This window comes from Chryseobacterium gambrini (assembly GCF_027920505.1).
Taxonomy (GTDB): Bacteria; Bacteroidota; Bacteroidia; order Flavobacteriales; family Weeksellaceae; genus Chryseobacterium; species Chryseobacterium gambrini.
In genome coordinates, this window is sequence record NZ_CP115857.1 from 173,015 (window position 1) to 230,685 (window position 57,671).

43 protein-coding genes (2 of these 43 running past the window's edge) are annotated in these 57,671 nt (G+C 38.4%); 38 read left to right on the plus strand and 5 right to left on the minus strand.

Translation table 11 applies throughout. The annotated features are described in order from the left end of the window. From uxuA to PFY09_RS00865, 23 genes are all read left to right on the plus strand, one after another. Window positions 1–315 carry the final stretch of a mannonate dehydratase gene (gene uxuA / locus PFY09_RS00755; protein ID WP_271161063.1) on the plus strand. It extends 864 nt beyond the left edge of the window, so 315 of the gene's 1,179 nt are visible here — the last part of the coding sequence; its start codon lies beyond the left edge, outside the window; the stop codon is at window positions 313–315. A gap of 119 nt (window positions 316–434) precedes the next feature. Beyond that, window positions 435–1,250, plus strand: a complete 816-nt coding sequence (locus PFY09_RS00760) for an SDR family oxidoreductase (RefSeq protein ID WP_268054396.1) — start codon at window positions 435–437, stop codon at window positions 1,248–1,250. 18 nt (window positions 1,251–1,268) lie between these two features. Next, complete coding sequence (uxaC, locus tag PFY09_RS00765; protein WP_271161064.1) at window positions 1,269–2,687, plus strand: glucuronate isomerase; 1,419 nt, start codon at window positions 1,269–1,271, stop codon at window positions 2,685–2,687. Window positions 2,688–2,689: 2 nt separating this feature from the next. Next, window positions 2,690–3,697: a PfkB family carbohydrate kinase gene (locus tag PFY09_RS00770; protein ID WP_271161065.1), complete on the plus strand. Its 1,008-nt coding sequence runs from the start codon at window positions 2,690–2,692 to the stop codon at window positions 3,695–3,697. Further along, a complete protein-coding gene (locus PFY09_RS00775) occupies window positions 3,694–4,146 on the plus strand; it encodes a bifunctional 4-hydroxy-2-oxoglutarate aldolase/2-dehydro-3-deoxy-phosphogluconate aldolase (protein WP_271161066.1) in 453 nt (150 codons plus the stop codon). Before PFY09_RS00770 ends, PFY09_RS00775 begins: the two co-directional genes overlap by 4 nt. 21 nt (window positions 4,147–4,167) lie before the next feature. Next, window positions 4,168–4,332 carry a hypothetical protein gene (locus tag PFY09_RS00780; protein ID WP_271161067.1) on the plus strand — a complete coding sequence of 55 codons (165 nt, stop codon included), beginning with the start codon at window positions 4,168–4,170 and terminating at the stop codon, window positions 4,330–4,332. A gap of 1 nt (window position 4,333) precedes the next feature. Then, a complete protein-coding gene (locus tag PFY09_RS00785) occupies window positions 4,334–5,623 on the plus strand; it encodes an MFS transporter (protein ID WP_271161068.1) in 1,290 nt (429 codons plus the stop codon). Between the two features lie 128 nt (window positions 5,624–5,751). Further along, a complete protein-coding gene (locus PFY09_RS00790) occupies window positions 5,752–7,470 on the plus strand; it encodes a glycoside hydrolase family 43 protein (RefSeq protein WP_271161069.1) in 1,719 nt (572 codons plus the stop codon). Window positions 7,471–7,682: 212 nt separating this feature from the next. Continuing rightward, the gene (locus PFY09_RS00795; RefSeq protein WP_271161070.1) at window positions 7,683–9,293 is read left to right on the plus strand and encodes a glycoside hydrolase family 43 protein; all 1,611 of its coding nucleotides are present in this window, start codon (window positions 7,683–7,685) and stop codon (window positions 9,291–9,293) included. A gap of 297 nt (window positions 9,294–9,590) precedes the next feature. Continuing rightward, window positions 9,591–10,676 (plus strand): alpha/beta hydrolase-fold protein, encoded by a 1,086-nt coding sequence (locus PFY09_RS00800; RefSeq protein WP_271161071.1) that lies wholly within the window; start codon window positions 9,591–9,593, stop codon window positions 10,674–10,676. Between the two features lie 82 nt (window positions 10,677–10,758). Continuing rightward, window positions 10,759–12,126, plus strand: coding sequence for a glycoside hydrolase family 43 protein (locus tag PFY09_RS00805; protein ID WP_271161072.1), 1,368 nt, complete (start codon window positions 10,759–10,761; stop codon window positions 12,124–12,126). Window positions 12,127–12,128: 2 nt separating this feature from the next. Beyond that, window positions 12,129–14,069: a glycoside hydrolase family 97 protein gene (locus tag PFY09_RS00810; RefSeq protein ID WP_271161073.1), complete on the plus strand. Its 1,941-nt coding sequence runs from the start codon at window positions 12,129–12,131 to the stop codon at window positions 14,067–14,069. Window positions 14,070–14,312: 243 nt separating this feature from the next. Then, the gene (locus tag PFY09_RS00815; RefSeq protein WP_271161074.1) at window positions 14,313–16,835 is read left to right on the plus strand and encodes a glycosyl hydrolase 115 family protein; all 2,523 of its coding nucleotides are present in this window, start codon (window positions 14,313–14,315) and stop codon (window positions 16,833–16,835) included. 261 nt (window positions 16,836–17,096) lie between these two features. Further along, on the plus strand, window positions 17,097–19,826 hold the full coding sequence (locus PFY09_RS00820; RefSeq protein WP_271161075.1) for a T9SS type A sorting domain-containing protein: 2,730 nt from the start codon (window positions 17,097–17,099) through the stop codon (window positions 19,824–19,826). A gap of 199 nt (window positions 19,827–20,025) precedes the next feature. Beyond that, entirely contained in the window at window positions 20,026–22,653 is a 2,628-nt protein-coding gene (locus PFY09_RS00825; protein ID WP_271161076.1) for a beta-glucosidase, read from the plus strand. 64 nt (window positions 22,654–22,717) lie between these two features. Next, window positions 22,718–24,700 (plus strand): alpha-L-arabinofuranosidase C-terminal domain-containing protein, encoded by a 1,983-nt coding sequence (locus tag PFY09_RS00830; protein ID WP_271161077.1) that lies wholly within the window; start codon window positions 22,718–22,720, stop codon window positions 24,698–24,700. 219 nt (window positions 24,701–24,919) lie between these two features. Further along, window positions 24,920–26,617, plus strand: coding sequence for a ribulokinase (locus tag PFY09_RS00835; protein ID WP_271161078.1), 1,698 nt, complete (start codon window positions 24,920–24,922; stop codon window positions 26,615–26,617). Between the two features lie 331 nt (window positions 26,618–26,948). Further along, a complete protein-coding gene (locus PFY09_RS00840; protein WP_271161079.1) occupies window positions 26,949–27,647 on the plus strand; it encodes an L-ribulose-5-phosphate 4-epimerase in 699 nt (232 codons plus the stop codon). A 210-nt stretch (window positions 27,648–27,857) separates the two neighbouring features. Next, a complete protein-coding gene (araA, locus tag PFY09_RS00845; protein ID WP_271161080.1) occupies window positions 27,858–29,354 on the plus strand; it encodes an L-arabinose isomerase in 1,497 nt (498 codons plus the stop codon). A gap of 20 nt (window positions 29,355–29,374) precedes the next feature. Next, window positions 29,375–30,535, plus strand: coding sequence for an aldose epimerase family protein (locus PFY09_RS00850; RefSeq protein WP_271161081.1), 1,161 nt, complete (start codon window positions 29,375–29,377; stop codon window positions 30,533–30,535). Window positions 30,536–30,538: 3 nt separating this feature from the next. Next, on the plus strand, window positions 30,539–32,266 hold the full coding sequence (locus PFY09_RS00855) for a sodium:solute symporter family transporter (protein ID WP_271161082.1): 1,728 nt from the start codon (window positions 30,539–30,541) through the stop codon (window positions 32,264–32,266). An 86-nt stretch (window positions 32,267–32,352) separates the two neighbouring features. After that, window positions 32,353–32,934 (plus strand): Crp/Fnr family transcriptional regulator, encoded by a 582-nt coding sequence (locus PFY09_RS00860; RefSeq protein WP_271161083.1) that lies wholly within the window; start codon window positions 32,353–32,355, stop codon window positions 32,932–32,934. A 58-nt stretch (window positions 32,935–32,992) separates the two neighbouring features. Beyond that, the gene (locus PFY09_RS00865) at window positions 32,993–33,346 is read left to right on the plus strand and encodes a DUF4260 domain-containing protein (RefSeq protein WP_268054377.1); all 354 of its coding nucleotides are present in this window, start codon (window positions 32,993–32,995) and stop codon (window positions 33,344–33,346) included. Window positions 33,347–33,351: 5 nt separating this feature from the next. On the opposite strand, the gene PFY09_RS00870 is transcribed toward PFY09_RS00865, so the two are convergent. Then, window positions 33,352–34,038: an NUDIX hydrolase gene (locus tag PFY09_RS00870; RefSeq protein ID WP_076396142.1), complete on the minus strand. Its 687-nt coding sequence runs from the start codon at window positions 34,036–34,038 to the stop codon at window positions 33,352–33,354. Window positions 34,039–34,579: 541 nt separating this feature from the next. On the opposite strand from PFY09_RS00870, the gene PFY09_RS00875 reads away from it, so the two are divergent. From PFY09_RS00875 to PFY09_RS00925, 11 genes are all read left to right on the plus strand, one after another. Continuing rightward, window positions 34,580–36,949 carry a glycoside hydrolase family 127 protein gene (locus PFY09_RS00875; RefSeq protein WP_271161084.1) on the plus strand — a complete coding sequence of 790 codons (2,370 nt, stop codon included), beginning with the start codon at window positions 34,580–34,582 and terminating at the stop codon, window positions 36,947–36,949. Window positions 36,950–37,155: 206 nt separating this feature from the next. After that, a complete protein-coding gene (locus PFY09_RS00880; RefSeq protein WP_271161085.1) occupies window positions 37,156–39,069 on the plus strand; it encodes a sialate O-acetylesterase in 1,914 nt (637 codons plus the stop codon). A gap of 123 nt (window positions 39,070–39,192) precedes the next feature. After that, window positions 39,193–40,647, plus strand: a complete 1,455-nt coding sequence (locus PFY09_RS00885) for an MFS transporter (protein WP_271161086.1) — start codon at window positions 39,193–39,195, stop codon at window positions 40,645–40,647. A 286-nt stretch (window positions 40,648–40,933) separates the two neighbouring features. Further along, window positions 40,934–42,055, plus strand: a complete 1,122-nt coding sequence (locus tag PFY09_RS00890; RefSeq protein ID WP_271161087.1) for an endo-1,4-beta-xylanase — start codon at window positions 40,934–40,936, stop codon at window positions 42,053–42,055. A gap of 182 nt (window positions 42,056–42,237) precedes the next feature. Then, window positions 42,238–43,212 carry a glycoside hydrolase family 43 protein gene (locus tag PFY09_RS00895; RefSeq protein WP_271161088.1) on the plus strand — a complete coding sequence of 325 codons (975 nt, stop codon included), beginning with the start codon at window positions 42,238–42,240 and terminating at the stop codon, window positions 43,210–43,212. A gap of 169 nt (window positions 43,213–43,381) precedes the next feature. Continuing rightward, window positions 43,382–45,412 carry an alpha-glucuronidase gene (locus PFY09_RS00900; protein WP_271161089.1) on the plus strand — a complete coding sequence of 677 codons (2,031 nt, stop codon included), beginning with the start codon at window positions 43,382–43,384 and terminating at the stop codon, window positions 45,410–45,412. Between the two features lie 299 nt (window positions 45,413–45,711). Then, window positions 45,712–46,365, plus strand: a complete 654-nt coding sequence (gene fsa, locus PFY09_RS00905; protein WP_271161090.1) for a fructose-6-phosphate aldolase — start codon at window positions 45,712–45,714, stop codon at window positions 46,363–46,365. Between the two features lie 4 nt (window positions 46,366–46,369). Beyond that, complete coding sequence (locus PFY09_RS00910) at window positions 46,370–47,215, plus strand: transketolase (protein WP_271161091.1); 846 nt, start codon at window positions 46,370–46,372, stop codon at window positions 47,213–47,215. Between the two features lie 619 nt (window positions 47,216–47,834). Next, entirely contained in the window at window positions 47,835–48,788 is a 954-nt protein-coding gene (locus PFY09_RS00915) for a transketolase family protein (protein ID WP_271161092.1), read from the plus strand. A gap of 113 nt (window positions 48,789–48,901) precedes the next feature. Then, on the plus strand, window positions 48,902–50,086 hold the full coding sequence (gene galK / locus PFY09_RS00920) for a galactokinase (RefSeq protein WP_271161093.1): 1,185 nt from the start codon (window positions 48,902–48,904) through the stop codon (window positions 50,084–50,086). Then, window positions 50,055–51,098: a UDP-glucose--hexose-1-phosphate uridylyltransferase gene (locus PFY09_RS00925; RefSeq protein ID WP_271161094.1), complete on the plus strand. Its 1,044-nt coding sequence runs from the start codon at window positions 50,055–50,057 to the stop codon at window positions 51,096–51,098. Before galK ends, PFY09_RS00925 begins: the two co-directional genes overlap by 32 nt. Before the next feature lie 16 nt (window positions 51,099–51,114). On the opposite strand, the gene PFY09_RS20825 is transcribed toward PFY09_RS00925, so the two are convergent. Continuing rightward, complete coding sequence (locus tag PFY09_RS20825; RefSeq protein WP_408640195.1) at window positions 51,115–51,219, minus strand: helix-turn-helix domain-containing protein; 105 nt, start codon at window positions 51,217–51,219, stop codon at window positions 51,115–51,117. A gap of 104 nt (window positions 51,220–51,323) precedes the next feature. On the opposite strand from PFY09_RS20825, the gene PFY09_RS00930 reads away from it, so the two are divergent. Together PFY09_RS00930 and PFY09_RS00935 are read left to right on the plus strand one after the other, a co-directional pair. Next, window positions 51,324–51,512, plus strand: a complete 189-nt coding sequence (locus PFY09_RS00930) for a hypothetical protein (protein WP_271161095.1) — start codon at window positions 51,324–51,326, stop codon at window positions 51,510–51,512. Then, the gene (locus PFY09_RS00935; RefSeq protein ID WP_271161096.1) at window positions 51,509–51,844 is read left to right on the plus strand and encodes a helix-turn-helix domain-containing protein; all 336 of its coding nucleotides are present in this window, start codon (window positions 51,509–51,511) and stop codon (window positions 51,842–51,844) included. The genes PFY09_RS00930 and PFY09_RS00935 overlap by 4 nt, the downstream gene beginning before the upstream one ends. Before the next feature lie 90 nt (window positions 51,845–51,934). Here the strand turns inward: PFY09_RS00935 and PFY09_RS00940 are convergent, their stop codons facing one another. Continuing rightward, complete coding sequence (locus PFY09_RS00940; protein WP_271161097.1) at window positions 51,935–53,365, minus strand: anion permease; 1,431 nt, start codon at window positions 53,363–53,365, stop codon at window positions 51,935–51,937. Between the two features lie 21 nt (window positions 53,366–53,386). Next, window positions 53,387–54,541, minus strand: coding sequence for a porin (locus PFY09_RS00945; protein WP_271161098.1), 1,155 nt, complete (start codon window positions 54,539–54,541; stop codon window positions 53,387–53,389). 255 nt (window positions 54,542–54,796) lie between these two features. On the opposite strand from PFY09_RS00945, the gene PFY09_RS00950 reads away from it, so the two are divergent. Continuing rightward, window positions 54,797–55,045 carry a DUF6150 family protein gene (locus PFY09_RS00950; protein WP_271161099.1) on the plus strand — a complete coding sequence of 83 codons (249 nt, stop codon included), beginning with the start codon at window positions 54,797–54,799 and terminating at the stop codon, window positions 55,043–55,045. Between the two features lie 121 nt (window positions 55,046–55,166). Then, window positions 55,167–55,325: a hypothetical protein gene (locus PFY09_RS00955; RefSeq protein WP_271161100.1), complete on the plus strand. Its 159-nt coding sequence runs from the start codon at window positions 55,167–55,169 to the stop codon at window positions 55,323–55,325. Between the two features lie 648 nt (window positions 55,326–55,973). Here PFY09_RS00955 and PFY09_RS00960 read toward each other — a convergent pair. Next, window positions 55,974–57,671: the 3' portion of an ATP-binding protein gene (locus PFY09_RS00960; protein ID WP_271161101.1), read on the minus strand. It continues 459 nt past the right edge of the window; 1,698 of the gene's 2,157 nt are visible here — the last part of the coding sequence; its start codon lies off the right edge, out of view — the gene reads right to left on this strand; it ends in the stop codon at window positions 55,974–55,976.

Consider the following 57,671-nt stretch of genomic DNA (forward strand, 5'->3'; position numbering starts at 1 on the left):
GATGTTCCGAAACTGGCTCAGAAATTTGCTCACAGAACAAAATTTGTTCATCTCAGAAGCACCAATGTTTTTGAAAACGGAGACTTTATTGAAGCACATCATTTAGGCGGAAGAGGAAAGTTAATCGATGTAGTAAGGGTATTTGAAAAAGAAAATCCCGATCTGCCCATGAGAATCGATCACGGAAGATTGTTGTCGGAAGATACAGATAAAGGCTATAATCCGGGGTATTCTTTCCTGGGAAGAATGTTGGCTTTAGGACAGATAGAAGGAGTAATGGCAGCCGTACAGAACGAAATGAACAAAAAACTTTAGGAAAAAGAACCCGAAGGGTTCAATACAAATAACCGTAGGTGAAACCTATGGCAAACAGAATACAATGAACAGCGAACCCGAAGGGTTCAATATCAACCATCATTCATCAAAAATAAAAAATGAACGAAATATTCAGTATAAAAGATAAAGTCGCAGTCATTACAGGAGCTTCCGGCGTTTTGGGAGGAAGCCTTGCCAAAAGTTTTATCGAAGCCGGTGCAAAAGTGGTGATGTTAGGAAGAAACCACGAAACACTGCAGTCCCGTGTAAAGGAACTTGCAGGTTCAGAAGATAATGCATTTGCCGTGGAAGCCAATGTAATGAACATTGAAAGTCTGGAAAATGCATCAGAAAAAATCATCGAAAAATATGGTAAAATAGATATTTTGCTGAACATCGCCGGAGGAAATATTCCTTCAGCAACCTTATCTCCCGAACAGTCATTTTTCGACATGAATATCAGCGGATGGGATGAGGTTACTGCTCTTAATATCAACGGAACCGTTTATCCTAGCTATGTTTTCGGAAAAATAATGGCGGAACAGAAAAGCGGCAGCATTGTTAATATTTCATCAATGGCAGCGTATTCTGCAATTACAAGAGTCGCCGGATATTCGGCGGCAAAATCCGCAATTACCAATTTTACCCAATGGCTGGCTTCCGACCTTGCTTTAAAATTCGGAGATAAAATCCGTGTAAATGCAGTAGCACCGGGATTTTTCATCGGAGATCAGAACCGTGCCATTTTACTGAATCCTGATGGATCTTTAACGGACAGAAGCAAAAAAGTAATTGCCAAAACACCCATGCAGAGATTCGGGGAAGTGGAAGAGTTAAACGGAACTGTACAGTTTCTCTGTTCAGATGCCGCAAGCTTCATTACCGGAGCTTTAATTCCCGTTGATGGAGGTTTTAGTGCTTTCAGCGGAGTTTAATTTTTTTTAAATTGAATAATGAGTCATTTCATTAAAAATAAAGACATTTTCGGAGATTCGTTTTTGTTGGGATCAGCAAAAGCAGAGAACCTCTATTTTGGCTATGCGGAAGGAATGCCCATCATCGATTATCATAATCATCTGGAACCTGATGTCATTTCACATAACCGGAATTTCCGTTCCCCTACGGCGATCTGGCTGGATGGCGACCATTACAAATGGCGCGCGATGCGGAATTTCGGGATTGATGAACATTTCATTTCAGGAAAAGCAGCCGATAATGAAAAATTCCTTAAGTGGGCAGAAACCGTTCCTTATACGCTTCGGAATCCGTTATTTCACTGGACTCATCTTGAGCTAAAAAATACTTTTGGAATTAAGGAATATTTGTCCGGTAAAAATGCGACAGATGTTTACAGCTCAATGCAGGATTCCTTACAGAAACCTGATTTTACACCACAGAATTTGCTCAGAAATTATAAAGTGGAAGCACTTTGTACAACAGATGATCCTTCGGATGAGCTGGATCATCATAAAAAATTAAGAGCAGGTAATTTCAGTACAACCGTTCTGCCGAGTTTCCGGCCGGATATTTACATTAATATTATTGATCCCGAATCGTATATTCTCAACCTTAAAAAACTCGAAAAAGCTTCCGGAATCAATATCAGTTCGGTTTCCGATTTATTGAATGCACTTAGGTCAAGAATCAATTATTTTGATGAGGTTGGAGCTAAAGTTTCCGATCATGGGTTTGAATATTTTCCTGATACAACGAAATGGAGCTCAGATCTGGAAAAAGAGTTTTCAGAATTTCTGAAAGGCAACAAACCTGCATTTTCCAATCCGGATGCGCTTTGCGGATTTCTTTTAAAAGAACTTTGCAAAATGTATTCTGATAAAGGCTGGGTTCAGCAGTTCCACGTAGGTGCCACAAGAAATAACAATTCCCTCATGCTGAAAAGTATTGGCGCAAATACAGGTTTCGATGCAATCGGAGAGCAGTATTTTGCTCAAAGGATGAGTGTTCTTTTTGATGAACTCAATTCCGAAGACAAACTTGCAAAAACAATTATTTACAATTTAAATCCGGCTTATAATGAAGTTCTGGCTTCTCTTGCAGGCAATTTCAACCAATCCGGAATCCGCTCAAAAATACAATTTGGTGCTGCATGGTGGTTTCTGGATCAGTTGGATGGAATGCAGAAGCAGATGAACACCCTTTCGAATATTGGATTAATAAGCACTTTTGTCGGAATGCTTACCGATTCCAGAAGTTTCCTTTCGTTTTCAAGACACGAATATTTCAGGAGATTGCTTTGTAACATGTTCGGAAGAGAAATGGAAGAAGGGCTTCTTCCCGATGACGAAAAATGGGTTGGAGCGATAATTCAGGATATCTGTTACTACAACGCCAAAAATTATTTCAATTTTTAAGAATGGATCAGGGAAATTCAAATAAAATTTTATGCTTCGGAGAACTGCTTTTGCACTTTGCTCCGGATTCTCATGGAAATTGGCTGGAAAATCAGTCCGTTAAAATTTATATAGGCGGAGCTGAATATAATGTGGCTTCCGCACTTTCCAAATGGGGAAATAAGGTTTCTTTGTATTCCGCATTACCGGAAAATTATCTGGGAAATCAATTGGAATTAAAATTAAATCAGGAAAAAATAGAAATCCTCGCAGAAAGATCAAATGGCAGACTGGGAAGCTTTTATCTTCCTTTTCATGGCGATATGCAGAATGCCAAAGTGATCTACGATCGTTTTCCTTCCGTTTTTTCAGAATCAGACTTTTCAGGATTTTCCGATGACGAAGTTTTTCAGGATATTACATGGCTTCATATAAGCACAATTACGCTTACTTTGAGCGAGAATGCTTTTCAAAAATGTTTTGATTTGATGAAGAAAGCCAATGCCCGGAATATCAAAGTTTCTCTGGATCTGAATTACCGTGCTTCTCTTTGGCAGAATCAGAATCCGTTTGATAAAATCTCAAAGCTGATGCCGTTTGTGAATGTTTTAATGGGAAATATATGGTCAATTCAGGAATTTCTGGACATTTCAATCCAATACGAATTGAATGGAAATTTTGATGATGAAAACCTTTTAAAACAGGCTGAAAAATCAGCTTTGGAAATTCAGAAATCTTATCCCAATGTAGAAAGCATTGCCAATACTTTCAGATTCACAAAAGGAGATGAAGTGCATTATTTTGCGACCCTGTATTCCGAAGGGAAATTATTCATATCAGAACACTACTATTCTGATAAAATTCTGGAAAGAGTAGGCAGCGGAGATTCTTTCATGGCGGCTCTTATTCACGGGATCATCAAAGGAAATGCAAACCAGAGAATTCTGGATGATGCTGTAAAAGTAGCCTTTAAAAAACTTTTTGTACAGGGCGATACCATCAACGAAACGATTAATATCAAGAATTTATGAGTTCAACAATCATACAAAAAATAAAAGGTCAGAAGATCGTTCCATTGTTTTACAATGAATCTTTCGAGGTTTCAAAATCCATTGTAGAATCGCTTTATAAAGCAGGAATCCGCGTTGTAGAATATACCAACCGTGGAGCATCTGCTTTACAAAATTTCAGAAAACTGAAAGAACTGTCAGCGACAGAATTTCCGGAACTCTTCTTAGGAATAGGAACCGTAAAAAATGTAGCAGAGATGAATGAATACGTAAATGCGGGTGCAGACTTTATCATTACACCGGTGATTGATGAGTCTATTGTGAAAAATGCCTCGGAAAGAAATATTTTACTGATTCCGGGATGTTTTACGCCTTCAGAAATAAATCTTGCTTATCAGAACGGACTTAGAATGGTAAAAATATTTCCTGCGGATGTCGTAGGGAAAAAATACATCAGATCGATCCGGTAGGTTTTCCCCGAAATGGAATTTATGCTTAACGGCGGAATCAGCTCCGATCCGGAAGATATTCTCAGTTGGATGGAAAGTGGAGCTGTTGCGGTAGGACTCGGAAGTTCTCTGATTAATCTCAATCTTTCTTCCGCAGAATTAAAAGATAAGATGGAGAAATTATTAATTCAGTTAAAATCAAAATAAAATGCAGATACCTAAAACGAATCTCAGATGGTGGATGCTGTCTTTGGTTTTCCTCGCTACAACCATCAATTATCTTGATCGTCAGGTGATGGGATTGCTGAAACCAACATTAGAAACCGAATTCCACTGGGACGAAAAAGATTACAGCTATATTGTGATGGCTTTTACCGCAACATATGCATTAGGTTATCTGGCAATGGGACGTTTTATTGACAGAGTGGGAACCAAAATAGGTTATGCGGTTTCTTTGGTCGTGTGGAGTCTTGCTTCTATAGGACATGGTTTTGTGAAGAGTACAGTAGGATTTATCATGGCAAGAATGGCTTTAGGGCTTAGCGAAGCCGGAAATTTTCCCGCGGCTATAAAATCTGTTGCAGAATGGTTCCCGAAAAAAGAGAGGGCTTTGGCAACAGGAATTTTTAATTCGGGAGCAACGGTCGGGGCAATTCTTGCTCCTGTTCTTGTTCCTTTTATTCTGGGGCATTACGGATGGCAGCAGACTTTTGTCTGGATTGGTGCATTGGGTTTATTATGGATTATTCTTTGGTGGAAATTCTATTACACACCGGAAAAATCGAAGCTTTTAAGTCAGGAAGAACTTCAATACATTAAAAGTGACCAGCAAACCCAGTCTGAGTCTCATGAAAAAATTCCTTTGTCAGAATTATTGAAATACAAAGTAACATGGTCATTTGCCATCGGAAAAATAATGACAGACCCCATCTGGTATTTCTTCATGTTTTGGCTGCCCGCTTATTTTTCCGATGTTTTCAAAATGGATTTAACCAAACCTTCTATTCCATTAATCGTTATTTACAGCGGAACCACCATCGGAAGCATTGGCGGCGGTTATCTGTCATCTTTTTTAATTAAAAAAGGCTGGGCGATCGGAAGAGCGAGAAGCATCGTGATGCTGTTGTTTGCATTAATGGTAGTACCGGTAATGTTTTCAAAATATGTAGAAAATATGTGGATAATAACGGTTATTATAGCTTTTGCAACCGCTGCGCATCAAGGTTGGGGAGCAAATCTGATGACAACTGTTGGCGACAGATTACCCAATAGCCATGTAAGTTCCGTGATCGGATTTGGCGGAATGCTCGGTTCGGCGGCAGGAATCATTTTCCCTCTGTTCATTGGTGTTGTTCTGGATACATTTAAAAAATCAGGAAATATTAACGGAGGATATAACATCATTTTCTTTATTGCAGGAATCTCTTATGTTGCCGCATGGCTGATCATAAAACTTATTAATAGGAAATCTGTAACTGAAGAGTTAAACAAGAATTAAAATTGCATCTGCTTTTAATGAGGAATAAAATACAGCTTTGAAAGATTTAAAAAGGTCAGATTCAATATTTTTCTGACAAGATTAAAAAGCATAAATACCATATTAAACAATAATCTAAAAATATAATAATGAGACAGAGAATAATGCATTCGATTTTTTTAAGAAATAAACTTACTTTGTTGGCTGCTGCCTCTTGGCTTTCTGTAAGTCATTTTTCTGCACAGACTTTCTCAGATTTTACCTATCGTGGAAACGACAAAATATACAACGAAAATCCCCTGAAACCGGACGAATTTTACTCCCCGATTCTTCAGGGCTGTTATCCCGATCCAAGTATTACAAAAAAAGGAGATGACTATTATTTGGTAAATTCTTCTTTCTCAATGTTTCCCGGAGTTCCTATTTTCACTTCCAAGGATCTGGTGAATTGGAAGCAGGTCGGTCACGTTTTGGACAGACCTTCCCAGCTTAAGGTAGAAAAAGGCGGTGTTTCACAGGGAATTTATGCGCCGGATATCAAATACAACAAATTCAACGATACATTTTATATGATTACCACCCAGATTGCAGGTGGAGTCGGGAATATGGTCGTGAAAACCAAAGATCCGGCAAAAGGATGGAGCGAAGTACAAAAGCTGAATTTTGACGGGATTGATCCTGCCATTTTCTTTGATGATGACGGAAAAGCATACATTGTTCATAACGATGCGCCGCCAAAAGGAACCGAGCAGTATCAAGGTCACCGTGTTATAAAAATGTGGGATTACGATCTGGAAAAAGATCAGGTTGTCGCAGGTTCAGACAAAATTATCGTGAACGGAGGAGTAGACCTTTCCCAAAAACCAATCTGGATTGAAGGTCCTCATTTATACAAATACAAAGGAAAATATTACCTGATGTGTGCAGAAGGCGGAACTGGAGGCAACCATAGCGAAGTCGTTTTTATGGCAGATTCTCCAAAAGGCCCGTTTGTTCCGGCTAAAAACAATCCAATTCTTACCCAAAGATATTTTCCAAGAGACAGAAAAGAAAAAGTAGATTGGGCAGGTCATGCAGATTTGGTGGAAGGTCCGAACGGGCAATGGTACGGTGTATTTTTAGCCATTCGTCCTAATGTCAATAATCGGGTTAATAAAGGCAGGGAAACCTTCATTCTTCCTGTTGACTGGAGCGGAACATATCCTGTATTTCAAAATGGTTTGGTTCCGATGAAGCCAAAATTGAAAATGCCACAAGGCGTTCAGAATCAGACCGGACAAAACGGATTTTTTCCGAACGGAAATTTTACCTACAATGATAAATTAACCGATAAAAATCTGGATTTCCGTTGGATTGCAATGCGTGGACCTCGCGAAAATTTTATCACCACTACAAAATCAGGTGTAAAAGTGAATCCTATGGAGACAAATATCAAAGCTTTAGCTCCTGTTTCTGCACTATTCCACCGATTGCAGCACGAAGATTTTGAAACCTCCGTAACGCTTGATTTTAAACCTAAATCCGAAAAAGAACTGGCAGGAATCACTTGCTACCAAAGTGAAAGATTCAACTACGTTTTCGGGATTACGAAAAAAGACAAAGATTTCTACATTGTTTTGGAAAGAACAGAAAAAGGGGAATCCAGACTGTTAGCAAGCGAAAAAATTTCACTTTCAAAAAATATTAAATTTCAGGTAACAGGAGAAAAAGATGAAATCAGCTTCAGCTATTCTTTGGATGGCAGAAACTTTAAAAATCTCGGCGGTCCGGTTTCGGGAAATATCCTTTCTACCGATGTTGCTGGTGGATTTACAGGAAGTCTGATTGGATTATACAGTACTTCCTCCAATGATATTGTGCCGAATTAATAGTAAAAGCAATCACCCGGAATATGAATAGGAACGGGCTTTAGCCCGTTTTTCAAAAAAGAACAGCCAATTCGGCTTTAGCCAAAATAAAAGATCATACAGGCTTTTAAAAAGCTATTTGGATTTACAATAGGTTGATTATCAGTAATGTCAAGCTGAGTTTGTCAAAGAGTTTTTTAGATTGATTAAAACCAAACCAAAATTGCAAAAACGTGAAAATTAATAGACCATTTTATATAGTTTCTTTTTTGGGATTTATCTGGCTGAATCCACTTTCAGCCCAGATAAATCATTCTGAAAAGACGACAACCCACTTTACCAATCCCATCATTTGGGCGGATGCTCCGGATTTATCAATCACGAGAAACGGTGACGATTTTTATCTGATAAGCACCACCATGCATCTGATGCCGGGAGCTCCGGTAATGCATTCCAGAGATTTGGTACACTGGGAAATATCGAGCTATGTTTTTGATACACTGAATGATAATTCTAAATATAACTTGATAAACGGAACTGTTTACGGACGTGGACAATGGGCTTCTTCCATCCGTTATCACAAAGGAAAATACTACGTTTTGTTTTCCCCGAACGACGAGCCTTTCAAATCCTATTTTTATGTTACCGACAATCCTGAAAAAGGAAACTGGAAACTCATCACGAGAACCAGGCATTTTCATGATGCCTCTTTGCTGTTTGATGATGATGATCGGGTATATGTCTTTACCTCAAACAAAGTTTTTGAACTGAGTCCCGATTTTAAAACCATTATCGGAAATCAGGACGGAACAGAAGTCTTTCAGAAAGATGAATCAGAAACCGGACTTTTGGAAGGCAACCAGATCATTAAAAAAGACGGAAAATATTATATGATGATGATTTCCTGGCCAAGAGGCGGAAAACGCCGTCAGGAAGTGTACAGAGCCGATAAAGTTACCGGACCGTACGAAAAAAAGATCGTTCTGGAAGACAATTTTCTTGGATTTTCTTACGCCGGACAGGGTGCTTTGATTGACGATAAGAATGGCAACTGGTATTCCCTGATCTTTCAGGACAGAAATGGAGTAGGAAGAGTTCCGGTTTTGCTTCCCGTGAAATGGGAAAACGACTGGCCGGTTTTAGGTGACAACGGAAAAGTACCTTTGACGGGTGAAGTTCCGTTTCCCACCTTCAAACCAAAAAATCATCTGATAGAAAGCGACGAATTTTCCGGCAAAAAAATGAAAATTCAATGGCAGTGGAATCATAATCCTGTCAATTCAGCATGGTCCCTATCCGAAAGAAAAGGCTTCCTAAGGTTGAAAACAAGCAGAGTAGTGGATAATTTGTATCTCGCTCCAAACACCTTAACGCAGAGAATGGAAGGTCCTAAATCCAGCGGCATTGTTTCTTTAAATGTGAAAGGAATGAAAGACGGCGATGTTGCAGGTTTCAGTGCTTTCAACGGTGACTCAGGCATTTTGTCTGTCATAATGGAAGGTGGTGAAAAATTTATTGTTTTTTCAGCTGATGCGGTCAGTTTAGATAATAAAACCAAGTCAGTTATAAGCGTTAAAAAAGAAGAGAAAAAGCGTATTTCCCTGAATTCCGATACCATTTATTTTAGAATTGATGCAGATTTCAACCTCGGAAAAGATCTGGCAGATTTCTATTACAGTACCGATCAGAAAAACTGGACCGAAATGGAAAAAGGATACAAAATGATTTTCGATTACCGAAGATTTTTTATGGGTTCCAAGTTGGCAATCTTCAATTATGCAACCAGGAATCTGGGCGGTTTTGTAGATGTCGATTTTTTCAGAGTCAATACCATTTCAGAGTAATGAATGTGGGATTATTTTTTTGGTAGCTTATCCGTCTTCTACTCCCGCTTTTTTATTCGTCGTTTCTCCTCACAAAAAGAGCTTCGTTCAAGCCGGGCTACGAGAGATTCGCTGTTTAAAAAGAGATATGAGCTCCGTAGGAGCATTCTGTTAATAGAAAAAAGTTGCGTCACCAAAACAAAGCCTCGTAGAGGCGAACTGTTAATAAAACAGACTATAAAATTTAAAAAACAAATCCATTTACATGAATGATTTTTTTATCAAAATCAATAAGTGTAAAACTTACAAATAAAAATCATGAACAGATCCATCATATTAACAGTCACTTTCATGTTATCCGGAGTCCTTTTTTCTGCACAGACTTCCGATAAACAGGCACCACAGGGTTTTGATGTAGAAAATCCTACAATTTCCCACGGAAAAATCGATACGGTTCAATATGTTTCAAAAACGGTAGGAACGACTAGAAAAGCACTGATTTACACACCACCCGGATTCAAAAAAGGAAATAAATACCCTGTTCTTTATCTTCTTCACGGCATCGGCGGAGACGAAAAAGAATGGTTCAATCAGGGAAAACCAAATGTTATTCTCGATAATCTATACGCACAGGGAAAACTGCAGCCAATGATTGTTGTTTTACCGAACGGAAGAGCAATGAAGAATGACAGAGCAACAGGAAATATTATGGCTCCGGATAAAGTAGAAGCCTTTATAACCTTCGAAAAAGATCTGCTGAATGATCTGATTCCCTTTGTAGAAAAAAAATATCCTGTTAAAAAAGACAGAGAAAGCAGGGCTTTGGCAGGCCTTTCAATGGGAGGCGGACAAACCCAGAATTTTGCTTTCGGAAACATCGATAAATTTGCATGGTTGGGTTCATTTTCTTCAGCGCCCAACACCAAAGAGCCCTATAAGCTTTTGCCCAATCCACAAGATGCTCTGAAGCTGAAGCTCATTTTTATTTCCTGTGGCGATGCAGACGGACTGATGCCTTTCAGTAAGAGAACCAGCGATTATCTCAAAAAAAATAAAATCCCCCATATTTTTTACATAGAACCGGGCGGTCACGACTTTAAGGTCTGGAAAAATGATTTATATATCTTTTCACAGCTTTTATTTAAGCCTGTCGATAAATCTCAGTTCAGTAATTTTACGGTTTTGGGAACACCCGAAGCAACCAATATCAGGAATGCACAGTATCCCAAAATTCTTCCCGACGGAAGAGTGATGTTTAAAATCAAAGCTCCGGAAGCGCAAAAAGTGCAGATCGATTTAGAAAAAAAAGATGCCCTGAAAAAAGAGTCAGATAGTTTTTGGATTGGTACAACAGATCCTCAAAGCGGAAGTTTTCATTACTATTCGAATCGATATTCCTTTTGAAGGCGATGATTTTTATGCCTTAAAAGACGTTCCTCACGGGGACATCCGCATTAAAAATTTTTATTCCAAAGTCATTTAAAATATGAAAAAAATAATGTTAAATCTCTGTCTGGTAGGCTTTTCAGGAATGTTATATTCGCAGAATCCCATTATTCAGACCAGCTATACCGCCGATCCGGCTCCAATGGTGTACAACGACAGACTTTACGTTTACACCACCCATGATGAAGATGATTCCACATGGTTTACGATGAACGACTGGAAAGTCTATTCCACCAACGATATGGTGAACTGGACCGATCATGGAACCATTCTTTCCTACAGCGATTTCGACTGGGCAAAACGTGATGCATGGGCGGCACAGTGCGTGGAAAGGAACGGTAAATTTTTTATGTACGTTCCGATGTGGTCTAAAACCAATAATAAAGGAGCGATTGGTGTTGCGGTGGGAGACAGTCCGTTCGGGCCGTTTCATGATCCGCTTGGAAAACCTCTTGTGCAAAGCGAATGGGGCGACATCGATCCGACGGTTTTTATTGATGACGACGGACAGGCGCATATGTACTGGGGAAATCCAAAACTCAAATATGTAAAACTGAATCAGGACATGATTTCTTACTCCGGCGAGATTGTTGAAGTTCCCATGACAGCAAAATCTTTCGGGAAAAGAGACGGAAAAGAAAATCCTGAAAGACCAACAAAATATGAAGAAGGACCTTGGTTATATAAAAGAAAAGATCTGTATTATCTCTTCTGGCCGGGCGGTCCGCTTCCCGAATTCATAGGCTACTCCACAAGCAAAAGCGCAAAAGGACCATGGAAATATGGCGGTATTGTAATGCCAACCGAAGGGAAATCGTTTACCAATCATCCCGGAATTGTTGATTTCAGAGAAAAAACCTATTTCTTTTATCACAACGGTGCTTTGCTGGGAGGAAGCGGATTTACAAGATCTGTAAGTGTGGAGGAACTCAATTTTAATAAAGACGGTTCGGTTGTACCCATCAAAATGACGAATGGAATTTCCAAAGCCATTGCAGCCATTAATCCTTACTCGTTTAATCAGGCTGAAACAATTGCATGGTCTGAAAATGTAAAATCTTATCAGAACAAAGCAGCAGGGGTTTTTATCAAAGCAAAAAAAAGCGGCGCTTATACCAGTGTGAAAAATGTGGATTTTGGCAGAAAAGGAGCCGCTACATTTTCAGCAAGAGTTGGGACAACACACAACAGTGACGTGACAATGGATGTTCGTCTGGACGGTATTAACGGATCATTGGTTGCCACAGTAAAAGTTCCTTTAACCGGCGGAGACGACCGTTGGGAAACCGTGAAAACAGAACTGAAGGAAAAAATTACTGGCGTTCACGATGTGCACTTTGTATTTAATGGAAAAGCACCTAAAGATATTATGTTTTTCGATTATTGGACTTTTCTTGAAAATAACTAATTATGATTAAAATATCCTACCTCTCCATATTGTTGTTGTTCCTCACCGGAATTTCAGGTTTTGCACAGGTCGCAGAAATCTCAAGTCCCGATGGAAAATTAAAATTAAATGTCTTTGCTGAAAACGGAAAAGCTCTTTACAATCTTAGTTTTCAGGGAAAAATAATGTTGGAAAAATCTCCTTTAGGTCTTATTACCAATGAATCTGATTTTTCTGAAAATTTGAAATTCGTCGACAGCAAAAAAGATAAAATTTCTAAAAATTATACCAACGAAAAAATTAAAAAATCACAAGTCAGTTACACGGCAAATACTTTAGCGGTCAGTTTCAAGAATGCAGACAATTTCACTATGGGAATCGAATTTCAGTTGAGCAATAACAATCTGGCTTTCAGATATGAAATTCAGCCTATGAAAGACCATTTAAGTGCGGTCGTACAGTCAGAAACTACAGGTTACAGATTCCCGGCTCAAACCACAACTTTCCTTTCTCCAATGATGAAACCGATGACAGGTTTTGCCAGAACGGCACCAAGCTACGAAAGTGGTTATAAAGCTGATGCAGAATTAGGAATAAAATCTGATTATGGTTACGTTTTTCCGGGATTGTTTCATGTCGGAAGCGATGGATGGATTTTATTGTCTGAAACTGGTGTAAACAGTCTCTACTGCGCTTCTCATTTGGATACAACCCCAGAAAAAAATCTTTATCGGATAGCTTACCCGAATAAGGCTGAAAACAATGGATTCGGAAGCGTAGGAGCCGCCATTTCACTTCCCGGAAAAACACCTTGGAGAACCATCACCATTGGCGATTCTTTAAAACCGATTGTGGAAACAACGATTCCTTTTGATGTTGTGGAGCCAATGTATGAACCCTCACAGAAATATACTTTCGGAAGATCAACCTGGAGCTGGATTTTGTGGCAGGACAACAGCATGAATTATAAAGATCAAAGCCTTTTTATCGATTTAGCATCAGAAATGGGGTATGAATACATTCTGATCGATGCGCTTTGGGACAAAAACATCGGCAAAGAAAGAATGAAAGATCTCATTCAATATGCCAGATCCAAAAATGTAGGCGTATTGCTTTGGTACAATTCCAATGGTGCTTCCAATGATGCGCCTATGGGACCGAGAAACAAAATGAGTTCCTCCATAGAACGCAAAAAAGAAATGAAATGGCTGAAAGAAGCAGGTGTACAAGGGCTGAAAGTCGATTTTTTCGGTGGCGATAAGCAGGAAACAATGCGCCTTTATGAAGACATCCTTTCCGATGCCAATGATTTTGGGTTAAAGATTATTTTTCACGGAGCAACATTACCGAGAGGCTGGGAAGTAATGTACCCAAATTATGCCGGAAGCGAAGCTGTTTTAGCATCCGAAATGCTCTATTTTTCCGAAGATATTCGCAAGCAGGAAGCTTTTTTCGCCTCGCTGCATCCCTTCATCAGAAATACCGTCGGAAGTATGGAGTTTGGCGGGACTTTTCTCAATAAATATTTAATGAAATCCAACAAAGCCAAGAATAAAAGATACACAACAGACAGTTTTCAGTTGGCAACGGCGGTTCTGTTTCAGAATCCGGTTCAGATGTTTGGAGTAACACCGAACAATCTGAACGATGCCCCAAAATTTCAGCTTGATTTTATGAAGGAAATTCCCACACTTTGGGATGAAACGGTTTTTATAGACGGTTATCCAGGGAAATACTCTGTGATCGCAAGAAGACATCAGAATCAATGGTATGTTGCCGGAATTAATGCAGAAAAAACGGTAAAAAAATTGAAAATCAGTCTTCCTGTGTTTGCCGGAAAAACGGTGAAATTTATCAACGACGATGCTCAGGGAAATTCATCAGAAAAAGAAGTGAAAGTGAATGCAAAAGGTAATTTTAGTGTGGAAATTCAGCCAAACGGAGGATTTGTTTTGAGAAATTAATTGGTTTTGGGCAGCTTTTTCCGCCTTCCACTCCCGCTTTTTTGCCTCCGCTTTGCTGCGGCAAAAAGAGCTCCGTTCAAGTCGGGCTGCGAAGAGATTCGCTGCACTCAAAGAATCCGAAGGATTCAATATCAATAGCCATAGGTACAAACCTATGGAAAGAAATATGAATAAAATCAGAACCCTGAAAGGGTTAAATTTGACAAGCCATTCAAATTTTATTTAAATAGAAAATAAAAGATTATGAATCAGATAAAAATGTTTTTTCTCGTCATGGTATTCGGATGCTGTTTACAACTCAATGCAACAGAACCGTTCATCAGCAAAGAAAAAAATGCGGAAACAATCGTATTGAAAGAAAGATCAGTCCCTCTTTCGATTCTTGTCAGTTCCGGAATAGATACCGGAATTTTGAAAGCAGTTAAAAATCTGCAGTCCGATTTTCAGAAAGTAACAGGAAGTGAACCCAATATATTGAATCAGGTTTCGGAAATGAATTCTCCTTTAATCATCATCGGGGCAGTCGGAACAAAATCTGTAATTGATGATCTCATTAAACAGAAAAAAATTGATGGAAAATCTTTAACAGGGAAAAATGAAAAATACATCATTCAGAATGTAAGCCATCCATTTCCCGGCGTTTCTGAAGCAATCGTCATTGCCGGAAGCGACAAAAGAGGAACCATTTACGGCATCTACGAAATGTCTCAGCAAATCGGGGTTTCGCCATGGTATTATTGGGCAGATGTTCCGGTAGAGAAAAAAGAAAATGTATACTTCAAAAAAGGAACGTATACAGACGGAGAACCCGCAGTGGAATACCGTGGTATTTTTCTGAATGATGAAGAACCTTCGTTGGGAGGATGGGCAAGAGCAACTTTTGGAGGAATCAATTCTAAATTTTACGAAAAAGTTTTTGAGCTGATTTTAAGGCTGAAAGGAAATTATATCTGGCCTGCCATGTGGGGGAAAGCATTCTATGACGATGATCCTTTGAACGGATCTTTAGCCGATGAAATGGGAATTGTTGTGGGAACTTCGCATCATGAACCAATGGCTCAGGCTCAGACCGATTGGCATAGATATGTTACGAAAAATAATCTGCCAAATATCTGGGATTATTCCAAAAATGAAAAAGTTTTGCAGGAATTCTGGAAATTGGGGCTTGAAAGAAGCAAAAAATGGGAAAAATTAGTTACAGTAGGAATGCGTGGCGACGGTGATGAAGCGATGGGAGAGGGAACCAATATTTCCTTACTTGAAAAAATTGTAAAAGACCAGCGAAGAATCATTGCTGAGGTGACCGGTAAAAAAGCAGAAAAAACACCGCAGGTTTGGGCTTTGTACAAAGAAGTTCAGGAGTATTATGACAAAGGAATGCGGGTTCCGGATGATGTAATTCTATTATTCTGTGATGATAACTGGGGCAATGTGAGAAAACTTCCCGATCTTTCAAAACCTTTACACAAAGGCGGTTACGGGATGTATTACCACTTCGATTATGTGGGCGGACCGAGAAATTCAAAATGGATCAATATCAATCCGATTCAAAGAGTTTGGGAACAGATGAATCTTTCCTACGAACATAAAGTGGATAAAGTTTGGGTGGTAAATGTAGGAGATTTGAAGCCAATGGAATTCCCCATCAGTTTTTTCCTTGAAATGGCATGGAATCCGAAGCAGTTCAATTCAAAAAATCTTTTAGAATATACCGAAAAATGGGCAGCACAGCAGTTTGGTGAAAAGCACGCCAAAGAAATTGCGGGAATGATTAATCTGTATGCGAAATACAACCGTCGCGTTACGCCCGAAACACTGGACAGCAAAACATACAGTCTTGAAAACTACCATGAATTCGAAACTGTTTTAAATGATTACAGAGCATTGGCTGTTGATGCATTGCGCCTGAAAGAGCAGATCCCTGCAGAATATCAGGATGCTTATTATCAGCTGGTTCTTTATCCTATCGATGCTTGCAGCAATTTGTATGAAATGTATTACGCCGTTGCCAAAAACAAGGAATTGGCTGCCAGATATGATTTAAAAGCAAATTATTTTGCGGACAAGGTAAAAGAATGTTTTGAAAGAAATGCATATCTGGATCATAAATACAACAATGAAATTGCTTATGGGAAATGGAAACACATGATGGATCAGATGAGAATAGGATACAAAACTTGGGCAGACGGAAAAGAAAATATAATGCCTGAAGTAACCTATGTATATGATGATAATGCTTCCAAAGAAAAAATATTTCAGGAGAAAAACGGCTATATTTCAATAGAAGCGGAAAATTTTGCGAGAACCAGCCATTCAGACCGAATTCATTGGGAATTGATTCCGGATTTTGGGAAAACTAAATCCGGCGTGACTACCTTTCCACAGAATGCCTATCCAAAAGCGGATGAAAGTATTTATCTGGAATATGATATGAATTTTGAATCCAAAGGTGAATTCGAAGTCCAGTTGTTATTGGCGCCGACTTTGAATTTTAATCACAATAAAGGATTGCGTTATGAGATTTCCTTTGATGGCGGAACGCCGCAGATAGTTAATTTCAATGGTCATTACAGAGGCGAATTGGGAAGATGGCAATCCGAACATATTATTAAATCTGCAACAAAACACCAGATTTCACAACCCGGAAAACATACGCTGCGATTCAGAGTTCTTGAGCCGGGAATCGTTCTTGAAAAAATACTGATCGATACGGGAGGTTTACAGCCTTCTTATCTGGGTGCACCCGAAAGTGAAATTCTTCACTGAAAATCAGCAAATAGTAATAACAATCAATGCTTTGCTTATGAAACATTAATCTAATTTATCATTCTCTTTCTTTAAATATTGTTTTCAGCAAATACAGGACAAGGAAAACAGCAGAAGCTTTGTAACAAAACTTTATTTAAACCCGCTGCCTGATACAGTTCAGGGAATTTTCTTGATGGTTTTTCAATAATAAACTGTCTTGAAGGGGATTGTATATTCCATACTTTACTGAAAAATGATCAAAATTAAAACTAGAACATTATGAAAAAACGTTTAAACTTTTTAGCAATTCAATCTATTTTTCTGCTTTTTAGCAGTTTTTTTTACGGACAGCTTACCACCGTTAAAATCGATAAAAATACCTCGTATCAGAAAATAAAAGGATTCGGAGGATTTGTCTGCAGTCCGCAGTTCGCTTACAATCACATGACGACTTCCGAAATTCAGACGCTTTGGGGATCAGGAAGCGAAGGAGGCTATAATATCATGAGGCTCTATATTCCGGAGGACAGCAGCAACTGGAGTGCTGTATTACCAACGGCACAGTTAGCAAAATCAATGGGGCTTACCATTTTCGCAAGTCCGTGGACGATGCCTGCAGCCTGGAAAACCAATAACCATGTGAATGCCGTGTATACAGACGCCAACGGAGTGCAGCAGATAGGATATTTAAAGCCTGAAAATTATCAGGATTATGCATTGTATCTCAACAGTTTCGTTACCTATTTACAAACAAATGGAGTGGATCTGGATTACATTTCCATTCAGAATGAACCGGACGAAATGGCTCAATATCAGGGATGTATCTGGACTCCGACTCAGATGGCGACTTTTGTAAAAGATTACGGACATCTTATCAACTGCAAAGTCATTGCTCCGGAAAGTGTGGGTTTTACCGATAACTTTGCCAATGCAATGCTGAATACTGCTACAATGGCTAATTTCGAAGTTTACGGAGGACATCAGTACGGATTAATGCAGTCGGCTTACAAACAGTTCCAGAATTACAATAAAGAAATCTGGCAGACAGAATATCTGATTAATTGGAACTCCGGCAGCCAGACTCCGCGTGATTTTAGCTGGAACCTTGATGCTTTTAACTTTGCTTCAAGCATCAATAATTCCATGCTCGGAAATATCAATGCGTGGATTCATTATGCTTCAAAAAGATATTACGGATTAATGGGCGACGGAACCTACGGAACACCAACAGGAGTGATGTCTAAAAGAGGTTATATCCTTTCCCATTATGCAAAATACGTAACAGGAAAAACAAGAATTGATGCCAAATGGGAAGATAAAACCGGAGCTTTACAGGGATCTTCCTATATTTCCGCAGATGGTAACCAGATTGTTTTGATGGTCATTAATTCTTCTGCCAATACTTATAACCTGAAGGTCGATCTGCCTTTTTATACAACATCGGGAACAAAAGTCCTTACAAATGCTTCTTCCAATATGGTGACCACGCCGATTTCATTCAGTACACCCACTTTCCGTCCCGGAGCGGATATCGCTCCATCCAGCGTGATGACTTTCGTATTCAATAAAAGTGGCGACAGACCGGTTTCTCTGATGACAGGCGGAAATATCCATTACAATAAAATTGAGACACAAACAACCACCAATTCCGCTTTCGGAACTGCTTTTAACATCAGTAATACAACGGTAACATTTTCCAATCCAAGTCCTTTGATCAGTAATAATATGACTGCTTCAAACGGTTATCTTCAGTTGAACGACAGATACAACAAACTAATTTTACACGTTAACAGCTACACTACAGCCGGACAAAGCTATTCAGATAATACGACTCTGTATTATATCAACAGTCAGGGTATTGCAAAATCTTTCAACTACGGAAGGATCAATTTTCCGACAGGAGGAAATTTTGATATTACCCTTGATATTTCGAGACAGTTGCTTACCGACGGTTGTAAAGGAATTTTAGGACTTAGAAATTCAAATTACAGTTCCGTTCTTACCTTAAATTTAGGAGATGTTTATTTTAATGTAGGCAACGAAATTGCTTCAAAATTAGGCGGAACCTATTCAGACAGCGACAGCAATTTAATGGACGCATTGGAAAACGGCTACTTTACCTCACTGGATTTCAGGACAACTGCAGGAATTACCCCTTCAAATAACTGGCAGCCTCTAAGCGTAAATTCAAATAACATTTTTTATTTGAATTCTAATGTAAATTCTACCTCAAACAATGTAATTTCCGGAACAGCTTGTTCCAGCCTTGTCCTTTCAGATTTGGGCAAAGATTTTCAGGTTCCGTTTAATTTCAGCACGACATCAGCTTCTTACAGCAGAACTTTTAACGGGTACGAAACTTTGCTGTTACCTTTTGAAGCCAATATTCCTTCAGGAGTAGCGGTATATCTTATGTCGCCGGGCGCAACAGCGGTTTCGGGAACCCAGATTTCTGGCGGAACAATTCCTGCCAATACTCCGGTACTTGTGAATGCGACAGGAAACTATACTTTTACAGGAACAGGTAACGTTTCTACACCAAAAGCCATTACCGTAAATCAGATGAACGGAGTATATCATACCATAAAAGTTCCGGCTAATAGTTATGTCTTGAAAACAGAAGGCGGAGTAACAGGATTTTACAAAGTTGTTGCAGGAAACGAGCCGATGATTAATCCTTTCAGAGCATATCTTACCGAAGAAAATGTGTATTCCGCAAATATGCTTCCTCTAAATTTCTCAGTATTGGCTGCACAGGAAAACAGTCTGCAGAAAGATGCAATAAAGCTTTATCCTAATCCTGCAAAAACGGAAATTTTTGTTGAATTAAAAACTAAGGATGCAACGGCTAAAATTTATGATTCAAGAGGAGGCTTAGTAAAATGGGGATTGAAAATGAATGCCGGAAAAAATCGTATCGGAATCAACGACCTTTCTGCAGGAACCTATTTTATTGAAATTTCATCCGGAAACCAGAAAATAGGGTCACAGAAATTTATTAAACAATAATCTGTATATCAGTTAATTCATCAAAGCCATCATCAGTATAATATTTTGATGGCTTTGTTTTCTCCGATAAAAAAAAAAATAAGTGTTTTTTTTACATTTATTTAACGGAGAATATTATATTTGTTTTCATTACAAAATTCTTAATTGGATGATGTAATAATTAAAGATTTCTAACCATAAAATATTTTGTTTTGATTAAATGAAAAAACTCCTGTTCAATATATCAATCGTAATCTCTGCTTTCTCTTACGCACAGAATTTTAAATATCCTTTCCAAAACCCGGATCTTCCGGTAGAACAAAGAATCGAAAATCTGCTCAGGTTATTAACGGTTGATGAAAAAATCGGTATGATGATGGATAATTCCAAAGCAGTTCCCAGGCTGGAAATTCCCGGTTATGGTTGGTGGAATGAGGCGCTTCACGGTGTTGCAAGAGCAGGAACCGCAACGGTTTTTCCTCAGGCAATCGGAATGGCTGCAGCGTGGGATGTTCAGGAACATCTCAAAACTTTTGAAATGATTTCCGACGAAGCGAGAGCAAAATACAACAGATCTTTTGATGAGTCTCAAAAAACCGGACGTTATGAAGGTTTGACGTTCTGGACTCCGAACATCAATATTTTCCGTGATCCGAGATGGGGAAGAGGTCAGGAAACCTATGGCGAAGATCCGTATCTGACTTCTGTACTGGGCGTTGCAGCCGTAAAAGGTCTTCAGGGAAATGATCCGAAATATTTTAAAACCCATGCCTGCGCAAAACACTTCGCTGTACACAGCGGTCCCGAATGGAACAGGCATTCGTACAACGCAGAAGTTTCCAGACGAGATTTGTATGAAACTTATCTTCCGGCTTTCAAAGCCTTGGTTTTAGAGGGAAATGTAAGGGAAGTGATGTGTGCGTACAATGCGTTCGATGGTCAGCCTTGCTGTGCGAACAATACTTTATTGACAGAAATTCTCCGCGGAAAATGGAACTACGACGGAATGGTCGTTTCCGATTGCTGGGCTTTGGCAGATTTCTATCAGAAGCAATACCATGGAACACATCCCGACGAGAAAAGCACCGCTGCAGATGCCCTGAAACACTCCACAGATTTAGAATGTGGTGACACCTACAATAATTTAAACAAATCTTTAGCAAGCGGATTGATTACAGAAAAAGACTTGGATGTTTCTATGCGCAGAATTCTGAAAGGTTGGTTTGAGCTCGGAATGCTCGATCCTAAATCTTCCGTTCACTGGAACTCCATTCCATATTCGGTTGTGGATTCTGAAGAGCATCAAAAACAGGCTTTAAAAATGGCTCAGAAATCAATTGTATTGATGAAAAATGAGAAGAATGTTTTGCCTTTGAATAAAAACATCAAAAAAATCGCAGTCGTTGGTCCAAATGCAGATGACGGACTGATGCAGTTGGGAAATTATAACGGAACACCTTCATCTATTGTAACAATTTTAGATGGAATTAAAACCAAATTTCCTAATGTTGAAATTATTTATGAAAAAGGGACCGAAGTTGCCGATCCATCTTCCAGAACTTCGCTTTATCAGAATTTTTTAAGCCGGAGAAACGGTGAAAAAGGAATGAAAGTAGCGTTTTTCAACAATAATGAATTCAAAGGAACTCCGGCTAATATTTCAGTCAATAAAAACGGAATCAATTACAACAGTTTCGGCGGAACCCAGCTTGCTCCCAATGTGGGAAGGGAAAATACATCGGCAATTATTTCCGGCGTTTTCAAAAGTTCTTACACCGGCGATGTCATTCTTTCACCTTCAACATCCGATATTTACACACTTTTTGTTGACGGAAAAGAAATCGCCACAAGAAAAGGTCCCGATGCAAGGCATCCTTCGGAATTTCCTGTGAAAATGGAAAAAGGTAAAGAATATCAAATTGAATTACGTCACACCCAAAAAGGAAAATATGTAAGCATCACTTTCGATGTATACAGAAAAGATCCGGTCAATTTTGTTGCCGTTAGAGAAAAAGTGAAAAATGCAGAGGTCATTATTTTTGCAGGCGGACTTTCGCCAAGTCTGGAAGGTGAAGAAATGATGGTGAATGCAGAAGGCTTCAAAGGCGGCGATAAAACGTCCATTGATTTACCGAAAGTTCAGCGTGATTTATTAGCTGAATTGCGCAAGACAGGAAAACCAGTCGTTTTTGTGCTTTGTACAGGAAGTTCATTAGGTTTAGCGCAGGACGAAAAAAATTATGATGCTTTACTGAATGCATGGTATGGCGGACAATCGGGCGGAACGGCGGTTGCAGATGTTCTGGCGGGAGATTACAATCCGGCGGGAAGATTGCTTATTACATTCTACAAAAATCTGGAACAGCTCGATAATAATCTTTCTAAAACAGCTAAACATAAGGGTTTTGAAAACTATGATATGCAGGGAAGAACCTACCGTTATATGACCGAAAAACCATTGTACACATTTGGACATGGGCTGAGTTATTCGGAGTTTGTTTATGGAAATGCTTATTTGGATAAAAATTCTCTCCAATCCAATGAAAATGTAACGATTACAGTTCCTGTTACCAATAATTCGGAAAGAGATGGTGAGGAAGTGATTCAGGTGTATGTGAAAAGAAATAATGATGCTTTGGCGCCAGTAAAGACTTTACGGTCATTTGAAAGAACCCTGATTAAATCTAAAGAAACAAAAAATATCCGGTTAACTATTTCTAATGATTCTTTCAAATTTTATGATGAAAAAGTAGATGATCTGGCTCCAAAAGCAGGAGATTACACCATTTTCTACGGCGGAACTTCTGATGAATCAGGATTAAAAAGTATTCAAATGAAAGTTAATTAATCAGCCTTCAGCCTACAAAACCTATAAGGTTTATCAATCAAAATTCAACTTTTCAACTCAAAAAATGAAAACGAAAATCAAAATATTCGTCACCGCATTTTCTCTAAGCATAGCTTTCCTTTCAGCACAAAATGGGAAGGTTAAAAAGCACGTTCTCGATTTGGACGGAACCTCAACCAACATCAAAATCCAGCCAACGATGTACGGAATTTTTTTCGAGGACATCAACTTTGCTGCAGACGGAGGATTGTATGCCGAACTCATCAAAAACCGAAGCTTCGAGTTCGACGAACCTTTGACAGGCTGGAAGCAATCCAATACCAAAACGCTTTCACCCAACTTGGATTCCGGATTTTTGACAATTATAACCGACAAATCCAAAACCAATAAAAATTTCGCAAGACTCACTGTTTGGAACGAAGAAAATTATGTTTTGGAAAACGAAGGTTTCCGGGGAATTGGATTGCATCAGGGTGAAAAGTATGATTTTAGTTTCAATTTAGAAAACGTTTCAGGAAATATTTCTGCGGTCAATACAAAACTGATTGATGAAAACGGAATGGTGATCTCTTCTGCCTCATCCATAATCAAAGGAGCAGGATGGCAAAAATACAGCACCGTTTTTATACCTTCCAAAAACATTGAAAAGGCTAAACTTCAAATCACTTTTACAGGAAAGGGCGTTGTGAATATGGATATGATTTCTTTATTTCCGCAAAACACATGGAAAGGAAGAAAAGGCGGTTTACGGAAGGATTTGGTTCAGAAATTATATGATTTACAACCCGGGTTTTTACGTTTTCCCGGCGGATGTATTGTTGAAGGTCGAACGTTGGCAGAACGTTATCAATGGAAAAAAACAATCGGAAAAGTGGAAGACCGTGAAAATTTGATTAATAAGTGGAACAATGGTTTTGCTCATCGTTTAAATCCGGATTACTGGCAGTCTTTCGGTCTTGGCTTTTTTGAATATTTCCAGTTGGCTGAAGATCTGGGAGCAGAGCCGCTTCCGATTCTGAGTTGCGGAATGGCATGCCAGTTCAACACGGCGGAACTTGTAAAAATGGAAGATTTAGATCCTTATGTTCAGGATGCTTTAGATTTAATTGAATTTGCAAACGGAGATTCCAATACGAAATGGGGTAAAATCCGTGCTGAAATGGGACATTCGAAACCTTTTAACATGAAATTCATTGGTGTAGGAAACGAACAATGGGGAGCAGATTATATCGAGCGTTACAAAGTTTTTGAAAAAGCAATTCACACCAAATATCCTGATATTAAAATTATTTCTGGAAGCGGACCTTCTCCCGATGGCGAATTTTTCGATTACGGCTGGAAAGAACTTAAAAAACTGAACGCGCAGGTTGTGGATGAGCATTATTATAATTCTCCAGAATGGTTTATGAAAAACGCCGGAAGATATGATGAATACGACCGTTCAGGACCTAAGGTTTTTGCTGGGGAATACGCCGCACAATCGGTGGGTGTTGTAAAGCCAGACAATAAAAATAACTGGCTGACCGCACTTTCCGAAGCGGCCTTTATGACCGGACTGGAGCGCAATGCCGATGTTGTAACCATGACTTCTTACGCACCGCTTTTCGCCCATGCAGACGGTTGGCAATGGACGCCCGATTTAATCTGGTTTAATAATCTCACATCTTATGCAACTCCCAATTATTATGTTCAGAAATTATTTTCAAACAATAAAGGAACAGATTTAATTAAAATTTCCGAAAACGGAAAGCCGCTGAAGGGCGAAAACCATCTTTATGCATCCGCCGTACATGACCTTGAAAAAAATGAAACAATCATTAAAATTGTTAATACGGATGATGAAAAAATGTCAGTTGAAATCAATCCCAAAAACATTAAAAATCCCAGTAAGCTCACCAAAATCTTACTGACTTCATCAGGACTTTCCGATGAAAATAATTTCCAAACGGAGACCATCACACCCAAAGAAGAAACGCAGACCATTAAAAAGGGAAAATTTTCATTAGAAATTCCGGCAAATTCTCTTGTTATTTTAAAGCTTAAATAGCTCCAAATTCCTATGAATAAAAGAAAATTTAAAATTAAGTGTAAATATTACATTTATTTAAAATAGAATCTTATATTTGTTTTATCTCTTCAATAAAAAACCGGAGAATTTGTTAAGGTAAATGAAATCTTAAAAGGAAATCTTTGTATAATATAATCCAATACATCCGTTATTTTAAAAAAGAGCCAAAACTATAAATCAAATAAATCACTTTCGTTAATGAAAAAGTACGTTATCGGCTTAGATTATGGAACAGATTCTGTTCGCGCCGTTTTGATTGATACTGAAAGCGGTGCCGAACTGGCAACCTCTGTAAGCTATTACCAAAGATGGAAAAAAGGACAGTTTTGCAGACCGGAAGAAAATCAGTTCCGTCAGCATCCGCTGGATCATATCGAAGGACTGGAAAAAACCGTTTCCGATGTCGTGAAAAAAAGTGGAGTTGCACCCGAAAATATTGTCAGCATTTGTATTGATACTACGGGTTCTTCACCCCTTCCAGTAAATAAAGATGGAATTGCCTTATCCCTTTTGCCCGAATTTTCAGAAAATCCCAATGCAATGATGGTATTGTGGAAAGACCATACCTCCATCCGCGAAGCTGAAGAAATCAATGATCTGGCGAAAAATTGGGGTGGCGAAGATTATACAAAATTTGAAGGCGGAATTTATTCCTCAGAATGGTTTTGGGCAAAAATTCTTCATATCAACAGAGAAGATGAAGCCGTAAAAAACGCAGCGTACAGCTGGATGGAACATTGTGATTACCTTACGTTTCTGCTTTCCGATCATCAGGATTTAGCAACATTCAGAAGAAGCCGTTGTGCAGCCGGACATAAAGCAATGTGGCACGAGTCGTGGAACGGACTTCCTTCCAAAGAATTTCTTGGTCAATTAGACTCGTCATTAGCAGAACTTCGCGATAGATTATATGATAAAACCTATACTTCCAACGAAGTTGCCGGAAATCTGAACGAAGAATGGGCAGCAAAATTAGGCTTAACGGTCAATACAGTCATTGCTGTCGGAACTTTCGATGCACATTCCGGAGCTATTGGCGCAAAAGTAGAAGAGAACACACTCATCAGGATTATGGGAACATCCACTTGTGATATCATGGTGGCTCCCAATGAAATTATTGGCGACAGAACGGTAAAAGGAATCTGCGGACAGGTCGATGGTTCCGTCATTCCGGGATTAATGGGGCTGGAAGCCGGGCAATCTGCATTCGGAGATGTTTTGGCATGGTATAAAAATATTCTCACAGAACCCACAATTAATATTCTGATGAGCTCCGATGCAATTGACGAAGACCAAAAACAGTTGCTGAAAGAAGAAATAGAAAATAATATGATTCGCCATCTCACTCTGGAAGCAGAAAAAATTCCACTTTCTGAAACTGTTCCCATTGCGTTGGACTGGATCAACGGACGAAGAACACCGGATGCCAGTCAGGAACTGAAAATGGCGATCAGCAACCTTTCTTTGGGAACAAAAGCACCACATATTTTCAAAGCGTTGGTGAATGCCATTTGCTTTGGTTCCAAAAAAATTGTCGACCGCTTCGAAGATGAAGGCGTTAAAATCGATAAAGTCATAGGAATTGGCGGCGTTGCCAGAAAATCACCATTCATCATGCAGACCTTGGCGAATGTCTTGAATATGCCGATTGTTGTGGCAGCATCAGATCAGGCTCCGGCTTTAGGGGCAGCTATTTATGCCGCTATTGCCGCAGGAATTTATCCCAACGTTCAGGAAGCAAGCCAAAAAATGGGCTCTGATTTCGAAGCTGAATACTTCCCGCAGAAAGAATATGTAGAACAATACGAAGAATTGATGCAGCACTATCAGATTTTAGCAGATTTCACCGAAAATAATATCAAATCTAAGAAAAAGTTGACGGTTGACAGTTTATAGTAATTAATTAGGTTTAAAAAAGCTCCGTTAGGAGCGTCCTGTTAATAGCAAATAATGTAAATGTTATCATCACAAAAAGAGCCTCGTAGAGGCGACCTGTTAAATATTTAAATTAATTAAAAAACCAATAACCATCAACCCAAAACTATCAACTAAAATGATTATGGCAGCTTTATCCGCCCTCCGTTCCCGCTTTTTTGTTACGCTTCGCTGCACAAAAAGAGCTCCACTCAGGTCGGGCTGCGATTGATTCGTATGATAAAACCCGAAGGGTTAAATATCAATAGCCATAGGTGAAACCTATGGATTTGAAAAAAATATGTAAATAAAAATGAGCATCTATAAAGAATTAAAACGAGAATGTTACGAAGCCAATATGCAGCTCGATGCCTTAAAATTGGTGGTCTACACATTCGGAAACGTAAGCGCCGTTGATCGTGACAAAGGAATTTTTGCCATCAAACCCAGCGGTGTTCCTTACGAATTACTGAAACCGGAAGATATGGTAATTTTAGATTATGACGCCAATGTGGTGGAAGGGAATTTAAGACCGTCTTCAGACACCAAAACCCATGCTTATCTTTATAAAAACTGGGAAAATGTCGGTGGCATTTCACATACACATTCTGTTTATTCAGTAGCTTGGGCACAGGCGCAGTTAGACATCCCGATTTTCGGGACAACGCACGCAGACCATCTTACAACAGACATTCCTTGTGCGCCACCGATGCATGACGATTTAATAGAAGGCAATTATGAATACAATACCGGAATCCAGATTCTGGATTGTTTCAAGGAAAAAAAACTGTCTTATGAAGAAGTAGAAATGGTGCTCATCGGAAATCACGGACCGTTCACTTGGGGAAAAAATGCTGAAAAAGCTGTTTACAATAGCAAAGTTTTAGAAACCATCGCCGAAATGGCGTATCTCACCAGACAAATTAATCCGAACGTAATTCGTTTAAAAGATTCACTCATCAAAAAACATTACGAACGCAAGCATGGAAAAAACGCTTATTACGGACAATAGTTTTGCTTTTGGCGAATGGCTTTTAGCTTTTGGCAATTGTCATCGTTCAATAGAAGACTGCGAACCCGAAGGGTTCAATATCAGTAGCCGTGGGTAAAACCTATGGAAAAAAACGCACAAATCCTACAGAATCCGGAGGATTTAATATAAATAACCGTAGGTAGAATCTATGGAAAAATAAAATTAAATATCATTTATCAATCATCAAATATGTTAACACCTCTCAATACCAAAGAAATCTGGTTCATCACCGGAAGCCAGCATTTATACGGTCCTGAAACATTAGCACAGGTGGCGGAACATTCGGCAAAAATAGTAGAAGCGTTCAATGCTTCGTCACAGATTCCTGTAAAAGTCGTTTTAAAGCCAACCGTAAAAACAACGGAAGAAATTTTCGAAACATTAACGGCTGCCAATTTTGCAAAAGACTGTATCGGGATCGTAACATGGATGCATACATTTTCCCCTGCAAAAATGTGGATTCGTGGTCTTACTGCATTGCAAAAGCCGATGCTGCACCTTCATACCCAGTTCAATCAGGATATTCCGTGGTCTACGATGGATATGGATTTCATGAACCTGAATCAGGCAGCGCATGGCGACCGTGAATTTGGATTTATGGTAAGCCGTCTCGGCAAAAAAAGGAAAGTGGTTGTAGGACATTGGGCTGAAGAAAGAGTTCAGAAACAAATCGGAGAATGGAGTAGAGTAGCAGCAGGCTGGGACGATTGGCAGGGTGCAAAATTTGCTCGTTTTGGAGACAATATGAGATACGTTGCCGTGACAGACGGTGATAAAGTGGAAGCGGAAACCAAGTTTGGTTTTTCTGTAAACACTTGGGGAATTGGAGATTTGGTGAGTATTGTCAATTCTATTGGAGATGGTGAAGTTAAAACTTTAATTGAAGAATATGAAGCCTCATACAGAATGGCAGAATCTCTTCTTTCCGGAGGTGCAAACAGAAAATCCCTCGAAGTTGCCGCAAGAATTGAGCTAGGTTTGGAAAAATTCCTCAAAGACGGAAATTTCAAAGGATTCTCGGATACGTTCGAAGACCTTCACGGATTAGAACAGCTTCCGGGAATTGCCGTTCAGAGATTAATGGAAAAAGGTTATGGATTTGCAGGAGAAGGCGACTGGAAAACTGCCGCTTTGGTTCGTGCGATGAAAACAATGGGACAGGATTTAGAAGGCGGAAATGCTTTTATGGAAGATTATACCTACCATTTGAATCCATCAAATCCATCGGTTCTGGGTTCGCATATGCTTGAAGTGGATCCTGTTTTGGCGGTTAACAAGCCTTCTTGTGAAATTCATCCACTCGGAATTGGCGGAAAAGCAGATCCTGTTCGTCTGGTTTTCAATTCAAGAGGAAATATCGATTCTTTAAATGCAGCTTTAATGGATTTCGGAAATCATTTCAGACTGCTAATCAACAAAACAAAAGCGTTGGAAATCACCGAGGAACTTCCTAAACTTCCAGTTGCAAGAGTGCTTTGGAAACCACTTCCGGACTTATACACGGCGGCTGAAGCATGGATTTTAGCAGGTGGAGCCCATCATACCTGTTACAGCGAAAACATCAGCGCAGAGCAGTTGGAAGATTTTGCGGAGATCGCAGGTATCGAATCATTAGTAATTGATGAAAATACAAAAATCCGAGATTTTAAGAACACACTTCGCTGGAATGAAATATATTATCGTTAAACTTGCAAAACTTCTAAAAAATGAGAAAAACAAGTATCAACCTGATAATTCTTTTTGCTGTTTTATGTATTTTCGGTTGCAATAAAAAAGAAAATCAATCAAAAGCTCAACAGGAAACAATGGAAAACATACAGATTTCAGATTACGGAGTAACGTCAAAAGGCGATTCCGTTAAAAAATATACTTTAGCCAATAAAAACGGGATGAAAGTGGAAGTCATCAACTTCGGCGGAATCATCACTTCACTTACAGCTCCTGATAAAAACGGAAAATACGAAGATGTCGTTTTAGGATTTACCCGGCCTGAAGATTATTTCAACGGAAATTCTTATTATTTCGGAGCGTTAATCGGACGTTACGGAAACCGGATTGCCAATGCAAAATTTACGCTGGAAGGTACATCCTATGACATCGATAAAAATGAAGGATCCAACAGTCTTCATGGCGGAAAAGACGGATTTCATACCAAATTCTGGAATATTGAACCTGTAAAAGATTCCAAATTCCCAACGTTGAAACTGACTTATACCAGCGCAGATGGGGAAGAAGGCTATCCGGGAAAACTGACCACAACAGTTTTTTACACTTTAACCGACGAAAATGCCCTTGAAATTTCTTACGAAGCGGAAACAGATAAACCGACTGTTGTGAATTTGACTCAGCATTCATATTTCAACCTTTCCGGAAATTTCTCAAAAACAATTCTTGATCACGAAATGCAGATCAATGCCGATAAATTTTTGCCGGTGAATGAAACTTTGATTCCGACTTATGAGCAAAAAGCGGTGAAAGGAAGTGCATTCGATTTCACAGCTTCAAAACCCATTGGAAAAGACATCAGTGCTGATGACGATCAACTGAAAAAAGGAAAAGGCTACGATCATAACTGGATTCTGAACGGAAGCGGACTGAGAAGTATTGCGAAAGTGTACCATCCCGAATCAGGCAGAGTAATGGAAATTTTAACTGATGAACCGGGAGTGCAGTTTTATTCCGGAAACTTTCTGGATGGAAAATTCGATACTAAAACTGGCGGAAAAAATGAATTCAGAACGGGGTTCTGTTTAGAAACCCAACATTTTCCGGATTCTCCCAATCAACCGTCTTTTCCATCTACAGAGCTGAAGCCGAGACAGAAATACCAGTCGAAAACAATTTATAAATTCTCAGTTAAAAAATAAAATATGGGAAATTTGGCAACTCTTGATATCATCATATTTCTTATCTATTTTGTGGTGGTTGCAGGCTACGGAATATGGATTTACAAAAAGAAAAAATCGGCGGCTTCGGGCAGTAAAGATTATTTTCTGGCGGAAGGTTCACTGACTTGGTGGGCGATTGGAGCCAGTTTAATTGCTTCAAACATTTCTGCAGAACAGTTCATAGGAATGTCCGGTGAAGGATTTTTTGTGGGAATTGCTGTAGCTGCTTATGAATGGATTGCGGCAATTGCATTGATTATTATTGCAGTATGGTTCATTCCGATTTATCTTAAAAACAAGATTTACACGATGCCACAATTTCTGGAAACCCGCTACAATAAATCGGTTTCCCTAATTATGGCTGTGTTCTGGCTCTTTTTATATGTCATTGTCAATTTAACTTCCATTCTTTATTTAGGTGCTTTGGCAATTGATACATTGCTGGGAGGCGACAATCTTCACATCATCATGATAGGATTGCTTTTAATGGCTTTATTAATCGGTCTTGGCGGTATGAAAGTAATCGGTTACACAGACGTTATTCAGGTAGCGGTTTTAATTATCGGAGGTTTTGCCACCGTTTATATGGCGCTTCAGATTGTTGATCAGAGGATTAACGGAGCGGCAGTCGGGAATGCTTTAACAGGTTTTCAGACTTTGATGAACGAAGCACCACAACACTTTAAACTGATGCTGGAAAAGCCGGTGAAGACCACCACTACTTTGGAAATGCCTGAAAATCTTGATGTTCAGAAATATGTTGTTTTACCAGGCTTGGCAATGTATTTCGCAGGACAATGGATTGTAAACCTGAATTATTGGGGCTGTAATCAATACATCACCCAAAGAGCATTGGGAGCTGATCTGAAAACCGCAAGAACCGGAATTTTATTCGCAGGATTCTTAAAATTATTTATGCCGATTATCGTAATGCTTCCGGGAATCGCAGCGTACGTTTTGTATTCAAAAGGGCATTTAACTGGCTTTAATGGCGTAAAAGATGGCGCTTATTCTGCAATCTTAGGATTTCTGCTTATTGGTCTGAAAGGTCTTGCTGTAGCGGCTTTAACGGCGGCAATCGTTGCTTCACTTGCAGGAAAAGTAAACAGTATTTCAACAATCTTTACATTAGACATTTATAAAAAATATTTAAAAGCTGATGCAACGGAAATCCAGATGGTGAGAACCGGAAGATGGGCGATCATCATTGCCATGTTTGTGGCTTTGGCATTTACCTGGACCGATGTTTTGGGAATTGGCGGCGAAGGAGGATTTACCTTCATTCAGAAATATACAGGATTTATAAGTCCCGGAGTTTTTGCCATGTTCCTTTTGGGAATGTTCTGGAAAAGAACCACCGGAACAGCAGCTTTGGTCGGTGTAATTTTAGGATTCGTTCTGGCAATTTTCTTCAACAGTTTTGCAGTCGATATTTTTGGGAAAGAAACCTGGTTATATACCGCTTTCACCTATGAAAAACTGGAAAACGGAGTTGTGCACACCATTACAGAAATCCCGTTTTTAATTAATATGGGATGGTCTTTCGTAATCACCATTGCAGCCATGGTCTTAATCAGTCTTGCAGGACCGAAAGTGAATCCGAAAGCATTCGCAATCGATGCAACAATGTTCAGAGTAGACAACAGAACATTGGTTTTAATCGTTGTAACGTTGCTCCTGCTCACTGCACTTTATGTGAGATTCTGGTAAAATTTGAATATAATAAAATAAAGACAGGATTCCGTTTTGGAGTCCTGTTTTTGTTTAACTTTAATTCAGCATTTAGAAAGAATTAAATGAAAGATTTTAATGAACTGATACAAACCCATTTTGGACCGCTGAATTCTCAGGAACTCTCTGTTATTCAATCTTATTTTAAAAAAGAACAATTAGAAAAAAATGAAATATTTACAAATTCGGGCGAAATTTGTCACAGATTAAGTTTGGTGAAATCCGGAGTTTTGCGTGTTTTTGCTTTGTCAGAAGATGGAAAAGAGATTACGCAATGGCTTTCTACGAAAGATTTTTTCATTACCGATGTGATGGGATTTTTCTTTAATCAACACAACCGATGGACAATACAGGCTTTTACCGAAGCCGATTTGCTCACCATCTCTAAAACAGATTATTTACAACTTTGCAGGGAATTCCCCAAATGGACTGAAATTGAGAAAAGATTTATTATTAAATGCTTTGCAATGATGGAAGACCGGATATTTTCCCATCTTTCCATGACCGCAGAAGAAAGATATAACCGGTATTTTGAGCAGAACAGAGAATTATTTCATCAGGTTCCGTTGCAATATATCGCTTCGGTTTTGGGAATGACGCCCGAAACTTTCAGCAGAATCAGGAAACGACAGGCAGAAAATTCTTGATTTTTATCAAGAGAACCTATTTTCTGTTGTCAGACATTTGTAAGATAAATCTCAGACAATGAAAAATCTCTTGCAGCTCGAAGAATTAGGACAATTTGGTCTAGCCGTTTTCCTGTTTACCCGGTTAGAATTTCAGTGGTGGCTTTTTCCGCTTTGCCTTTTGCTTCCGGATGTTTCCATGGTCGGCTACTTAATCAATCCAAAAGCCGGAGCCCGGATCTACAATTTTTTTCATCATAAAATGCTCGCAATCCTTGTTTTGATTCTCGGATTTTGGCTTAAAATTTCTATCGTAGAATTTGCCGGAATTATTTTATTCGCACACTCTGCGATGGACAGGATTTTCGGATACGGATTGAAATTTGAAGACGATTTCAAGCATACCCACCTTGGTTCAATAGGAAAAAAATAAACCGTTTAAATCTTAAACATAAACCCTTCCGCAAGCTTTTTCTCATATTTTGCTTCATCAAAACGATACAGAAAAGACCCTTTTTTAGAAGAAGTCATATCTTTACCCTCCGTTTTCACAAGAATATCCAGCGCATTAATTTTGCTGATGAAATTCCGCTTGTCAAACTGTTCATTAAAAATCGCCTCGTATAAATTTTGTAAATCTTTCATCGTAAATTTTTCCGGCAGAAGCTCGAAACCGATAGGTCTTGTAGAAGCTCTTCTGCGTAATCTCAGAACGGCATCTTCTACCATTTCGTTATGATCAAAGATAAGACTTGGAAAATCCTGAAGATCAAACCATTTTGCGCTGTATTTTTCATTGATCTGGATATTCTTTTCAATATTAATCAGTGCATAATAGGAAATTGACATAATCCTTGCCGTAGGTTCACGGTCAATCCGCGTATAAGAATTCAGTTGTTCCAGATAGATGTTTTCCAATCCTGTGAGGGTATTCAGGACACGGTGCGCTGCTTCATCGGAGGTTTCTTCGTTTCCTATAAATCCGCCCATCAAGGACCATTCTCCCATTTTAGGCTCAAAATTCCTTTGTACCAGAAGAATTTTAAGATTTTCGCCGTCGAACCCGAAAATAATACAGTCTACAGCTACCAAATGTCGTGGAAAATGAGAATAGTCTTGTGTCATCGATTATATTTTATACAAAGTTAATGCTTTTAGCCTTTGATTTTACGGCTTAATCAATATAAATGTATTTTATACACTTTATTTTACTTTTTATTTTGAATTTCTCAGGATTTCATCATCTTCCTTATCATTTTGGGAGCCATTTACACCTTCGAAACTTACATTTTATTCATCTAAAACATTAAAAACAGATGAATTTAATGTTAAAAATATGTTAAAATTAATTTTCCTTTCATTTTAAATTTACCCTAAAACTCCGATCAGGGCTTAGTCTTAAAAATACGATAAGCTATTAATATAAAATATCAGCGTTCATACTGTATATTCCGTATTCATTTTTTATACACGTAATTTCGCTGTATGTTTCTGATTATCGCTATTTTTCATAATCTTAATTTTTATGATAAGCTCCTGTTGTTTTTAATTTTTTTCTAAGACTTTAAAATAGACTTTTTTTTGATTTCAGTGGCTCATTCTGCAAAATTCTTTGTCATATTGATTCTTTCTTTTATTTTTAGAAATGTTGAATAGACATTTATTAATGAATAAAAAATCGCTGATAGTATTTTTAGGTTTAAGCGCATTTGCTTTTGGGCAGTTGAGCAAAACAGTCAGCTATTTTCCGCTGAACAAAGTCGCTTTGTCTGAAAGTATTTTCAGCAGGGCAATGCAGACGGATAAAAATTACATAATGTCGATGGATGCCGATCGTTTATTGGCTCCCTATTTAAAAGAGGCAGGACTTAATCCTAAAAAACTGAATTATCCGAACTGGGAAAATACAGGATTGGATGGTCATATCGGCGGCCATTACATTTCTGCTTTGGCTTTGATGTACGCTTCTACAGGCGATGCAAAAGTAAAACAACGACTGGATTATATGATCGACGAGCTGGAACGTTGCCAGAATCTTTCAGGAAACGGTTATATTTCCGGCGTTCCGGATGGCAAAAAAATCTGGAAGGAAATCTCGGACGGAAATATTCGTGCATCCGCTTTCGGACTGAACGACCGTTGGGTTCCTTTATATAATATTCACAAAATATATTCCGGTTTGCGTGATGCGTATTGGTATGCAGACAGCGAAAAGGCGAAAAAAATGCTCATTAAGCTTACCGACTGGATGGCAGATGAAGTTTCCGGACTTACCGATGAGCATATTCAGGAGATGCTGAAAAGCGAACACGGCGGACTGAACGAAGTTTTTGCCGACGTTTATGACATTACCAAAAATGAAAAATATCTAAAATTAGCACATCGGTTCTCGCATTGGGCAATTTTAAATCCATTGTTGATTCACGAAGATAAACTGACGGGAATTCACGCCAATACGCAAATCCCGAAAGTAATTGGCTTTAAAAAAATTGCAGATCTGGAACATAACAAAGAGTGGAGCAGCGCCGCAGTTTTTTTCTGGAATAATGTTACTCAAAAACGTTCAGCCATTATCGGCGGAAACAGTGTAAGCGAACATTTCAATCCTACCGGAGATTTCAGCGGGATGATTAAAAGTATTGAAGGACCCGAAACCTGCAATACCTACAACATGCTGAAACTGACCAGAGAACTTTTCGCCACTAATCCAAAATCCTCTTATCTGGATTATTACGAAAAAGCTTTATACAATCATATACTTTCCACCCAAAATCAGGAAAAAGGCGGGTTTGTTTATTTTACACCCATGCGTCCCGGCCATTACAGAGTATATTCCCAGCCGGAAACCAGTTTCTGGTGCTGCGTTGGTTCAGGAATGGAAAATCACGCCAAATACGGCGAAATGATTTATGCGCATTCTGAGAAGGATTTATACGTGAATCTTTTTATTCCGTCTGTTTTAAAATGGTCAGAAAAAAAATTGGTCATAAGACAGGAAAATAATTTCCCGCAGGAACCTTCCACAAAATTGATCTTTGATCTTGCTCCAAAATCCGAAGTTAACCTAAAAATTAGAGTTCCCGAATGGACGGATGCTTCGCAGATAACAGTTTCAGTGAATTCTAAAAAGATCAGTACTTCTGTAGATTCCGAAGGTTATATCAACATCAGCAGAAAATGGAAAAAATGTGATGTGATTGAGATGAAAATGCCGATGCATCTTTCTGCAGAACAGCTTCCGGACAATTCCGATTATTATGCATTCAGATACGGACCCATCGTTTTGGCAGCAAAATACGGTAAAGAAAATCAGACAGGGCTTTTTGCCGACGACAGCCGCGGCGGACATATTGCGCACGGACCGCAGATTCCTTTGAATGACATTCCGACAATTTTAGGATCTTCAACAACGGTTTTGAATCATCTTCAACCTGTTAATGAAAAAGATTTAAAATTCAAAATTAAAGGACTTTATCCTCAGAATAAATTCAGTAGCGGATTGGAGCTTGTTCCGTTTTACCAGATTCAGGAAGAACGCTACATCATTTATTTTCCTCAGGCAACTCAGGATAAAATCGAAATGATTCAGCAGAAAAAAGTCAAGGAAGAAGAGATCATTCGAAAATTGGATATTATCACAGCAGATAAAATCCAGTTAGGAGAACAACAGCCGGAATCGGACCATTTTTTTGAGAGCAAAGATGCCTACGAAGGCTATATGGAAGACCGGCATTTCCGGGATGCCAAAGGCTGGTTTAGCTATCAGATGAAAAACAAGGACAGAAATGCAGAATACCTTTATCTTCTCTATTTCGATGCCAATAGCAATCGTACCCTGAATGCCGAAATCAACGGAATCAAAGTGTTTTCAAAAGACTTCGGAGGGAAAACAGGAAGTTCACCACAATCACTATTGATCGCAGTTCCGGATTCTGAAAAAAATAAAGAAACACTTACCGTCAAATTTATTTCGGACGGGAAATCCTTCACTCCAAAAATCGTTGAAGTGAGATTATTAAAAGATAAGCCTTTTTAGCATATAAAAATGAATACTATAATTTTTTTGGCAGCTTCATCCGCTCTCTGTTCGCGCTTTGTCATGCTGAACTTGTCGAAGTGTCCACTCAGGTCAGTCTGCAAGAGATTAGGGCATAAAGAGTAATTTCACAGTATTGCGGAACTCCGCAGGAGTTCAACCTTAAAAAGAACAAAATACGCACGTAGCGTTTAAAATAGATAAAAATGAACCATAAAAATATCATCAGAACTCTCGCCTTTCTTCTCTGCATATGCTGCACTCTGCTTTTTGAAGCCAAAATCAAATTACCCGCACTGGTTTCAGACGGAATGATTTTACAGCGCAACCAGAAATTAAATATCTGGGGAAAAGCGGATCCCAATGAAAAAGTAGACGTTAAATTTCTTAGTAAAAACTACAAAACGACTGCAGACCAAAACGGCAACTGGAAAATCGTTCTTCCTGAACAAAAAGCAGGCGGTCCGTACACCATGACCATCAACGAAATCACTTTAAAAGATATTTTGATCGGCGATGTATGGCTCGCTTCAGGGCAGTCGAATATGGAATTGCCGATGCGCAGACTTACACCATTGTATTCAGACGAAATCAAAAATGCAAATAATAAGAACATCCGTTTTTTTACCGTTCCCCAAAAATATAACTTCAAATCACCTCAGACTGAATTGGAAGGAGGAAAATGGGAAGCTGTAAATCCTCAAACCATTCTGAATTTTTCTGGGGTTGCTTATTTTTTTGCTAAAGATGTAAGCGAAAAAAATAAAGTCGCGGTAGGAATCATTCATGCCAGTTTGGGAGGTTCTCCAATTCAGGCTTGGATGGATGAAAATTCCCTTAAAAAATATCCTGAATATTTGGATGAGGCTAAAAAATGGCAGAATGATGAGTTGATAAAATCAACAGAATCTTCGGAACAGGCATTAAGCAAAGCCTGGTATACAGAATTAGATCAGAGCGACATAGGTTTAAATCAACATTGGGAAAAATTTGATTTGAACGATTCGGAGTGGAAAACCATGAAAATTCCGGGTTCTTGGGAAGATATGGAAGGATCTTTTGATGGTTCGGTCTGGTTCAGAAAAGAAATTATTTTAACTAAAAATCAGGCAGGAAAAGCTGCATTTTTGAATCTTGGAAGAATAAAAGACGCCGATGTAACGTACATTAACGGAACAAAAGTCGGAAACGTAACCTACGAATATCCTCCGCGTTGGTACGATGTTCCGGCAGGAATTCTGAAGGAAGGCAAAAATATAATTGCGGTAAGAATTTCCAATGGAAGTGGAAAAGGACAATTTATTGCAGACAAACCCTATTATCTTGAAATCGACGGACAGAAAATAGATTTAAAATCCGAATGGAAATATAAAATCGGAGCAAAAATGGCAAAAATGGCACCCGGAACAACGTTTATCCGTTGGAAACCTACAGGATTGTACAATGCCATGATCAATCCTTTAATCAATTATAATATCACAGGAGCAATCTGGTACCAAGGCGAAAGCAATACCGGAAAACCGAAAGAATACGGCGATTTATTAACCACGATGATTACAGACTGGAGAAATAAATTCAATAATAAAGAAATGCCTTTCATCACCGTTCAATTGGCTAATTTTATGGAGGCGAAAGCGCAGCCGGTCGAAAGCAACTGGGCGGAGCTAAGAGACCAGCAGCGTAAAGTTTCATTACAGGTTCCAAATGCCGGACTTGCCGTGATCATCGATATAGGAGAATGGAATGACATTCATCCGCTGAACAAAAAAACAGTAGGAGACAGGCTTGCTTTGCAGGCAATGAAATTGGCTTACGGAAAAAACATCGTTGCAGACGGACCAGTTTATCAGTCAATGAAAATCAACGGAAATAAAATTGTACTTTCTTTTAAAACCGGAACGGATGATTTTGCTCCCGTTGTTGAGCTGAAAGGGTTTGCTATCAAAAACGCCGGCGGAAACTGGTCTTGGGCAAAAGCTAAAACCGAAGGCAGAACAATTACAGTTTGGAATGATTCGGTCACAAATCCTGTTGCAGTCCGTTACGATTGGGCAGATAATCCCGATGGAAATCTCAAAAACAAAATCGGACTTCCTGCATCGCCTTTCACCACAGAATAAACATTTAATTTGATTTTTAATCTTTGCTGAGAGAACCTTAAAAAAGATTAGCAGTCAAAAAAATCTTTGCGGATTTTGCGTTTAGAAACGATCATTTATCAATCATCATTTATCAATTATAACATGAACAATTCATCTCAAAAAATATCTGTCGTTGAAAAAATCGGCTACAGTTTGGGAGATCTAGCGGCAAATCTGGTTTTCCAGACTTTGGTGACGTATTTAGCTTATTTTTACACCGATATCTACGGGTTAAAACCCGAAGACGCTTCCATCATCACTTTGATTGTTGGTCTGATCGCAGGTTTCGGATTCAATCCGATGGTCGGTGCTTTGGCAGACAGAACACGAACCAAATGGGGGAAATTCCGTCCGTGGATTTTATTTTCTGCCGTTCCATTGGGTGCTGCAGCCCTTTTTGCATTCAGCACACCGAATTTTTCTTATCAGGGAAAAATGATGTATGCAGCGGCAACATATACGATTCTACTGTTGTTATATGCTGCTAATAATTTGCCTTATGCTGCGTTAAGTGGCGTGATTACAGGTGATATGGGCGAGAGAAACAGTATTTCGTCTTATCGTTTCGTAGCGGTGATGTTTGCGCAATTTTTCGTGCAGGTCTTTATGTTGCCGATTATTTTATCAGCAGGAAACGGCGATAAAGCAGTAGGAATTGAGATCGTAATGACGTGGTTGGCGATTATAGGAACCATAATGTTGCTCATTACATTTTTCACAACCAAAGAAAGAGTTATTCCAAAACCGGAACAGGAGTCCACTTTGGGAGCAGATTTAAAAGATTTAAAGAAAAACAAACCATGGATTATCATGTTGGTGGTTACGGCACTGATTTTCATTACTTTGGCAATGAAAGGAGGTTCCTATGTCTATTATTTCAACAATTACGTGGATGAAACTTCCTTGAAAAATTTCATATCACCAATTACGGCATTCTTCAGCTCCATCGGGATGAATTTCTTCGGTGAAGATCCTCGTTCAGCAGGTTTCGGGCTCTTTAATGCAGGCGGAATTATCATGATGATCATCGGAATTACCTTTTCAAAGAAATTTGCAGATAAATACGGGAAAAGGGACGCTTTCATTGCTTCTCTGTTCATTTCCACTTTGTTTATCGTGGCTTTTATATTTTATCCTCCAAAATCGGTAGGATTGATGTTCCTTTCGCAAATTCTTCACGGCTTTTTCTATGGGATCAGCACACCTTTGCTTTGGGCAATGATTGCCGATGTTGCCGACTATTCCGAGTGGAAAAACAACAGACGCGCAACAGCCATTATTTTTTCCGCCATGATGGTGGGGTTAAAAGTTGGTTTGAGCATCGGAAGTTCACTGGTTTCCTCTATTATCGGACATTACGGCTACATCTCTTCTGAAGGTGCGGAAAACGTCATCCAGCCGGAATCCGTAGCGAATGGAGCTCAGATGTTGGTCAGTATTTTTCCTGCCATTCCGTTCTTTGCAGCGTGTGGATTATTAATGTTCTACGAAATCAACAAAAAAAAGGAAACCCAGATCGAGCACGAACTCAAAGAAAGAAGAAAAAAAGAAGATTAATATGGGTTTAATGATTTGGGCAGCTTAATCCGTCTTCCACTCCCGCTTTTTTGTTCCGCTTTGCTTCACAAAAAGAGCTCCGTTCAAGCCGGGCTGCGCGATTCAGCATAAAACAAATTTTACAATTAAAGACAATATTGGACATTCTTTAGTTTAAGAATTTTAATAGAGAAAAATAAAATAGCAAAAGCTTCGTAGGAGCGAACTGTTAATAGCCAATATATTCAAGCCATTGAGCCTCGTAGAGGCGACCTGTTAAGTTTCGGAATAAATAATAAAATTAAAAATGAAAAAAATAGCCGCATTACTGGGAATTTTAATCCTGACCGTTTCCTGCAAAACCGCAAGTTCGGCATCCTCAAAAGATTCCCTGAAAGATGCTTTCAAAAATAAATTCTACATCGGAACAGCAATGAGCCTTCCTCAAATTAACGGTACCGATGTAAAGTCGGATGAAATTATCAAAAAACAATTCAGTTCTATCGTTGCAGAAAACTGTATGAAATCCATGTTTATACAACCGCAGGAAGGGCAGTTTTTCTTTGACGATGCAGATAAATTTGTAGAATTTGGTGAGAAAAATAAAATGTTCATCATCGGTCACACGTTGATTTGGCATTCCCAGTTACCAAAATGGTTTTTCGTAGACAAAAACGGAAAAGACGTTTCGCCCGAAATTCTGAAACAGAGAATGAAAAGCCATATTTCAACTTTGGTCGGAAGATACAAAGGTCGTGTAAAAGGTTGGGATGTTGTGAACGAAGCGATTATGGAAGACGGAACGTACCGCAAAAGCAAATTTTACGAAATTCTGGGCGAAGAATTCATTCCGCTCGCTTTTCAATATGCGCAGGAAGCAGATCCGAATGCCGAATTGTACTACAACGATTACAACGAATGGTTTCCTGAAAAAGTAAAAACCGTTACCAAAATTGTCAAAGATTTGAAATCCAGAGGTATCAGAATCGACGGCGTAGGAATGCAGACGCACGTAGGACTTGACACTCCAAAACTGGAAGAATACGAAAAAGCAATCACTGATTATGCAGCAGCAGGAGTAAAAGTCAATATTACCGAAATGGAAATCAGTGCGCTGCCTTCTCCATGGGGAACTTCTGCCAACGTTGCAGACAAAGTGGAATATGAATCCAAAATGAATCCTTACACCAAAGGATTACCTGAAGATGTTACCAAAGAATGGGAAAACCGCTATCTGGATTTTTTCAGGCTATTCATCAAACATCAGGATAAAATCCGGAGAGTAACACTTTGGGGCGTTACCGACAATCAATCCTGGAAAAACGATTTTCCGGTAAAAGGAAGAACCGATTATCCGCTGCCATTCGACAGAAATTATCAGGCAAAACCTGTTGTGCAAAAAATCATTCAGTTAACCAAAGAAAAATAATTATTAAACCACAAAAGGCACAAAGGAAAAATTGAAATAAAATTATTCAAAGAACAAAAAAGTGAAATGTTTATGACATATTCTTTTTTTAGCTTTTGGAAAACTTAATAAAAGAAATAAAATCTTTTGTGCCTTTTGTGGTTAAAAAATAAAATCTATCATCTAAAAATCTAAACTATAAAATGAACAAAGCAAAATACCTTTTCCCGAACGATTATATGGCAGATCCTTCCGTACATGTTTTTGAAGGAAAACTATACATCTATCCCTCCCACGACCGCGAAAGCGGGATCGAAGAAAATGATAACGGCGACCATTTCGATATGAATGATTACCATGTTTTTTCCTTAGATGATGTGGAAAATGGAGAAGTTACAGATCATGGTGTTGTTCTTTCTGTACAAGATATTCCATGGTCGGGAAGACAGTTGTGGGATTGCGATGTGGCTTTCAAAAATGGCAAATACTATATGTACTTTCCTTTAAAGGATAAGAATGATATTTTTAGAATTGGTGTTGCGGTGAGCGATAAACCTTACGGACCTTTCGTTCCGGAGAAACATCCGATAATGGGAAGTTACAGCATAGATCCCTGTCTTTTTGAAGACGAAGGAAAACATTATATGTATTTCGGAGGAATCTGGGGCGGACAGTTACAACGCTACAGAAACAATAAAGCCTTGGAATCTGCTATTCTTCCTAGCGATAATGAACCTGCCATTTCATCAAAAGTGGTAATGCTCAGCGATGATATGCTTGAATTTGGCGAAGAGCCAAAAGATGTTGTTATTTTAGACGAAAACGGAAACCCATTGCTTCAAGGGGATAAACATCGTTTTTTCGAAGCATCATGGATACATAAATACAACCGTAAATATTACTTCTCTTATTCAACGGGAGATACTCATTTGATTTGCTATGCCGTGGGTGATAATCCTTACGGTCCGTTCACTTTTCAGGGTGAAATTTTAACGCCCGTTGTTGGCTGGACGACCCATCACAGCATTGTAGAATTTAAAGGAAAATGGTATCTGTTCTTCCATGATTCTGTTCCGAGTGGCGGAAGAACATGGCTGAGAAGCATGAAAGTCGTTGAATTGGAATACGATGTAAATGGAAAAATAAAAACGATTGAAGGACTGGAAGGCCATCAGTAACTTCTACAACTTTGACAAAGTTTGTTTCTTAAAAGAACTCGAAGAGTTCAACAAAAGTAGCCGTAGGTGAAACCTATGGAAGATTAACGATAAAACCCGAACCCGAAGGGTTCAATATCAATTGGCGTAGGTAAAAAACCTATGGAATTTAAAGCAAAAATTTAAAATAATGCAACATTTCCGAAACTATATATTACTGTTTCTCATCATTCCATTCATGGCTTTGGCTGAAGACGGAAGTCAGTTGTGGCTAAGATATCCGGTAAATCCAAAGCCAAGAAATATTGTGAATTCAAACAGTAAAAGTCCTACCATTGAAATCGCTAAAAAGGAACTCAATCAACATTGGTCAGGACAGGTTGTTGATTTAAAGATCGACAAATTTCCGGAAAATTTTAAGGACGGTTACAGAATCATTTCGACACCGAAAAAAATCAGCATTCTTGCAAAAACAGATTTAGGATTACTGTACGGAAGCTATCATCTTTTAAATTTGCAGCAGCAAAAAACTAATTTCTCTAATTTGAAATTAGAAGAAAAACCTTCCTACGACATAAGAATTCTAAATCACTGGGACAACTTGGACGGAACGATTGAGCGTGGTTATGCCGGTCATTCACTTTGGAAATGGGAAGATTTACCAAGTAAGATTTCCCCGCGATACGAAGAATATGCAAGAGCCAATGCGTCCATCGGGATCAATGCAACGGTTCTTAACAATGTGAATGCTTCACCAAATATGCTTCGAGAAGATTATCTGAAGAAAGTCAAAGTGTTAGCCGATATTTTCAGACCTTATGGAATTAAGATTTATCTGTCAGTTAATTTTTCTTCACCAAAAGTTTTGGGCGGACTGCAGAATTCCGATCCGTTGAATCAGGAGGTTCAGAAATGGTGGAAAGATAAAGCCGCAGAAATTTACAGGATGATCCCTGATTTCGGAGGATTTTTGGTAAAAGCCAATTCCGAAGGGCAGCCCGGACCTCAGGATTACGGAAGAACGCACGCAGACGGAGCGAATATGATGGCGGATGTTCTGAAACCTTACGGCGGAATCGTCATGTGGAGAGCATTTGTGTACAGTCCGAGCAAAGAAGATCGCGCAAAACAGGCACATCTGGAATTCGTTCCTTTAGATGGGAAATCCAGAGATAATGTGATTATTCAGATTAAAAACGGACCGATTGATTTTCAGCCGAGAGAAGCATTTAACCCGCTTTTCGGAGCATTGAGAAAAACTTCTGAAATGGTTGAATTTCAGATTACGCAGGAATATTTAGGACAGGCAAATCATTTGGTTTTTCTGGCACCGTTATTCAAAGAAACTTTAGATAGCGATACTTTTTCAGATGGAAAAGGTTCCATAATTGCTAAAATTACAGACGGAACATTAAGACCTGCAAAACTTACTGCCATTGCTGCAGTTGCCAATATAGGAGAAGATACAAACTGGACAGGACATCATTTTGCCCAAGCCAATTGGTATGCGTTCGGACGTTTGGCATGGAATCACAATTTAACTTCGGAACAGATTGCAGATGAATGGATTAAAATGACTTTCACAGATCAGCAAAACTTTGTAGATCCTGTCAAAAAAATAATGCTGACTTCCCGTGAAACTGCAGTAGATTATATGATGCCGCTTGGTCTTCATCATATCTTCGCCGGAGGACATCATTACGGTCCGGAACCGTGGGGCGATTACAAAGGGGGAAGACCCGACTGGTCGCCGGTTTATTATCATCAGGCTAATGCAGAAGGACTCGGTTTCGACAGAACAAAAACGGGAAGCAATGCCGTTTCCCAGTATTTTCCGCCGCTTAACGAAATCTATGGTAACATCAAGACAACTCCTGAAAACCTGATTCTCTGGTTTCATCATGTTCCGTGGGATTACAGAATGAAAGACGGAAAAACACTTTGGGATGAGCTGTGCTATAAATATGATTCGGGAGTTCAGAATGTAAGAAACTATCAGAAAATCTGGGATCAAATACAGCCCTATATTGATAGTCAAAGGTTTTCAGAGATTCGGGACAAACTGAAAATTCAGGCAAAAGATGCAGTTTGGTGGAAAGATGCCTGTTTGCTTTATTTTCAGACCTATTCCAAAAGACCGATTCCGTCTGATATTGAAAAACCTGTTCACCAGCTTGAAGATCTAAAGAAGATCAAACTCAATATGGGACATCACAATTAATCAATCTATTTAATTTTAAACAAATAACTTCTAAATCTTTTTGAGACAGGTAGTTGTTTGTTTTATGAATTAAGTATGAATTTAACACTTAATTGATGGTTTCAACTTTAATGAATGTCTTATTTATTAATAATCAGACGTTTAATGTTTTGTTTATCATTCCGTAAGAATCTCAACAGGAAAATAAAGATTTAGATTCCTACAGAAATGATAAACTGACTGTTGATGATGGAGCAGTAATAAGATTTAAAAATCAAACAGCTAACCCAAAAAAATCAATAATAAATAAAAATCTACATATGAAATTTTTTATCGATACTGCCAATTTAGAGCAGATCAGAGAAGCGCAGGATTTGGGAATTCTTGATGGCGTTACCACCAATCCGTCTCTTATGGCGAAAGAAGGAATCAGCGGGAAAGAAGCTGTTTTGCAGCACTACAAAGAGATTTGTGAAATTGTAGACGGCGATATTTCGGCAGAAGTGCTTTCCACAACCTATGAAGAAATAATCAAAGAAGGCGAGGAGTTGGCGGGAATTCACCCTAATATTGTAGTAAAAGTTCCTATTATTAAAGACGGAATCAAGGCGATCAAATATTTTTCCCAAAAAGGAATCAGAACTAATTGTACCTTAATTTTCTCAGCAGGACAGGCACTTTTAGCGGCAAAAGCAGGAGCAACTTATGTTTCTCCATTCTTAGGAAGACTGGATGATGTTTCCACCGATGGTCTTAATTTAATTCAGGAAATCAGAACCATTTTTGATAATTATAGTTTCGAAACTGAAATTTTGGCGGCATCTGTTCGCCACGCGATGCATATCATTAACTGTGCAAAGATCGGAGCCGATGTGGTAACCTGTCCTTTGCCTCCAATTTTGTCCCTGCTGAAGCATCCTTTAACGGATTCCGGTCTGGAGCAGTTCATTAAAGATTCACAAAAAATGAGGTAAAAATATGCACGACATTCAAAAATTAAAAAATATTGCTTCACAGGTTCGCAGAGATATTGTAAGAATGGTTCACGCCTGCCAGTCGGGACATCCGGGAGGTTCACTGGGATGTACAGATTTTCTTGTAGCGCTCTACTTCGATGCAATGAAAAGAAAAGAAGGATTTGATATGACGGGAAAAGGCGAAGATGTATTTTATCTTTCCAACGGTCATATTTCCCCTGTTTTTTACAGTATTCTGGCACATGCGGGATATTTCGATAAATCTGAACTGGCTACTTTCAGAAAACTGAATTCCAGATTGCAGGGACATCCGACTACGCACGAACATCTTCCCGGAGTTCGCATTGCTTCGGGTTCGCTTGGACAGGGATTGTCTGTGGCAGTCGGTCATGCGGTCGGAAAGAAATTAGATAAAGATACGAATTTGGTTTTCAGTCTTCACGGCGACGGCGAATTGCAGGAAGGGCAGAACTGGGAAGCGATTATGTATGCTTCTCACAACAGAGTTGATAATCTCATCGCCACCGTAGATTATAACGGACAGCAGATTGACGGCCCCACATCCAAAGTACTTTCTCTGGGAAATCTTAAAACCAAGTTTGAAGCTTTTGACTGGAAAGTTCTTGAAGTGGAAAACGGAAACGATATGGAAGAAATTTTGAAAGTTCTGGACGAAGCCAAATCTTTGACAGGAAAAGGACAGCCGATTTGTATTCTCCTGAAAACAGAAATGGGTTACGGCGTCGATTATATGATGAGAACTCACGCTTGGCACGGAAAAGCACCGAATGATGAACAACTTTCAAAAGCATTAGATCAACTCGAAGAAACTTTAGGCGATTATTAAATTAAAAATTATTTGGGCAGCTTTATCCGTCTTGAGTTTATCCTGAACCAGTCGAAGGATTCCCGCTTTTTTGCAAATTTCCAAGGCTTTTCCACCGCGGAAATTTGCAAAAAGAGCTCCACTCAAGCCGGGCTGCGAGAAATCGAGGAACGAGATTCATCGATTCAAAATAAAAATAATAAAGTGGAGATAGATTCGCCGTTCCCAATCAATCAACGAACAAAGCATTAAATAGAAAAAGTTTTCGGAAATAACAATAGAATTTATTGTGATGTTAAATTACAGGTCGCTCCTACGGAGCTGGATTCTCTAGAATTAATTTTTCTATTAACAGTTCGCCACGCTGTGGCTCCATTTAAATACGCTTTAGAATAATAAATGCTCCGTAGGAGCAAAGTGATAATAGATCAAAATAATTCGGCATCACAAAACCTCGTAGAGGTGACCTGTAAAGCTTTTAGTATTCACAAAAAAATATTTTGTAAAAACATCGGATAAATTTACTTGAGAAATCCACTTTTAGCTGAGCAAAGCGCCTTTGCGACCGGAAATATCCTCAATAAGATGAAAAAATCTTTGCGCTTTTTGCGTTAAAAAAATATCCACAATTAATATACAAATGAAAAAATATACCTACACAGAGAAAAAAGACACCCGAAGCGGCTTCGGAGCAGGAATGGCAGAACTGGCTGATAAAAATCCCAATGTTGTCGGGCTTTGCGCAGACCTTATCGGTTCTTTAAAATTTGAAAAATTCATCGAAAAAGCGCCAGAGCGTTTTTTCCAGATCGGAATCGCGGAAGCCAATATGATTGGTATGGCAGCAGGTCTTGCAACGGAAGGAAAAATACCTTTCACGGGAACGTTCGCCAACTTTTCTACAGGAAGAGTGTACGATCAGATTCGTCAGTCGGTGGCTTACTCCGGAAAAAATGTGAAGATTTGTGCTTCCCATGCCGGTTTAACGTTAGGTGAAGACGGTGCAACCCACCAGATTCTGGAAGATATCGGATTAATGAAAATGCTTCCGGGAATGACGGTGATCAATACCTGCGATTACAACCAGACGAAAGCGGCAACCATTGCCATTGCAGAGTATGAAGGTCCTGTTTATCTGCGTTTCGGGCGCCCTGTGATTCCGGTTTTTACGGATGAAAATCAAAAATTTGAAATCGGAAAAGCATGGATGGTGAATGAAGGGAAAGATGTAACCATCATTGCAACAGGACATTTGGTCTGGGAAGCCATCAAAGCAGGAGAAATTCTTGAAGAACAGGGAATTGATGCAGAAATTATTAATATTCACACCATTAAACCTTTAGATTTTGAAGCTATTCTTACTTCCGTTAAAAAAACGGGTTGTGTAGTAACTGCGGAAGAACACAACAGATTAGGTGGATTGGGAGACAGTGTTGCTCAGCTCTTGATTACAGAATGCCTTGCTCCTCAGGAATATGTTGCTGTAAACGACAGCTTCGGGGAAAGCGGAGCACCCGATCAACTGATGGAAAAATACGGATTAACGGCCAATGATATTGTAGAAGCGGTGAAAAAAGTAATGAAGAGAAAATAGACAATTGCTTGATTTAAATTTTTGGCACAACTCACGATTTTTTAAAGAAAAAGACAAATTTTATTCGTGAATTCGCGACAAAAAAAATTTAAAATCATAAATTGCAGTCAGGTATGCAGGATAATTTAATCAATCACACAAAATACGCATTTCGGGCATTTTTCCAATCGGAACCTGAAAGAATTTTTCTCGCGCCGGGACGAATCAATATCATTGGAGAACACGTAGATTACAGCGACGGCTTCGTTCTTCCTGCGGCTATTGATAAGTACATTTGTTTTACTGTAAAAAAAACAGAGGATGCCGAAATTTCTTTTTTTGCGAAGGATTTTAATGATTCTTTCAGTTTTGATGTTCATGAGAAGCAGATTCCGGTTTCGAAGACCTGGGTGAATTATCTGTTGGGTGTTTTCAATGTCATTCAGGAATCCGGAAAAGAAGTCGGAGGATTACAGATTGCTTTCAGCAGTACGATTCCAATGGGTTCAGGCTTATCTTCATCGGCAGCTTTAGAATGTGGATTTGCTTATCTTCTCAACGAAATTTTCGATTTACATTTAAGTAAAAAAGAAATAGCGGTCATTGGTCAGCAATCCGAACATACTTTTGTAGGGGTAAAATGCGGAATTATGGATCAGTTTTCGTCAGTCTTCGGAAAAGAACATCAGGTGATGATGCTGGATTGTAACTCTCTGGAACATCAGTATTTTGAAGCCAATATGGAAGGTTGCAGTCTGGTTCTTTTCGACAGTTGTGTAAAACATACCCATCTTACTTCCGGCTACAATGACAGAAGAAGAGATGTTGACAACGGTAAAAAAATATTGGGTGAAAAGTTTCCTGAAGTACAGAAATTCAGAGATTTCAGTTTTGAAATGCTGGATGAGGCAAGAGAAGAAATGGGGGAGATTTCCTACAGAAGATGCTTTTATCTTCTCAAGGAAATTAAAAGGGTGAAAAAAGCAGCAAAAGCTTTGTCAGAAGGGAATATAGAATATCTTGGACAGCTTTTGAACGAAACCCATACCGGACTTTCGACGGAGTTTGAAGTAAGCTGTGATGAACTCGACTTTATGGTTGAACAAACGTTGAAAGAAGAAGGCGTTTTAGGCGCAAGAATTATGGGGGGCGGTTTTGGCGGCTGCAGCATCAATCTTATTAAAGATGAAAATGTAAATCAGGTTATTGAAAATATCACTGTTCAATATAAAGAGGCGTACAATATCGAGATGAAAATTTACAAAGTAAAAATATCGGACGGAATTAATGAATACCAGAGAAATGAAATCATCATTTAATCAAAAAAATCATCCTCACAGAAGATACAATCCGCTTTTGGATGAATGGATTCTGGTTTCTCCGCAAAGAGCGAACCGACCTTGGCAGGGACAGACCGAAAAAACGTCAGGGGAACAGCTTCCGTCTCACGACCCGAATTGTTATTTATGCTCAGGAAACGTTCGGATTAATGGAGAAAAAAATCCGGACTATAAAGGCGTTTTTGTTTTTGATAATGATTTTGGTTCCTTAATGAAAGATGATGTTGAATTTTCTGGTGAAACTTCAGATTTCTTTTTATTAAAACCTGAACGAGGTATTAACCGGGTTATCTGCTTTTCGGAAAATCATAGTCTTACGTTGCCCGATATGGAAGTTAATGACATTAAAGCAGTCGTTGATGTGTGGCAGAAACAGTATGAGGAACTGGGAAATCTCGATTACATCAATCACGTTCAGATTTTCGAAAATAAAGGTCAGGTCATGGGTTGCAGCAATCCGCATCCGCATGGGCAGATCTGGGCACAGTCTTCAATTCCTTCTATTGTATTAAAAACGCAGGAAAATCTTAAAAGATATTTTGAAAAAAACGGTGCTTCTCTTTTAGAAGATTATGTAAAAAAAGAGTTGGAAGCCGATGAAAGAGTCATTTTAGAAAATGAAGATTTTGCCGCATTAGTTCCGTTCTGGGCAATATGGCCTTACGAAACGATGATTGTAAGCAAAAGAAAAACTGAAAATTTACTTGAGTTTTCCGAAAAACAAAAGCTTTCTTTGGCATCAATAATAAAAGACTTAACCACGAAATACGACAACCTTTTTAATACTTCATTTCCCTATTCAGCAGGGATTCATCAATCTCCAACCGATGGAAAATCTCATCCGGAGTGGCATTTTCATATGCATTTTTATCCGCCATTGCTGAGAAATGCAGAAGTGAAAAAATTTATGGTAGGTTATGAAATGCTTGCTGAAGCTCAGCGAGATATCACACCGGAGCAAAGTGCAGAGATATTAAAGAATCTTCCTTAAAAATAAAATATACCGATCAGATATTAACATTTTCCCGATACTGAACAGGTGTTAATCCAACAAATTTTTTGAATAATCTTGTAAAGTAAGAAGGACTTTTAAATCCCAGATCATAAGCTATTCCGGAAAAATTGTTTTCTGAACTTAAGAGTAGATTTCAAAACCTTTTTCAGCAAACTGCTTACTTCAATGATTTGACGCGGCTTCATAAAAACTGCCGAACCATTGCTGTGGTCACCAAAAGAAGAGCAGATTATTCTGGAACTAAAGGATAAAATTCAGGAAGAATATTTCAATAATCCGGACGAATACAGCCGTGAGATTATTCTCAGCAATATTTCATCCATTCTGAAATATGCACAGCGGTTTTACAAAAGACAATTCGTCGATCATCCTCAGATAAAAGGAAAATGATTTCGAAATTTAACGCCGCTTTAAAGAATTACATCAATGAAGGTCAATTGGAGCATAACGGACTTCCGACTGTTGGACAATTGGCACAGCAGCTTTTTGTTTCTCCACGTTATCTCAGCGATTTATTGAAACAGGAAACAGGAAAAACAGCAATGGAACTCATTCATATTTTTCTGATTTCCAAAGCTAAAAATCTTTTAAGACTTAAAGAAAAATGCATTACAGAGATTTCTTTTCAGCTTGATTTCGAAAATACATTCTACTTCACGAAATTGTTTAAAAAACAGACAGGAATGAAGCCCATGGAATTTAAAAACATGAGCTTGAATTAAAGATAATGAACCGTTTTTACCGTTGAAAATACGAAACCTAAAGCCTAAAGTAAAATTAAAAATCTTGTATTTAACAGATTAAATTTCAGATTAATAGTATCCCAGTATCTTCATCCATAATCCTCCTACTATCATATAAATAACTAAAAGAACAATCCCGATTTCCAGACCTCGCAGCCACCAGACTTTCAGATCTACATAGCCGCTTCCGAAAAACACAGGAGCCGGACCGTGTCCATAATGGGTAAGAACCCCATAAATAGACCCCATAAAGCCAAGCATCATAGCCAAAAGCATTGGCGGAATTCCTACAGCTACACCTACTCCCAGTAATGCAGCATACATAGCAGCAACGTGGGCTGTAGCACTTGCAAAAATATAGTGGCTGAAAAAGTATACGAGAATAATAACAGGGAAAGCAACCGTCCATGTCATTCCTCCGATTTTTATTTTGATAAGATCACTAAACCAGCCGATAAATCCAAGTTCATTAAGGGAACTTGCCATCATCACCAGAACTGCAAACCAGACAATAGTATCCCAGGCTCCCTTTTCGGATTTTACGTCTTCCCACGTTAAAACTGAGGTTAACAATAATAATGTAAGACCAATGAAGGCTGTTGTAGTTGCATCAATGGATAATGCTCCTCCAAAAATCCAGAGTCCCAGCAAAATGAAAAAAGCAAGAAGCATCAGCCATTCATTTTTGGTGATAGGTCCCATTTCTTTTAATTTTTCGGCTGCCATTTTGGGTGCATCACCGGTTTTTTTTAGTTCAGGCGGATATAATTTATAAAGAACCAAAGGCACTACAAAAAACGCGGCCAGTCCCGGAACAAAACCTGCTGCCGCCCAGGACATCCACGTAATGTCTATTCCGAATCCTGCTGCAAATTTCTGACACATAGGGTTGCTTGCCGTTCCTGTAAGAAACATTGAAGAAGCAATCAGATTCATATAATAGCTGTTCAGGGTGAGGAATGATCCCAGTTTGCGGTGGGTTTCCGGTTTTTCCGGAACAGAATCAAAGCTTATCGCCATTGATTTCATGATCGGATAGATGATCCCGCCTCCTCTTGCTGTATTGCTTGGTATTGCCGGAGCAAGGCACATATCTGCCAATCCTAATCCATAAGCCAGACCAAGAGAGCTTTTCCCGAAGATACGGATAAAAAGAAATGCAATTCTATTCCCTAAACCTGTTTTAATGAATCCTCTTGCGATAAAAAAAGAAATCCCGATCAGCCAGATAACCTTATCTCCAAATCCGGAAAGTGCTTTTGTGATGGATTTTCCTGCATCTCCGGGTGCTGCTACTTGTGTAAGTGCGGTAAATGCAACAGCCATCATACACATTGTGCCCATAGGTGCGGCTTTAAGAATGATTCCTAAAATTGTGGCTGCAAAAATTGCAAACAGATGCCATGCATTTTCCTTAACGCCTTGCGGGGCAGGAATAAACCAAATAATTAATGCAATGACAAAAGTTATGATTACTGCTTTAACGTTAATTTCTTTCATAAGATTATGTTTTTTGATGGTTTAAAATCGGCTCTGTACCTGAACGATAAACAGATTGTTATTGTGCTGTGTTGTATTGTCTATCTGGTGTTTGTAACGGTCGAACTGCATTCCCAGCTGTATTCTTGCACCGTAATTCTTCAGGAACTCAAGTCCAAGCATGGGTGTTGTGGTTTGTCTTGGGTTGGAGTTTAACCGGAAATTGCTGTCCAGATATTCGTAGCGGCAGGAAAGCTCAAAAGCGCTTAAATTTCTATGATTGATTTCGTAACGGATATTCGGCAGAAAATAAATACCTCGTGTCAGATATTCGTCCGGATTTGAAGGTCTGAGTTCCGGTGCGACCGCGAAATAAAGTAAATGATTGGTAGCCTGCTTGGCTTCAAGCTGCATATCCAGACTCCATTTTGGATTAAACTGGATAAGCGAACTTACATCTATTCCTGCAGCATAGATTTTTTTACTGAAAACTTCGCCGATACCTCCATTAAGACCGAGATTCAGATTATATTTTTCTGCCAGACCAAAAACCAGCCGGGTAGAGTACTGCTTGCCATTGTCGTTGTCACTAATTTGGTTTTTACCGTTTCCGTTAACCAGAGAAACCGCATACTGGAAAGGTATTTTCCCCAGTTTCAATTGTCCTGTTGCAGCGAGACCGATCTGAAAACTTGTCCAGCCCAGTTTTCCGAATTCTGTATATTGATTAGACCAGTCCAGAGATTTTATAATGTCGATAGGGTAGGTTTCCTCGATTCCGAACAAAGGACGAAATTGCCCGACGGTAAATGCTAATTTTGGATTGAAAGTATATTTTAAATATGCATTTTCCAGCACTCTGGATTTTGGATCATTTTTGAAATCGGCAAGGTTGGCAAGTGCAACAACCTCTGTTCTTTTACTGATCTGAGCGCGCATCTGTACCCTCATGTATTTTACTATAAAAGAGTTGTCTGTTCCGCTGCCATCATCATGGTGAAGACCGTTAACATCCACATTTTTGGTTGTACCCACAAGATATCTAGCCTGAAACAGACCTTTAACCTGTAATACAGGATATTTTACATCGTCCTGATTTTTTTTTGAGTCTGCAGAGTCAGAAGTTTGGGCATTTATATTGACTGTAAAAAAAACAATACATAAGAACAAACCTTTTTTCAGTTGAAAAGAAGTCATAGTTTTTAGTTTTAGTGGCTATATAAATATACGAAATTTATTTAAAATTTAATGGGTGAAAGACTGTGAGATTTATGTTGGATGAGTTTAAATCTGGTCTTTTTAGCTGTAACCGATAAAAAATTTTCTGAAATTATTTTTTCATTTTGTTTACTCACATAGTATATTTGTGATTTATTTTCAATCATAATTTTATCTGTTTGATAAAAGCATAAAAATCATTTAAAAATGGCAAGAATATATCAGGCCGCATCTATGGGAGAAGCACATATAAGAGTTGCGATTGTAAGCAGGGGAGATGCAGATTTATTGGTTCATAGGGTTTCTTCCTGGGGGTCGGCTAAAGGGGATGCACGTTGGTTTATCACTCGTGATAAACAGGATGCCAGTTGTTGGATATTTGTTACTTCTCTGGGAATGGCGGATGTGAAAATATGCTTTGTAGACTCTCTTGGTGAAGCAGGATGGCAGAAGGAAAGCCGATATAAGGGAAGATTTGCTTAATAAAAGTAGGAAGAAATCTTCAGACTCTCATTATATTTTCCTGTATTTCGTGAAAAATATGCTGGATAAAGAAATTACCGTTTAAGGTAAAAAACTTCCTGCCGGAAAGTACAGCTTTTTCTTGATTCCCAAAGAAAGCGGAACTTGTACTGCCATCTTCAACAAAGAGCAAAACAGTTGGGTGCCTACAAATACAAACAGGCAAAAGATGCTTTACTGTAGACGTAAAAACAAAAGCACTGCCTGCAAAACAGGAAGCTCTGGTTTACAAAATAAATAAGAACGGACTCTCGATGGATTGGGATAAAATCTCGGTTCCTGTGTAGATTAAGTAAGTTTGAATTTGAAATCCCGACTTATCGTGATTTTTATGATGATATAGTTATTTGCATTTATTGTAAAGTTTGTTTAGAGTAAAAAACGTTACTTTATGATGTGAATAAAGAATAAATCAATCCGCAGAATTGTATATGTAATCAAACAGATGTTCCAAAGATAGCGTTCTAAGGAACGCAGAACGTTTTTTGAATATGATTTCTATATAAAGAAAGATCTGTAGTGTTTTCTAATTTTTGCCTTATTTAAATTTTGTTTATAAATTATGTATGATTTTTTTATAAGCAATAACACATAAATTAAAAGTACTAAGATCAAAAAAAGAAGCAAGGTTATCCTTGCCTTGCTTCTAGAATTGACTTTGACCAGGTTTAGACCTGCAATGTTGAGTTACATACTCTAGACGACCAAGGCGTATTCTAGTATAAGCTCGAACAAAGACTGGCTTTCTGCCAATACATAATAAACATGTTTGCATTTTTAAAAAATTTTGATTAGACATATCCGTAATCTAAATTCTCGCAAACCGCTATTATTGTGACAAATATAGCATTTTCAATTAGTGTTTCAAAATGCTATTGAAAAATAATTTCTACTTCAATTCTGTAATTTCATTATATAAATCAATTAGATGAAATACTGACATGTCAATAAGAGGTTCATACATAAATGCATTCAAATGTATATTTTCAGGTGTCATCAAGTTTACCTTATCAATTAGAATTAAATTTTTACTATCAGGAAACTTACTCTTATATTCATTTGATAAAGCTCTTGTTTGATTATAGACATCCAGTTCGAAATTTGGCAATTTCGATGCTAAATATCGTTCCATTGTTAATCGACATGCTATAGCCAATATTATTTTATTTTCAAGCAATATCTCATTGATTGAATTTTCCTGAATAATAGAATCAGTAATTGAAAATATAAAATCTTGTATGCTAATATTATCATCAAAGTCAAACTTTGCATCTTTAAGTTTGGTTATTTTATTTCTAAAGATAGTTTTTACATCTCCAACCTTAATATTTTTTGCATTTTCACTATGATGCAGGCATTTTGTTAGAATCTTACATTCTTCTGCTTTTCCCGAATCACAATATTCAATTAAATTTCTAACAAATGCTATCAAACTTATAAAAACTTTTGGGTTATCCGGTTTTTTTATATAATCTTTGAAAATTGTTCTTGTATATAAGCTCGGTATAAGATCTATTTTTCTATTTTGGTCTTTTGTAGTCATTAAGCTTTGTTTGGAAAGGTCAAGCCTTGAACTTAATGTTCTATAAAAATCAAAATTATGAGTTAGAATAAGAGTTTTGAAATTAGTAGAAAGATGTAAATCTCTTATATACTCTATAATTGCATACTTATTTTTATAATCGAACGAATCTGCAATATCATCAAAAATTAAAAGTGTTGGTTCTCCCGAGTGATTTCTTGATTCAATCTCAAATAAGAACTGTAAAATAAAATAAGCTCTTTGTTCACCTTTACTGAGAACATTTAATAAATTATCCTTTGTTTGTTTTATTGCGGCTTCATTTTTATCCTTGTAAGCAAATTCTAAATACGCTGTCTCTTGTTTTAAAATAATATCCTGTTGATTTCCTATGGATACATCAAATGGAACATAAAATCTTGTATTAAATTTATCCGTAATTGACTTCCATAAAGTTACTTCTTTTTTAGCCTCATTTAAAATTATTTCTAATTCCTTTTTCTTTAAATCATACATTTCTGAAAGGGATTCGGCATCATCTTTAATTTCATAGAGATAACTCGTCCATACTTTCTTTTTAAATTCATCATAGTTTTTAAGATAGACTAGCAAAGAATTATCTTCTTCAACCACTTTTTTGAAAGCTCTCAATTCATTATTTGCACCAATTGCTTTATCAACTTTATCAAATGATTTTTTTAAAGTTTCATCTGCCAAAACCTTATCTAATTCTTCTCGATACAATATTTCCAGTTCTTGTGAATTTTGAATTCTTGTACCATCTTCTAAAACAAAGGTATGCCCGGCATCGAAATATGAATTATCTTCAATGGATTTCATAATCATATTTGCTTGATAAGTACCGAAGCTATTATCTTCCGTTAATTTAAATAATCTTGAATTAGAAATGATGTTATTATAATTGTTAATATACTCATCTAACAATTTATCATGTTTTGATAAAAATTTTTTTACATTTCCTTTTGAGTCAAAAACATCATTGTATCTAAATTTTACTTTATTAATATCATCATTAAAGTTTTTTGTGTGTTTTTGTAATATATC

Excerpts from the sequence above, each read along its gene's own strand:
- PFY09_RS00760 (WP_268054396.1), top strand. The coding sequence starts at position 435 with ATGAACGAAATATTCAGTATAAAAGATAAAGTCGCAGTCATTACAGGA.
- uxaC (WP_271161064.1), top strand. The coding sequence starts at position 1,269 with ATGAGTCATTTCATTAAAAATAAAGACATTTTCGGAGATTCGTTTTTG.
- PFY09_RS00770 (WP_271161065.1), top strand. The coding sequence starts at position 2,690 with ATGGATCAGGGAAATTCAAATAAAATTTTATGCTTCGGAGAACTGCTT.
- PFY09_RS00775 (WP_271161066.1), top strand. The coding sequence starts at position 3,694 with ATGAGTTCAACAATCATACAAAAAATAAAAGGTCAGAAGATCGTTCCA.
- PFY09_RS00780 (WP_271161067.1), top strand. The coding sequence starts at position 4,168 with ATGCTTAACGGCGGAATCAGCTCCGATCCGGAAGATATTCTCAGTTGG.
- PFY09_RS00785 (WP_271161068.1), top strand. The coding sequence starts at position 4,334 with ATGCAGATACCTAAAACGAATCTCAGATGGTGGATGCTGTCTTTGGTT.
- PFY09_RS00790 (WP_271161069.1), top strand. The coding sequence starts at position 5,752 with ATGAGACAGAGAATAATGCATTCGATTTTTTTAAGAAATAAACTTACT.
- PFY09_RS00800 (WP_271161071.1), top strand. The coding sequence starts at position 9,591 with ATGAACAGATCCATCATATTAACAGTCACTTTCATGTTATCCGGAGTC.
- PFY09_RS00805 (WP_271161072.1), top strand. The coding sequence starts at position 10,759 with ATGAAAAAAATAATGTTAAATCTCTGTCTGGTAGGCTTTTCAGGAATG.
- PFY09_RS00810 (WP_271161073.1), top strand. The coding sequence starts at position 12,129 with ATGATTAAAATATCCTACCTCTCCATATTGTTGTTGTTCCTCACCGGA.
- PFY09_RS00815 (WP_271161074.1), top strand. The coding sequence starts at position 14,313 with ATGAATCAGATAAAAATGTTTTTTCTCGTCATGGTATTCGGATGCTGT.
- PFY09_RS00820 (WP_271161075.1), top strand. The coding sequence starts at position 17,097 with ATGAAAAAACGTTTAAACTTTTTAGCAATTCAATCTATTTTTCTGCTT.
- PFY09_RS00825 (WP_271161076.1), top strand. The coding sequence starts at position 20,026 with ATGAAAAAACTCCTGTTCAATATATCAATCGTAATCTCTGCTTTCTCT.
- PFY09_RS00830 (WP_271161077.1), top strand. The coding sequence starts at position 22,718 with ATGAAAACGAAAATCAAAATATTCGTCACCGCATTTTCTCTAAGCATA.
- PFY09_RS00835 (WP_271161078.1), top strand. The coding sequence starts at position 24,920 with ATGAAAAAGTACGTTATCGGCTTAGATTATGGAACAGATTCTGTTCGC.
- PFY09_RS00840 (WP_271161079.1), top strand. The coding sequence starts at position 26,949 with ATGAGCATCTATAAAGAATTAAAACGAGAATGTTACGAAGCCAATATG.
- araA (WP_271161080.1), top strand. The coding sequence starts at position 27,858 with ATGTTAACACCTCTCAATACCAAAGAAATCTGGTTCATCACCGGAAGC.
- PFY09_RS00850 (WP_271161081.1), top strand. The coding sequence starts at position 29,375 with ATGAGAAAAACAAGTATCAACCTGATAATTCTTTTTGCTGTTTTATGT.
- PFY09_RS00855 (WP_271161082.1), top strand. The coding sequence starts at position 30,539 with ATGGGAAATTTGGCAACTCTTGATATCATCATATTTCTTATCTATTTT.
- PFY09_RS00860 (WP_271161083.1), top strand. The coding sequence starts at position 32,353 with ATGAAAGATTTTAATGAACTGATACAAACCCATTTTGGACCGCTGAAT.
- PFY09_RS00865 (WP_268054377.1), top strand. The coding sequence starts at position 32,993 with ATGAAAAATCTCTTGCAGCTCGAAGAATTAGGACAATTTGGTCTAGCC.
- PFY09_RS00870 (WP_076396142.1), bottom strand. The coding sequence starts at position 34,038 with ATGACACAAGACTATTCTCATTTTCCACGACATTTGGTAGCTGTAGAC.
- PFY09_RS00875 (WP_271161084.1), top strand. The coding sequence starts at position 34,580 with ATGAATAAAAAATCGCTGATAGTATTTTTAGGTTTAAGCGCATTTGCT.
- PFY09_RS00880 (WP_271161085.1), top strand. The coding sequence starts at position 37,156 with ATGAACCATAAAAATATCATCAGAACTCTCGCCTTTCTTCTCTGCATA.
- PFY09_RS00885 (WP_271161086.1), top strand. The coding sequence starts at position 39,193 with ATGAACAATTCATCTCAAAAAATATCTGTCGTTGAAAAAATCGGCTAC.
- PFY09_RS00890 (WP_271161087.1), top strand. The coding sequence starts at position 40,934 with ATGAAAAAAATAGCCGCATTACTGGGAATTTTAATCCTGACCGTTTCC.
- PFY09_RS00895 (WP_271161088.1), top strand. The coding sequence starts at position 42,238 with ATGAACAAAGCAAAATACCTTTTCCCGAACGATTATATGGCAGATCCT.
- PFY09_RS00900 (WP_271161089.1), top strand. The coding sequence starts at position 43,382 with ATGCAACATTTCCGAAACTATATATTACTGTTTCTCATCATTCCATTC.
- fsa (WP_271161090.1), top strand. The coding sequence starts at position 45,712 with ATGAAATTTTTTATCGATACTGCCAATTTAGAGCAGATCAGAGAAGCG.
- PFY09_RS00910 (WP_271161091.1), top strand. The coding sequence starts at position 46,370 with ATGCACGACATTCAAAAATTAAAAAATATTGCTTCACAGGTTCGCAGA.
- PFY09_RS00915 (WP_271161092.1), top strand. The coding sequence starts at position 47,835 with ATGAAAAAATATACCTACACAGAGAAAAAAGACACCCGAAGCGGCTTC.
- galK (WP_271161093.1), top strand. The coding sequence starts at position 48,902 with ATGCAGGATAATTTAATCAATCACACAAAATACGCATTTCGGGCATTT.
- PFY09_RS00925 (WP_271161094.1), top strand. The coding sequence starts at position 50,055 with ATGAATACCAGAGAAATGAAATCATCATTTAATCAAAAAAATCATCCT.
- PFY09_RS00935 (WP_271161096.1), top strand. The coding sequence starts at position 51,509 with ATGATTTCGAAATTTAACGCCGCTTTAAAGAATTACATCAATGAAGGT.
- PFY09_RS00940 (WP_271161097.1), bottom strand. The coding sequence starts at position 53,365 with ATGAAAGAAATTAACGTTAAAGCAGTAATCATAACTTTTGTCATTGCA.
- PFY09_RS00945 (WP_271161098.1), bottom strand. The coding sequence starts at position 54,541 with ATGACTTCTTTTCAACTGAAAAAAGGTTTGTTCTTATGTATTGTTTTT.
- PFY09_RS00950 (WP_271161099.1), top strand. The coding sequence starts at position 54,797 with ATGGGAGAAGCACATATAAGAGTTGCGATTGTAAGCAGGGGAGATGCA.